General features: G+C 68.7%; 54 protein-coding genes and 7 pseudogenes (1 of these 61 running past the window's edge). 29 read left to right on the forward strand and 32 right to left on the reverse strand.

Features of this window, described 5'->3' with window-relative positions:
* The first annotated feature begins 18 nt into the window (after window positions 1-18).
* Window positions 19-826 (forward strand): annotated as a pseudogene (locus ACIPK4_RS25675) (IS5 family transposase).
* 33 nt (window positions 827-859) lie between these two features.
* On the opposite strand, the gene ACIPK4_RS25680 reads toward ACIPK4_RS25675, so the two are convergent.
* A complete protein-coding gene (locus ACIPK4_RS25680; protein ID WP_402316294.1) occupies window positions 860-1,216 on the reverse strand; it encodes a hypothetical protein in 357 nt (118 codons plus the stop codon).
* A 106-nt stretch (window positions 1,217-1,322) separates the two neighbouring features.
* Between ACIPK4_RS25680 and ACIPK4_RS25685 the strand changes: the two genes are divergently transcribed.
* Complete coding sequence (locus ACIPK4_RS25685; protein ID WP_402316297.1) at window positions 1,323-2,090, forward strand: GNAT family N-acetyltransferase; 768 nt, start codon at window positions 1,323-1,325, stop codon at window positions 2,088-2,090.
* A gap of 473 nt (window positions 2,091-2,563) precedes the next feature.
* Window positions 2,564-3,725, forward strand: a pseudogene (locus ACIPK4_RS25690) (IS3 family transposase).
* Between the two features lie 241 nt (window positions 3,726-3,966).
* Here ACIPK4_RS25690 and ACIPK4_RS25695 read toward each other — a convergent pair.
* Entirely contained in the window at window positions 3,967-4,341 is a 375-nt protein-coding gene (locus tag ACIPK4_RS25695; protein ID WP_402316299.1) for a winged helix-turn-helix transcriptional regulator, read from the reverse strand.
* Between the two features lie 174 nt (window positions 4,342-4,515).
* On the opposite strand from ACIPK4_RS25695, the gene ACIPK4_RS25700 reads away from it, so the two are divergent.
* The gene (locus ACIPK4_RS25700; RefSeq protein WP_402316302.1) at window positions 4,516-5,388 is read left to right on the forward strand and encodes an SDR family oxidoreductase; all 873 of its coding nucleotides are present in this window, start codon (window positions 4,516-4,518) and stop codon (window positions 5,386-5,388) included.
* Window positions 5,389-5,416: 28 nt separating this feature from the next.
* Here ACIPK4_RS25700 and ACIPK4_RS25705 read toward each other — a convergent pair.
* The 3 genes and pseudogenes from ACIPK4_RS25705 to ACIPK4_RS25715 form a co-directional block, all read right to left on the reverse strand.
* A pseudogene (locus ACIPK4_RS25705) lies at window positions 5,417-5,506 on the reverse strand (IS630 family transposase); the annotation flags it as partial.
* A gap of 343 nt (window positions 5,507-5,849) precedes the next feature.
* Window positions 5,850-6,194 carry a YybH family protein gene (locus ACIPK4_RS25710; protein WP_402316859.1) on the reverse strand — a complete coding sequence of 115 codons (345 nt, stop codon included), beginning with the start codon at window positions 6,192-6,194 and terminating at the stop codon, window positions 5,850-5,852.
* 69 nt (window positions 6,195-6,263) lie between these two features.
* A pseudogene (locus ACIPK4_RS25715) lies at window positions 6,264-6,530 on the reverse strand (muconolactone Delta-isomerase family protein); the annotation flags it as partial.
* 724 nt (window positions 6,531-7,254) lie between these two features.
* Between ACIPK4_RS25715 and ACIPK4_RS25720 the strand changes: the two are divergent.
* The 4 genes and pseudogenes from ACIPK4_RS25720 to ACIPK4_RS25735 all read left to right on the forward strand — a co-directional run.
* A pseudogene (locus tag ACIPK4_RS25720) lies at window positions 7,255-7,347 on the forward strand (antibiotic biosynthesis monooxygenase); the annotation flags it as partial.
* Between the two features lie 92 nt (window positions 7,348-7,439).
* Entirely contained in the window at window positions 7,440-7,763 is a 324-nt protein-coding gene (locus ACIPK4_RS25725) for a hypothetical protein (protein WP_402316305.1), read from the forward strand.
* Between the two features lie 206 nt (window positions 7,764-7,969).
* A complete protein-coding gene (locus ACIPK4_RS25730; protein WP_402316862.1) occupies window positions 7,970-9,556 on the forward strand; it encodes an ISL3 family transposase in 1,587 nt (528 codons plus the stop codon).
* Window positions 9,557-10,155: 599 nt separating this feature from the next.
* Window positions 10,156-10,605, forward strand: a complete 450-nt coding sequence (locus ACIPK4_RS25735) for a hypothetical protein (RefSeq protein WP_402316308.1) — start codon at window positions 10,156-10,158, stop codon at window positions 10,603-10,605.
* 719 nt (window positions 10,606-11,324) lie between these two features.
* On the opposite strand, the gene ACIPK4_RS25740 is transcribed toward ACIPK4_RS25735, so the two are convergent.
* From ACIPK4_RS25740 to ACIPK4_RS25755, 4 genes are all read right to left on the reverse strand, one after another.
* Window positions 11,325-11,723 carry a hypothetical protein gene (locus tag ACIPK4_RS25740; RefSeq protein WP_402316311.1) on the reverse strand — a complete coding sequence of 133 codons (399 nt, stop codon included), beginning with the start codon at window positions 11,721-11,723 and terminating at the stop codon, window positions 11,325-11,327.
* Window positions 11,723-11,989 carry a hypothetical protein gene (locus ACIPK4_RS25745; RefSeq protein WP_283458999.1) on the reverse strand — a complete coding sequence of 89 codons (267 nt, stop codon included), beginning with the start codon at window positions 11,987-11,989 and terminating at the stop codon, window positions 11,723-11,725. The genes ACIPK4_RS25740 and ACIPK4_RS25745 overlap by 1 nt, the downstream gene beginning before the upstream one ends.
* 564 nt (window positions 11,990-12,553) lie before the next feature.
* Window positions 12,554-12,691 carry a hypothetical protein gene (locus tag ACIPK4_RS25750; protein ID WP_402316314.1) on the reverse strand — a complete coding sequence of 46 codons (138 nt, stop codon included), beginning with the start codon at window positions 12,689-12,691 and terminating at the stop codon, window positions 12,554-12,556.
* Window positions 12,688-13,335, reverse strand: coding sequence for a hypothetical protein (locus tag ACIPK4_RS25755; protein ID WP_402316317.1), 648 nt, complete (start codon window positions 13,333-13,335; stop codon window positions 12,688-12,690). The genes ACIPK4_RS25750 and ACIPK4_RS25755 overlap by 4 nt, the downstream gene beginning before the upstream one ends.
* Before the next feature lie 530 nt (window positions 13,336-13,865).
* Here ACIPK4_RS25755 and ACIPK4_RS25760 point away from each other — a divergent pair.
* On the forward strand, window positions 13,866-14,876 hold the full coding sequence (locus ACIPK4_RS25760; RefSeq protein ID WP_402316320.1) for a DUF6571 family protein: 1,011 nt from the start codon (window positions 13,866-13,868) through the stop codon (window positions 14,874-14,876).
* Here ACIPK4_RS25760 and ACIPK4_RS25765 read toward each other — a convergent pair.
* Window positions 14,848-15,647, reverse strand: a protein-coding gene (locus ACIPK4_RS25765) for an IS5 family transposase (RefSeq protein ID WP_402316865.1) whose coding sequence is annotated in 2 segments (ribosomal slippage) — window positions 14,848-15,299 and window positions 15,299-15,647 — 801 coding nt in all. Because the reading frame shifts where the segments join, the coding sequence is not laid out codon by codon here. The genes ACIPK4_RS25760 and ACIPK4_RS25765 overlap by 29 nt on opposite strands.
* Window positions 15,648-15,841: 194 nt before the next feature.
* On the opposite strand from ACIPK4_RS25765, the gene ACIPK4_RS25770 reads away from it, so the two are divergent.
* The 3 genes from ACIPK4_RS25770 (at window position 15,842) to ACIPK4_RS25780 (ending at window position 18,245) form a co-directional block, all read left to right on the forward strand.
* Entirely contained in the window at window positions 15,842-16,696 is an 855-nt protein-coding gene (locus tag ACIPK4_RS25770; RefSeq protein WP_402316323.1) for a hypothetical protein, read from the forward strand.
* A gap of 6 nt (window positions 16,697-16,702) precedes the next feature.
* Window positions 16,703-17,683 carry a hypothetical protein gene (locus ACIPK4_RS25775; RefSeq protein ID WP_402316326.1) on the forward strand — a complete coding sequence of 327 codons (981 nt, stop codon included), beginning with the start codon at window positions 16,703-16,705 and terminating at the stop codon, window positions 17,681-17,683.
* Between the two features lie 112 nt (window positions 17,684-17,795).
* Window positions 17,796-18,245 carry a hypothetical protein gene (locus ACIPK4_RS25780; protein WP_402316329.1) on the forward strand — a complete coding sequence of 150 codons (450 nt, stop codon included), beginning with the start codon at window positions 17,796-17,798 and terminating at the stop codon, window positions 18,243-18,245.
* Between the two features lie 137 nt (window positions 18,246-18,382).
* On the opposite strand, the pseudogene ACIPK4_RS25785 reads toward ACIPK4_RS25780, so the two are convergent.
* Window positions 18,383-18,583 (reverse strand): annotated as a pseudogene (locus ACIPK4_RS25785) (transposase); the annotation flags it as partial.
* Window positions 18,584-18,727: 144 nt separating this feature from the next.
* Here ACIPK4_RS25785 and ACIPK4_RS25790 point away from each other — a divergent pair.
* Window positions 18,728-18,949, forward strand: a complete 222-nt coding sequence (locus ACIPK4_RS25790; RefSeq protein ID WP_402316332.1) for a hypothetical protein — start codon at window positions 18,728-18,730, stop codon at window positions 18,947-18,949.
* A complete protein-coding gene (locus ACIPK4_RS25795) occupies window positions 18,939-19,229 on the forward strand; it encodes a hypothetical protein (protein WP_402316335.1) in 291 nt (96 codons plus the stop codon). The genes ACIPK4_RS25790 and ACIPK4_RS25795 overlap by 11 nt, the downstream gene beginning before the upstream one ends.
* Before the next feature lie 311 nt (window positions 19,230-19,540).
* Here ACIPK4_RS25795 and ACIPK4_RS25800 read toward each other — a convergent pair.
* The 6 genes and pseudogenes from ACIPK4_RS25800 to ACIPK4_RS25825 all read right to left on the reverse strand — a co-directional run.
* A pseudogene (locus ACIPK4_RS25800) lies at window positions 19,541-19,792 on the reverse strand (hypothetical protein); the annotation flags it as partial.
* Between the two features lie 154 nt (window positions 19,793-19,946).
* Window positions 19,947-20,198 carry a helix-turn-helix domain-containing protein gene (locus tag ACIPK4_RS25805; protein ID WP_402316338.1) on the reverse strand — a complete coding sequence of 84 codons (252 nt, stop codon included), beginning with the start codon at window positions 20,196-20,198 and terminating at the stop codon, window positions 19,947-19,949.
* The gene (locus tag ACIPK4_RS25810; RefSeq protein WP_402316340.1) at window positions 20,198-20,827 is read right to left on the reverse strand and encodes a hypothetical protein; all 630 of its coding nucleotides are present in this window, start codon (window positions 20,825-20,827) and stop codon (window positions 20,198-20,200) included. Before ACIPK4_RS25810 ends, ACIPK4_RS25805 begins: the two co-directional genes overlap by 1 nt.
* A 274-nt stretch (window positions 20,828-21,101) precedes the next feature.
* The gene (locus ACIPK4_RS25815) at window positions 21,102-21,794 is read right to left on the reverse strand and encodes a hypothetical protein (RefSeq protein WP_402316343.1); all 693 of its coding nucleotides are present in this window, start codon (window positions 21,792-21,794) and stop codon (window positions 21,102-21,104) included.
* A 1,082-nt stretch (window positions 21,795-22,876) separates the two neighbouring features.
* The gene (locus ACIPK4_RS25820) at window positions 22,877-23,755 is read right to left on the reverse strand and encodes a hypothetical protein (RefSeq protein ID WP_402316346.1); all 879 of its coding nucleotides are present in this window, start codon (window positions 23,753-23,755) and stop codon (window positions 22,877-22,879) included.
* Window positions 23,752-24,351, reverse strand: a complete 600-nt coding sequence (locus ACIPK4_RS25825; RefSeq protein WP_402316901.1) for a hypothetical protein — start codon at window positions 24,349-24,351, stop codon at window positions 23,752-23,754. Before ACIPK4_RS25825 ends, ACIPK4_RS25820 begins: the two co-directional genes overlap by 4 nt.
* Between ACIPK4_RS25825 and ACIPK4_RS25830 the strand changes: the two genes are divergently transcribed.
* The 5 genes from ACIPK4_RS25830 to ACIPK4_RS25850 all read left to right on the forward strand — a co-directional run bounded on the left by ACIPK4_RS25830 (window position 24,323) and on the right by ACIPK4_RS25850 (window position 29,840).
* Window positions 24,323-25,855, forward strand: coding sequence for a trypsin-like serine peptidase (locus ACIPK4_RS25830; protein WP_402316867.1), 1,533 nt, complete (start codon window positions 24,323-24,325; stop codon window positions 25,853-25,855). The two genes, ACIPK4_RS25825 and ACIPK4_RS25830, sit on opposite strands and share 29 nt — an antisense overlap.
* 142 nt (window positions 25,856-25,997) lie before the next feature.
* The gene (locus ACIPK4_RS25835) at window positions 25,998-26,168 is read left to right on the forward strand and encodes a hypothetical protein (protein WP_402316349.1); all 171 of its coding nucleotides are present in this window, start codon (window positions 25,998-26,000) and stop codon (window positions 26,166-26,168) included.
* A gap of 356 nt (window positions 26,169-26,524) precedes the next feature.
* Window positions 26,525-26,884: a hypothetical protein gene (locus ACIPK4_RS25840; protein WP_402316352.1), complete on the forward strand. Its 360-nt coding sequence runs from the start codon at window positions 26,525-26,527 to the stop codon at window positions 26,882-26,884.
* 77 nt (window positions 26,885-26,961) lie between these two features.
* A complete protein-coding gene (locus ACIPK4_RS25845; RefSeq protein ID WP_402316354.1) occupies window positions 26,962-27,666 on the forward strand; it encodes an ABC transporter ATP-binding protein in 705 nt (234 codons plus the stop codon).
* 185 nt (window positions 27,667-27,851) lie between these two features.
* Entirely contained in the window at window positions 27,852-29,840 is a 1,989-nt protein-coding gene (locus tag ACIPK4_RS25850) for a hypothetical protein (RefSeq protein WP_402316356.1), read from the forward strand.
* Between the two features lie 112 nt (window positions 29,841-29,952).
* Here ACIPK4_RS25850 and ACIPK4_RS25855 read toward each other — a convergent pair whose 3' ends face one another.
* Window positions 29,953-30,603 carry a hypothetical protein gene (locus ACIPK4_RS25855; protein WP_402316359.1) on the reverse strand — a complete coding sequence of 217 codons (651 nt, stop codon included), beginning with the start codon at window positions 30,601-30,603 and terminating at the stop codon, window positions 29,953-29,955.
* Window positions 30,604-30,861: 258 nt separating this feature from the next.
* On the opposite strand from ACIPK4_RS25855, the gene ACIPK4_RS25860 reads away from it, so the two are divergent.
* Window positions 30,862-31,284 (forward strand): hypothetical protein, encoded by a 423-nt coding sequence (locus ACIPK4_RS25860; RefSeq protein ID WP_402316362.1) that lies wholly within the window; start codon window positions 30,862-30,864, stop codon window positions 31,282-31,284.
* A gap of 564 nt (window positions 31,285-31,848) precedes the next feature.
* Here the strand turns inward: ACIPK4_RS25860 and ACIPK4_RS25865 are convergent.
* The 3 genes from ACIPK4_RS25865 to ACIPK4_RS25875 form a co-directional block, all read right to left on the reverse strand.
* On the reverse strand, window positions 31,849-32,061 hold the full coding sequence (locus ACIPK4_RS25865; protein ID WP_402316365.1) for a cold-shock protein: 213 nt from the start codon (window positions 32,059-32,061) through the stop codon (window positions 31,849-31,851).
* Between the two features lie 845 nt (window positions 32,062-32,906).
* Window positions 32,907-33,404: a hypothetical protein gene (locus ACIPK4_RS25870; protein ID WP_402316368.1), complete on the reverse strand. Its 498-nt coding sequence runs from the start codon at window positions 33,402-33,404 to the stop codon at window positions 32,907-32,909.
* Between the two features lie 330 nt (window positions 33,405-33,734).
* Window positions 33,735-34,958, reverse strand: coding sequence for an alpha/beta fold hydrolase (locus tag ACIPK4_RS25875; protein ID WP_402316371.1), 1,224 nt, complete (start codon window positions 34,956-34,958; stop codon window positions 33,735-33,737).
* Between the two features lie 103 nt (window positions 34,959-35,061).
* Between ACIPK4_RS25875 and ACIPK4_RS25880 the strand changes: the two genes are divergently transcribed.
* Entirely contained in the window at window positions 35,062-35,655 is a 594-nt protein-coding gene (locus ACIPK4_RS25880) for a TetR/AcrR family transcriptional regulator C-terminal ligand-binding domain-containing protein (protein ID WP_402316374.1), read from the forward strand.
* A gap of 301 nt (window positions 35,656-35,956) precedes the next feature.
* On the opposite strand, the gene ACIPK4_RS25885 is transcribed toward ACIPK4_RS25880, so the two are convergent.
* The 9 genes from ACIPK4_RS25885 to ACIPK4_RS25925 form a co-directional block, all read right to left on the reverse strand.
* A complete protein-coding gene (locus ACIPK4_RS25885) occupies window positions 35,957-36,454 on the reverse strand; it encodes a hypothetical protein (RefSeq protein ID WP_402316377.1) in 498 nt (165 codons plus the stop codon).
* Window positions 36,455-36,743: 289 nt separating this feature from the next.
* The gene (locus ACIPK4_RS25890) at window positions 36,744-36,914 is read right to left on the reverse strand and encodes a hypothetical protein (RefSeq protein ID WP_402316379.1); all 171 of its coding nucleotides are present in this window, start codon (window positions 36,912-36,914) and stop codon (window positions 36,744-36,746) included.
* Window positions 36,915-37,234: 320 nt separating this feature from the next.
* Complete coding sequence (locus ACIPK4_RS25895) at window positions 37,235-37,747, reverse strand: DinB family protein (RefSeq protein WP_402316382.1); 513 nt, start codon at window positions 37,745-37,747, stop codon at window positions 37,235-37,237.
* A 100-nt stretch (window positions 37,748-37,847) separates the two neighbouring features.
* On the reverse strand, window positions 37,848-38,075 hold the full coding sequence (locus tag ACIPK4_RS25900; RefSeq protein WP_402316385.1) for a hypothetical protein: 228 nt from the start codon (window positions 38,073-38,075) through the stop codon (window positions 37,848-37,850).
* Between the two features lie 163 nt (window positions 38,076-38,238).
* A complete protein-coding gene (locus ACIPK4_RS25905) occupies window positions 38,239-38,589 on the reverse strand; it encodes a VOC family protein (protein WP_402316387.1) in 351 nt (116 codons plus the stop codon).
* A 508-nt stretch (window positions 38,590-39,097) separates the two neighbouring features.
* Complete coding sequence (locus ACIPK4_RS25910; protein WP_402316390.1) at window positions 39,098-39,838, reverse strand: hypothetical protein; 741 nt, start codon at window positions 39,836-39,838, stop codon at window positions 39,098-39,100.
* Window positions 39,839-39,966: 128 nt separating this feature from the next.
* Entirely contained in the window at window positions 39,967-40,152 is a 186-nt protein-coding gene (locus tag ACIPK4_RS25915) for a hypothetical protein (protein WP_402316393.1), read from the reverse strand.
* Window positions 40,153-41,739: 1,587 nt separating this feature from the next.
* Window positions 41,740-41,952, reverse strand: coding sequence for a hypothetical protein (locus tag ACIPK4_RS25920; protein WP_402316396.1), 213 nt, complete (start codon window positions 41,950-41,952; stop codon window positions 41,740-41,742).
* Between the two features lie 1,314 nt (window positions 41,953-43,266).
* Window positions 43,267-45,813: a serine hydrolase gene (locus ACIPK4_RS25925; RefSeq protein WP_402316398.1), complete on the reverse strand. Its 2,547-nt coding sequence runs from the start codon at window positions 45,811-45,813 to the stop codon at window positions 43,267-43,269.
* Between the two features lie 456 nt (window positions 45,814-46,269).
* On the opposite strand from ACIPK4_RS25925, the gene ACIPK4_RS25930 reads away from it, so the two are divergent.
* The 5 genes from ACIPK4_RS25930 (at window position 46,270) to ACIPK4_RS25950 (ending at window position 48,460) form a co-directional block, all read left to right on the forward strand.
* On the forward strand, window positions 46,270-46,593 hold the full coding sequence (locus ACIPK4_RS25930; protein ID WP_402316401.1) for a winged helix-turn-helix domain-containing protein: 324 nt from the start codon (window positions 46,270-46,272) through the stop codon (window positions 46,591-46,593).
* Window positions 46,590-46,952, forward strand: coding sequence for an STAS domain-containing protein (locus ACIPK4_RS25935; protein ID WP_402316404.1), 363 nt, complete (start codon window positions 46,590-46,592; stop codon window positions 46,950-46,952). Before ACIPK4_RS25930 ends, ACIPK4_RS25935 begins: the two co-directional genes overlap by 4 nt.
* Window positions 46,953-47,202: 250 nt before the next feature.
* The gene (locus ACIPK4_RS25940) at window positions 47,203-47,394 is read left to right on the forward strand and encodes a hypothetical protein (protein ID WP_402316904.1); all 192 of its coding nucleotides are present in this window, start codon (window positions 47,203-47,205) and stop codon (window positions 47,392-47,394) included.
* The gene (locus ACIPK4_RS25945; protein ID WP_402316870.1) at window positions 47,336-47,725 is read left to right on the forward strand and encodes a DUF4267 domain-containing protein; all 390 of its coding nucleotides are present in this window, start codon (window positions 47,336-47,338) and stop codon (window positions 47,723-47,725) included. Before ACIPK4_RS25940 ends, ACIPK4_RS25945 begins: the two co-directional genes overlap by 59 nt.
* A gap of 534 nt (window positions 47,726-48,259) precedes the next feature.
* Window positions 48,260-48,460 (forward strand): hypothetical protein, encoded by a 201-nt coding sequence (locus ACIPK4_RS25950; RefSeq protein ID WP_402316407.1) that lies wholly within the window; start codon window positions 48,260-48,262, stop codon window positions 48,458-48,460.
* A gap of 534 nt (window positions 48,461-48,994) precedes the next feature.
* On the opposite strand, the gene ACIPK4_RS25955 is transcribed toward ACIPK4_RS25950, so the two are convergent.
* On the reverse strand, window positions 48,995-49,483 hold the full coding sequence (locus ACIPK4_RS25955) for a carboxymuconolactone decarboxylase family protein (protein ID WP_402316409.1): 489 nt from the start codon (window positions 49,481-49,483) through the stop codon (window positions 48,995-48,997).
* Between the two features lie 2,117 nt (window positions 49,484-51,600).
* Between ACIPK4_RS25955 and ACIPK4_RS25960 the strand changes: the two genes are divergently transcribed.
* The 3 genes from ACIPK4_RS25960 (at window position 51,601) to ACIPK4_RS25970 (ending at window position 54,959) form a co-directional block, all read left to right on the forward strand.
* A complete protein-coding gene (locus ACIPK4_RS25960) occupies window positions 51,601-52,701 on the forward strand; it encodes a bifunctional DNA primase/polymerase (RefSeq protein ID WP_402316412.1) in 1,101 nt (366 codons plus the stop codon).
* Complete coding sequence (locus ACIPK4_RS25965) at window positions 52,698-54,401, forward strand: phage/plasmid primase, P4 family (protein WP_402316415.1); 1,704 nt, start codon at window positions 52,698-52,700, stop codon at window positions 54,399-54,401. Before ACIPK4_RS25960 ends, ACIPK4_RS25965 begins: the two co-directional genes overlap by 4 nt.
* A gap of 180 nt (window positions 54,402-54,581) precedes the next feature.
* On the forward strand, window positions 54,582-54,959 hold the full coding sequence (locus ACIPK4_RS25970; RefSeq protein ID WP_054225930.1) for a DUF6009 family protein: 378 nt from the start codon (window positions 54,582-54,584) through the stop codon (window positions 54,957-54,959).
* Window positions 54,960-55,168: 209 nt separating this feature from the next.
* Here ACIPK4_RS25970 and ACIPK4_RS25975 read toward each other — a convergent pair whose 3' ends face one another.
* Window positions 55,169-55,409, reverse strand: the 3' portion of a protein-coding gene (locus tag ACIPK4_RS25975; protein WP_402316418.1) for an alpha/beta fold hydrolase. Its footprint extends 473 nt past the window's final position; only the last 241 of its 714 coding nucleotides appear in the window; its start codon lies beyond the right edge, outside the window; the stop codon is at window positions 55,169-55,171.

The following is a 55,409-nucleotide window of genomic DNA, read 5'->3' on the forward strand; positions in this document are numbered from 1 at the left end:
TCGTTCGTTGAGCCGTGCATGACGGATCTGGTTGAGCGGTTGGTGCCGGATGAGTTGTGGGTGCTGTTCCGGCGGGTGGTGCCACCCACTGAGGTGATACGCCCGCAGGGCGGCGGCCGTAGCCTGGCGGGTGACCGTCAGGCACTGGCCGCGATCATCTTCGTGGCGATGTCGGGCTGCACCTGGCGGCAGGTGCCGCCGGTGTTCGGGCCGGCCTGGCAGACGGTCTACCGACGATTCGCCCAGGGAGCCGGGACCGGGTCTGGGCCCGGCTCTACCGTGTGATCCTCGACGAACTCGGTGCCCGGGGTGAGCTGGACTGGTCGCGGTGTGCGATCGACTCCGTCAGCCTGCGGGCGGCAAAAGGGGGCCTTTGACGGGACCGAATCCGACCGACCGCGGCAAACTCGGATCGAAGATCCACCTGATCACCGACCGCAACGGACTGCCGCTGTCCCTGGGTATCTCTGGCGCGAACATGCACGACAGCCAGGGTCTGGAGCCGCTCGTCCGGGGTATCCCGCCCATCCGCTCCCGCCGCGGCCCCCGACGCCGGCGCCCGGCGAAACTGCACGCCGACAAGGGCTACGACTACAACCACCTGCGCCGATGGCTCCGCAAACGCGGCATCTGCCACCGCATCGCCCGCAAGGGAATCGAGTCCTCACAGCGGCTGGGTCGGCACCGCTGGGTGGTCGAGAGAACCGTGTCCTGGTTGGCCGGCTGCCGACGGCTGCACCGCCGCTACGAACGCAAGGCCGACCACTTCCTCGCCTTCGTTGGCATAGCAGCGGTTCTTATCTGCAATCGCCGCCTCAGGCAGTGAGTCCGAACGGCACGGTTGACGCCTTGCCTGTGATCAGGCAGGCAGGGTGGTCTTGCGCGATGGTGGACGCCAGATGAAGGCGTTGGCGATCTCGTCCGCGAACGAACGGTGCTGCCATGTGTCGGTGACGTCGGTCCAGTTGCGAAGGACGGCCCTGTTCTCCGCCTTCGGTGTCTCTCGGTCGTAGACAAGGTCGAACGAGTAGACACGGCCGTCCTCATCTATGCACTGGCCGAACTCGTGGTCACCCCCGTCCGGGAAGAGGTTGACCAGCACGGTCGTCGCCGGGTCGAGTCCCTGGCCTTCGAGAAGGCTCCTGAGCCGCCTCCAGAGATCGAACGCGCTCGTGCGCAGGAGGTGCGTGTTCTGAACATATGCAGCCTGGGACATAGAACCCGATCTTGTGTCATCAGCATCGAACCCGCCAGTCCTTGCAGATCGACATCCCAAAAGAAACGACGTCTAAAGAGGGAAGTTGGGTACTACCGTAGGTGCGATGACAACAAGATCCACGTCGGCAGGTCAGCCCCTCTCCCTGACCTTGACCGATGCGCCGATGCGTCAGGCCCGTAACTCCGCCGCCTTTTGGGTCGCGACCGGCCGAAGCCGGGGGCATGCGGTCATCCGCCGCCCCGGGTTCGTCGCGGTCGACGGCGACGCGCGCGCCGGTCTGCGCATCCTGATCCAGGAGCCGGTCCTCGACCCGGACGAGCTGGCCGAGGTGGCCCAGCTGATACGCCGGGCCGCGGGCTCGGTGAACGCAGAGGATCCGTTCAGCTCGACCGACCTGAGCCACCTGGGCCTGCGCAGCTGGCAGATGCCTGTCATGCTGCGCCCGCCCGGGCCCGCCTCGGAACCGGCGCTGGAGGTGATCCGGGTGGTGCGGCCCGAGGACCTCCAGGCCGCCGAGCGGATCGTGATCGAGGGCTTCGAGCTGGACGGATTCGAGCCCTACCGCCCAGGCGAGCTGTTCCCGGCGGGGCTGATCGAGCAGGCGGGCGTGGACGTGTTCGTCGCCCGGCACGACGGCGTGCCCGTGGGAGCAGGCGTCAGCGTCGTGGACGACGGCGTCGGCAGCCACTACTGGATCGCCGCGTCCCCGTCCTTCCGGTCCCGCGGCGTGGGGCGGGCCGTCATGCTCGGCTCCCTCGCCCCGCTCGCGCACCTCCCGCTCACGCTCACCGCTTCGAAGTTGGGCAGACCGCTGTACGAGTCCCTGGGCTACACCGTCGCGGCACCCTCCACCTGGTGGGCCTCCCAGTGACACGGCCACCGCCGCGCCGGCACTCGCCGGCCGGTGTGTGAAAGGACGAGACCAACAACGAACGCGCGGCGCGCCCCGCGGCCCTCGCGCGGCCCGGGCATGGCCCTCGGGCTCAGAGGTGGGTCGTCCAGCCTCCCAGGCGGGCCATCAGCCGTCGTGCTGCTCCGAAAAAAGCGGCCGCCCTCATCCGCGACCAGGACCAAGACCTCGCCCCGGTACCAGCAGGAACCAGGACCTGACCCGCCAGGTCACCAATGCCTGCTCCAACCACTCCACCCGGCGCTGGGTGCGGCGGGGGGGGTGTCCGGTGGTGCGGTGTCCCCGCTCGCGGATGGGTCGACCGTCAGGCGGATCAGCCGACGGCCCAGGGGCAGCGACTCGGAACCGACCACGGCACTGATCACGGGTCTGCCGCACGATCGGGTGACATCTGAACTGGCTTGCCCTGTGGGGCAGGTGGGAAGGATGTCGCTGTGCCCAAGCCCTGTCCGGAAGAGTTCCGCCAGGACGTCGTGCGGGTCGCGAGGAACCGCGGCCCGGGTGTGACGGTCGAGCAGGTGGCCACCGACTTCGGAGTCCACCCGATGACGTTGTGGAAGTGGATGCGCCGGGCGGACATCGACGACGGCTCCAAGCCCGGGACCTCCAGCCAGGAGAGCGCGGAGCTGCGGGAGGCGCGTCGGCGGATCAAGCTGCTGGAGCAGGAGAACGAGGTCCTGCGCCGGGCCGCGGCCTATCTGTCGCAGGCGCATCTGCCGGGAAAAGGATCTACCCGCTCGTGAAGGAGCTGGCCGGGGACGGGGTGCCCGTCACGGTGACGTGCCGGGTGCTCAAGCTCGCCAGACAGCCCTACTACCGGTGGCTCGACAAGCCGGTGGCCGACGCTGTTCTCAAGGAGGCGTATCGCGCGAACGCGTTGTTCGGTGCCCACCGTGAGGACCCTGAGTTCGGCTACCGCTTCCTGGCCGATGAGGCCCGCAGCACCGGGGCCGCGATGGCGGATCGGACTGCGTGGCGGATCTGCCGGGACAACCGCTGGTGGAGCGTGTTCGGCAAGAAGCGAGGCCGGGGCAGGAAGGCCGGCCCGCCGGTGCACGACGATCTCGTGCGTCGTGACTTCGCCGCGGCCGGCCCGAACCGGCTCTGGCTCGCCGACATCACCGAACATGCCACCGGCGACGGCAAGCTGTATCTCTGCGCGATCAAGGATGTCTTCAGCAACCGGATCGTGGGCTACTCCATCGACACGCGGATGAAGTCCCGCCTGGCGGTGACCGCCCTGGACAACGCCGTGGCCCGGCGTGAAAACGTCGACGGATGCATCCTGCACACCGATCGCGGCTCGCAATTCCGGTCCCGGAAGTTCGTCCGGGCGCTGACCGCCACCGGATGGCCGGGTCGATAGGGAGGGTCGGGGCAGCCGGCGACAACGCGGCCATGGAGTCCTTCTTCAGCTTGCTGCAGAAGAACGTCCTCGACCGCAGGAAGTGGGCCACCTGCGAGGAACTACGGATCGCGATCGTGACCTGGATCGATCGGACCTACCACCGCCGTCGCCGGCAAGCCACACTCGGCCGACTGACCCCCGTCGAATTCGAGACCATCATGACCACACCGGCCCTCCGGGCCGCGTGAGTCAACCTGTCACCCGAACCTGCATCAGCCCCCCCGAGCAAAAGGCGCTCTCGCTACTGACGTATAAAGCCACGGGGACGATGACCGCCACGGCGCACAGCCAACGGGTGAGCGGGCCGCCCGATACAAAGGGCTTACTGAGGTTGAACTCGTGATGTCGCCGGGTGGCTTAGGCGGGTCTGATTGTCGGGCCGGTCTCGGCGAGGCGGCCGTCTATGACCAGACCACTGGCCGCCGCTGACTACCTGGTGCGCTCAGTGCGGTCGTCGTACTCTTCGCGGGCGGCGATGACTTCTTCGATGTGCAGCACGGACCACTCCGTGAGCGCCTTCAGCGGTTCCCGTAGCGTCTGGCCGAGCGCAGTCAGCTCATACTCCACGTGCGGCGGCACCTCTGGGTAGACGGTCCGCCTGACCAGCCCGTCGCGTTCGAGGGTGCGCAGCGTCTGGGTGAGCATCTTCTCGCTCACGCCCGCCAGCGCCTGCCGGAGCTGGCCGAACCGGGAGGTCCCGTTCCGGCCGAGTTCGCCGAGCACGAGGACCGCCCACTTGCTGCCGATCTGGTCGAGCAGGTCCCGCGACGGGCAGCCGCGCTCGTACGGATCGAATGACGGCATGGGCCCGGTCACATTCTCGACAGCAACCATACGGCTCACCTCAATGCTTTCGCTGCGGTAAGTACCCTACCAAGAAGTGGCTACTCCCCAACAGAGAGTGTCCAGGTCATTCTGTGTTTCATCCCGCGGCGGACGGACCGCGGCAGGCGTGCGAGGCACGCGCGGAAGGAAGGAATGACCATCATGTCGATCGTCGTCACCGGAGCCACCGGCCAGCTGGGCAGGCTCACCGTCGAGGCACTGCTGCGGCGCGGGATCCCGGCCGCGGACATCATCGCGACCGGCCGGGACATCGCCGGGATCAAGGATTTGGCCGACCGAGGCATCACGGTACGCCGCGCCGACTTCGCGGACACCGACGGCCTGGCCGAGGCATTCGCGGGGGCGGAAAGGCTGCTGCTGATCTCGGCCTCGGTCCCTGTGGGCGAGCGGGTCGCCAACCACCGCCGCGTGATCGACGCCGCGGCGTCCGCAGGCGTGTCGCTAGTGGCGTACACGAGCACGACGCACGCGGACACGGCCACCACCGTCATCGGTGCCACGCACGGCGAGACCGAGGCGTATCTGCGGGACCGCGGAATCCCCAGCGTGCTGCTGCGCAACGGATGGTACCTGGAGAATTACACCAGCCAACTGCCGCAGATCCTGCAGAACGGCGCGGTCGTCGGCGCCGCAGGCGAGGGGCGGATCAGCGCCGCGTCCCGCGCCGACTACGCCGAGGCCGCAGCGGTCGTCCTCACCGCTGAAGGCCACACCGGCGCCGTGTACGAGCTCGGCGGCGACGAATCCTTCACTCTGACTGAGCTCGCCGCCGCGATCTCCGCTGCGGCCGGAAAGCAGGTTACCTACGCTGACCTCCCGGTGGCCGACTTCGCCCAGGTACTGGCCTCCGCGGGCCTACCCGCCGAGCTGGCTGAGGTCCTCGCCGACGCTGACCGCGGTATGAACCGCGGCGAGATGTACACCGACTCTGGCGACTTGCGCCGCCTGATCGGCCGCCCGCCCGTAACCCTGGCCGAGGCACTCGCGGCCGCCTTGCATCACTGAGGTTGAACTCGTGACGTGGCCGGGTTGCTCAGGTGGGTCTGATCGTCAGGCCGGTCTCGGCGAGGCAGCCGTCTCTGAGTTCGCTGCGGTACTGGATGTGCCGTAGGCCGCGCCGGATGTGTAGGCCATGTGAAAGCGCCAACCGATCACCGTCTTGATCCGCGCCAGTGTCCAGCTGCTGGTCCTCCCAGCCATGCTCGGCCGGCCCCTTGGCCAGCTCCGCCTCCAGCTGCGCGAACTGCTCCTGGCTCAGCCTCGGCAGCGATGCCGGCCCCTGCGACCGCAGGGCCCGCGGACCGCCATCGTCCGGCCCGATCGACTTCAACCGAAGATCGTATGAGGCAGTCGGCTGGCGGCTACCGTCCGCCGCGTGCCGATGGAGTTTCTGACCACGTGGCGCAGGTGGCCAGGATCGGAATCCCCTGAGAGGGCGAGCGTGGCGGCGACCTGGCGGGCCGGCGTCAACCGAGCTTGGATACCTGGTAGTGGCTGATGTACCAGCGGTCGGCCGCCTGCTTGACCACCAGGCTCAGGTTCACCGTGAGCGTCGGCCGGTCGGTGAACGAGAAGTCGACACTCGTGTAGCCGAGCACCACACCGTGGACCAGCTGCCTGGTTTCGAGGATCCGGTAGTCGGCGGTCATCCCGAGCGGCTGGGAGCCGTAGTAGTCGGCGATGCCGCGGCGACCGACGGTATACGGATGGAGGCCCTGGAAGATCGCGTCCTCGGCGAAGCAGGAGGCGGCCTGCTCGGGCTGGTGCGCATCGACGGCGGCCTTCCACTCGTCGAGGACGCCACGAAGGATCTTCCCGTTGTCCGCTGTGCTGCTCGTCGGAGTCGTGGCGCCGCCAGCGTGGCCGGGGTCGCTCGGGTGGGGCGAGAGCGGGGTGACCTCGTCGGTGCGCCAGATGCGCAGCGGCATGGAGGCCAGGACCTCCTCGAGCCGACCGCCGTCGGCAGCGGCGAAGAGCCCGAGAGTGCGCCACTCGCCCGGTCGCAGGGGAGGGCGCCACAGGCGGAGCAGGTGTCCCTGCGTCGCGAGCTCACGCGCCCGTGCGGCCTCGCGAGCGCGGATGTCCTCGACAGCCTGCTCCGGGGTCCCGTCCGGGACGTGGGTGGTCATCGTGACGAGGAATTCCATGATCACCTCTTTCGGGGAGCTGGCCGTACGGGAGCCCGCCGTGCGGTTGACCGACGCGCCTCTACCCAGTCTGCTTCAGCCAGATCGGGCGGTCCTGACGAGCAAGCCCCCAGACGGCCTCGTCAGCTCGGCACCCTGCTTCGCGAGTACCACCCCGCCGCCCTGGAGGCCTTCGCCTAGTGAGCCAACGGCCTGTGCCGCCCTGAAGCCCGCGAGCCCGCCGGGCCTGCCGGCTGTAGATCGACGCTTGGGTCCGAGAACCACGGTCGCCAGGCCTGCTCTCGACGAGGGCAGGCCGTTCTGGTCGACTCGTAGCTCAGGAACTGCCGCCCAGCCGACTGATGAGTCCGTCCCTGGTGATTCCGTGTTCCTGGCCCCATGCCGCGAGGCGGTCCAGGTCGACCGGGTCGGGCAGCACGCGCAGCCCTTCCTCTGCTTCCTCCCGGTACCCGGCCCTTTTCAGGACGGCAACGACTTCGGCTTCGGGGATCGATGGGACGTCATTAGCGGTAAGCCCCTGATGATCAGGTCGCGGCCGTGATGCGGGTGGCGTAGACGCGGTGGGCCTTGCGCTCGGCGGAGCTGGCGGATTCGGTGGCGGGGGCGGCGGCCTGCTGCAGCGCGGTGCGGTGGAGTTCGAGCGGTGCGGTGATCCGAAGGGGTCGCGACGCTGATCAACGTCTTCACCGTCGCCCCCGAGCGCCAGCAGGAGCTGATCGCGCTCCTGGCGCACGCCACCGAGACGACCATGAAGCACCAGCCCGGCTTCATCTGCGCCAACTTCCACGCCAGCCAAGACGGCGAACGCGTCATCAACTACGCCCAGTGGGAATCCGAAGAGCACTACTGGGCCATGCGCACCGACCCCGAAGCCCGAGTGCACATGGACCAGGCCGCCACCATCGTGCGATGCCGCCGGGCTGGAAGGAGTACGGATCCGGTAGTGGCCGCTGCTCCGGATACCCCGTCCACCAGTGCGTGCCCGGCGAACTGCTCAGCAGGGTGCCGATCGCCGACCTGCCCGCCGCCCTGGCAGACCCACGGGCCGAGGAGCGGCACGACGCCGGGGCCGTGCGCCATCTCGTGGGCTGGAAGACCCGCTCACGCCAGAAGCGGGACGTCGCCCGCCTGCCCGAACCGCTCCGCGCCCGCCTGCTGGCGCATGCCTGCCGCTCCGGAGACTCCGACAAGCAGGGCCGCGCCGAACGGTGGTTGGCAACCTCGCGGACCTGAGAGCTCGAATGACCCTGCCTCCCCACATACGACGATCTCCTCCAGGGTGGGGACGTATCGCTGTACCTCACTGGCCACGTTCGGGGCTCTGGCAAGATTTTCGTAGGCGGAGATCATCTAGGAGGTACGGTCGCCTGGTCCGCATGGTGGGCAGCCTGTGACTGTGCTCTGTTGAACTGGTGGGCCTGTTACCGCAGTTGACCGACGTGCAGGTGGTTTCGGTTGAGGTATCCGATGCGGTGGTGGCGGTCCGTGCCCGCACGAGATCCGGTGAACCGGCGGGATGTACGGGATGCGGTCAGCTCAGCGAGTGGTGCCACAGCCGCTACGCGCGACGCCTCGCCGACGTCACGCTCGCCGGCCGGCCTTTGCGCATCGACCTGTCCGTACGCCGCCTGTACTGCGAGAACACGACCTGCCCGAAGGTGACCTTCGCCGAACAAGTACCCGGCCTGACCAAGCGCTACCAGCGGCGGACACCCCGACTGCAGTCCCTGGTCGAGGACGTCGGCGTGGTCCTGGCAGGCCGGGGCGGATCCCGGATGCTTCGGATCCTGAGCATCAAGCTTTCCCGGGTTGCGCTCCTGCCGCAGCTGATGCGTGTGCCACTTCCGCCGCTGGTCACGCCCCAGGTCTTGGGGGTCGACGACTTCGCTCTCTACGGAGGCACCTACGGAACCCTCCTGGTCGACGCCACCACCCGGCTCCCGCTGACCCTCTGGGAAGGACGCGATGCCGAACAGCTCAGCCGGTGGCTTGGCGAGCACCCCGGCATCGAGGTCGTCTGCCGCGACGGCTCCCTCACCTACCGGCAGGGCATCACCGCCGGCGCCCCCCAAGCCGTGCAGATCAGCGACCGTTTTCACCTCTGGCAAGGCCTGTCCCGCCGCGTTCAGGACATCGCCTCCACCCACCGTGGATGCCTGCCCGCAGCCCTGCCCGCGGTCAGTGAAGACAGTCACCTACCAGTCGAGGAGACCACCGACAACGCCGCAGCGGACAGCCGGGCCGGCCGCCATGCCCGGAGCCTGTTCGAAGCGGTCCACGCCCTGACCCGCACCGGCCGGAGCCACAGCTCCGTGGCCCGCGAGCTCGGCCTGGACCGCCGCACCGTTCGCAAATACGCCCGAGCCCGCACCTGGCAGGAAGTCGTGCGCCGGCCGCCCCGCAAGCCCTCCACGCTGGATCCCTACCTCCACTACCTGCGTCAACGATGGGACGAAGGACAGCACAGCGCGAAGGTCCTGCACGAAGAACTGCAGGCCAAGGGCTACCTCGGCCACTACCAGCGCGTGAAGATGGCCGTCGCACCACTTCGCCGAGGCCTGCCCATCGACGAGCCACGCGAGCGACCGCCCTCACCTCGTGAAACGGCCCGCTGGATCACCACTCATCCGCACCGCCGCAGCTTGCACATCAACGAGCGACTTCCCCGCCTCCTCGACCACTGCCCCGAACTCAAGCTCACCCACGACCTGGTCCGCCGCTTCGCCACCATGCTCGACAACCGCGACGCGACACCCCTGCCAGGCTGGCTGGGCGATCTCAAAAGGAGCGGATTGGCACCACTTGTCGGCCTTGCCAGAGCCCTCCACGAAGACCGACATGCAGTCGCTCAGGGCATCACGACGTCTTACAACTCAGGAGTCAACGAAGGTCGCATCACCGACGTCAAGCTGCAGAAACGCCTCATGGCCGGACGAGCCGGTGTCCGTCTCCTCCGCCACCGCGTCGTCCTGATGGCCCACCTCCGCCGACGCCATGCGGACCAGGCGACCGTACCTCCGAGATGATCTCCGCCTACGAAAATCTTGCCAGAGCCACGTTCACTTGTACGCCGACACGAACGAGATCGCGCCGTTCCCGGCCTCCACTCAACTACTTCGGGCACTACGATCCGGAGACCGCCCGTTACACCACACCCGACCCGCGCGGACTGGTGCCGGCCCCCAACGCGGGGGCGTACGTTCCTAACCCGCACAGCTGGGCTGACCACCTGGGGCTCGCCGGGGAGCCGGAATGACCAACCCGGAGGACATCAACTTTTCCCAGCGCACCGTGTCCCCGAACGACTACGTGGACAAGATGCGCTCCGGGGAGTGGGACTGGCAGCGCCCCGGTACAGCGTTGAAGGTCATGGAAGTGGACGGTCAGCTGGTGTCGTACGACAACCGAAGGCTCGATGCGGCGCGCGAAGTGGGGAGGCCGGTCATCATCGAGCGCGTCGACCCGAACGCCGTGCACCCGGATTCGACGACTGGGCGGACCTGGGCAGAGCAATTCAGAAGGCGCATGAATTCCGCGCGGAACCGAAACGAACTTGGCGAGCCGGTTCCCCGGCCGAACTCCAGGAAAGGCCTCAGCACGTGCGCAACGGGAAGTGCAAGAATAGATGACTGCGATCGAACGACTCTGGGAAGACTTCGAGCTCCCCATCAAGGACGCGCTCCACTACGCCGACGGGCACTCGTACGAAGTCGCCCTCGTCCCCGACACGCCCACGGGCTTCGCGGTTCTTGCCTCCTTCGACCTCGACGAAGTGCTGGAAAGCGATCCGTCCTGGGTGTCTTCCGTCGATGGACTCGCCGCTGTGGACCTGGGCGAGAAAGGGCTGCTCTGGGGCGGTGAGGGCTCGTACGGATCGGAGGGGTTCGTCGCACGTCTGACTGCGGACCGGTCCCTGATGTGGGCGATGTTCTTCGCGGAATCCAATCCATTCGGCCGGATCCGGCTGTTGGGAACCGTCGCTACCTTCACATCGACCTCGGGGTTCGAGGTGTCGGTCGACATCGACGACCCACGCTCACCGGACCCGGGACCTGCATCGGGGCGAGCGGCATAAAGGCCGGATGCCCTGGGCGTAGGGGCGTGGCGGGAGCGCTACCGCGGGGTGTGCGGTCGTCTTGCGCCGGATCACGGCGCAGGACGACCGCAGAAGAGGTCCGGACAACGACGCAGGGGCGGCTTCCAGCAGGGCTGCCGTCCGTACGGCCGGCCAGGGCATGAGCGCGTTCCTAGCGCTCGCGCAGCCAGCGCAGAGCCGTGGGCGGACCTCTGCATGGCCAGCTCGACTGGACCGGCCCCGCCGACTGGACCGGCCCCGCCGACAGGTCCGGCCTGGCCGGCTCCTCCGCCTCCTTGGCGGTCCCGCAGCCGCAGGCAGTCGGCTCCGGCGCCCGGCAGTATCTGATCGGCGACCTCTCCCCAGAGGACGGCGAGACCTACCGCGCCCGACGTCTGGTCCAAGACGGCCAGCTCCTCGGCGCCAACATCCGGGCTGGCTTTGTTCACGTTCTGCAGCAGCAACCAAACGACCGTTTGGTACACCTCCTGCCGCCCTCTCAGCACCACCTGTTACCCGAGCAGCACCCGTGTGCCGCCTGGGCCGGGCTCCGAATGTCATCGCTCTCCGGCACACCCCGGCACACCGGACCACCTCCACCAGCTACCGAGCAGCAGACACGGCAGCGGCCCCGAAGCCGATCGACTTCGGGGCCGCTGCAGTCAGGCTTCGACGTATGCAGCACCAGGGGTGCGGCAGATGTTCTTCGGATTGGCTGGCTACTGGTCGGGGTGGACGGCCCGGACGCCGGTGTTCTCATACGCCTCAGGAGTCAAGGTGAGCAGGTAGCGGCCGGAGGGGAAGTCCGCAGACGGTCGGGCGGCGTGGATGGCGTGTACGGCAGCCCAGGAATGGCCGGCGTGCAGGAGCTCGGTGGCGGCGAGCGCGGCCGCAGTGTCGAACGGTTCGATCTCGATGAACCGGAGGCCGTGGACGTACGCCAGCAGGCCGGGGCGCTCGGTGTCGCCGGCGGTGAGGGAGAGCGCCGGGGCGTAGAGCGTGCCGAGTCCGCCGGAGGCTTGGACGTAGAAGGCCGCAACAGCCTCGTTGAACGGGTCCTTAGGGTCGTGCAGGGCGGTGGCAGCCGTGTGGTCCAGAATGACGGCGATGGCCGCCACTACGCAGCCGCCGAGTCCTGGCTCGCGCCCAGGCGCTCCAGCAGGCCGCGCGCCTTCGCCTCGGCCTCCGCGCTGGGCACCGTGCCCAGGATGGAGGCCAGCTCGGCGCGGGCCTGGGCGGCGCGCTCCTCGAACTCGGACTGGGTGGGCCGGCTCTCGGCGAGTGCCTCGACCAGATTGCGGATCGTGGTGTTGTTCTCGGCCGCCAGCAGGGCCAGGCGGTCACGTGTCGCAGCGCTGACCTTGATGCTCGTTTCGTCTGCCATCCTTCGACTCTACTGCGAGTAGAGGAGCGCTGGGAGGGTTCCGGTTCGTCCCGTTGCGCCGGTGTGGTCAGGGTGGAAAGCCAACGTGCAATGCGCGTCGGCACCGGCGCGGGCGGGCCGAGGGTGCAATGCAGGGGTGCAACACGTCTGATCACGTCCTGGGAAAGGCGTTCATGCAGGTCAGGCCCGCAACAGGTGGCTGTTACACCGTGTTGCGGGAGTCTGTTGCGCGGTGCGTTGCACGGCGGGGTTGCGAACGGAGGGTGATGATCGACTGGGTTGCGGGCCTGGCTCTCACAGCGTGCGCCGCAGCCTGTTCACCAGGGAAAACAGGCCCCTGCCGCATAGGAAAGAGAGGGTGGAAAGCCGCATGTCGGCTCACAGCTCACAGGGCGGCTCGGCAGGGTGTTGTGAGGTGTTGTTGTCGCTCAGTGTGAACCCCACGCCAGGCGCGGGTGGCTGCATGGGCACTGCTCGCAGCTGGAGCAGCCGGCGCATTCCGGGCAAAAGGCGAGTGGCCACTGCCCGGGGCAGGAGGAGATCGGGTTGTGGTCGGGGTCGTCCTCACCGGGGTACCGGGTCTCGCCGAAGCGGCGGTTCGGTCCAGGCGATGACACGGCCGCCGGCGAGCAGGTCCTCGTAGTGGTGGCCGACCGTGCTGTGCTCGCTCCAGGCGGCCACCACATCGTCCGCCGGGCTCACGCAGTGCCGCCCTTCACCGCGGCCGCGGTGTCGAGCCACGCGGCGAGCGCGGCCGTGGCGGCCGGGTCGGCCTGGGCGAGACGGCCGACGAACTCGAGGTCACCGTCGGCGGCCGGGGCGCCGGTGCGGGCGAGGGCGGCGAACAGCGCGGCGCTCGCCCGCACCGGCGCGGGCAGCAGGGCGGCGGCGGCCGTACGGGCGCCCGGGTCGGCGTAGTGGCCTGCGCGGTCAGCGAGGGCGCGGGCGAGCCTGTCGTCGACCGCCCCGGCGCGGTAGTCGCCCCGGTCGGCCAGCTCGCGGGCGGCTTCGTCCCTGGGCCCGCTCGCCACGGTCCGATCGAGTCGGCCGGCCCCGGCGAGGGCTGCCAGTTCGTCGGCCCGGACGGCTACCTGTTGCTGCTCTTGGCGGCGCTGCCGCTCGACTTCTACGCGGCGCCGGACTTCGGCGACCTCCTCCTGGACGACCGCGTCGTCGTTGGGGTCGTACGGGCCGCCGGTCACCGCGAGGAGCTGCCCGATGCGCCGCCACTCGGCGAGCTCGGCCGCGCGGCGGTCGCTGTGGTCGGCCGCCACTTCGTACCGGCGGTCCAGGTGCGCATCGAGCTCGGCATCGGCGAGCGCCTGGACGGCTTCGCCGTGCGTCATGCCCCGGGCGCGGCGCCGGACCGAGGACCGGCCGACCTTCGCCGGGTCGATCGGCGTGCGCGGGCCCTGGGCGCGGGCCTCGGGGACGCGGCGCGATCGCCGCCAGCCATCGGTCGTACGCTGGTGGGGTGTCCGCAGTGAGCCGGCCTTTGCGCGAGCGGGGCACCGGACCAGGGGCCCCTGTGGGGCCTTTGGCGCCTGGGGGTCGGGGACTTGGGGTCCACGCCCGCCGAAAAGTCGGCGGCAGCGAACACGAGCGAGATCGAGCTCCAGCCGAACACCAAGACCGCCACGGGCACGCGGACGAGGCGACCGACAGCACCCTGAAGGGCTTCGAGGGCTGGGACACCACACCGGGCCTGAAGAAGAGCGGACACGTGGGACAGGCAGGTCAAGGTCCTGATGGGCCGCCTCGGATCCGGGAAGAGCGCCCTGCCGGGCGCCCCGGGCCTGTTCGTACGCAATGACATCGGCCTGGGTGACCAGTTCCGGCCGATCGGTCGAAGGTCAACGGGCTCTAGGGGGAACGAATGCTGACGTACTACAAAGTGATGACGACGGACCTGGGCCTGCTGACCACGGCGGCAGACAAGTGGGACTCCATGGCCGGCGAGCTGAAGAAGGTCGAAACCCGCTACGGTGACAGTGTCCAGAAGATCAGCATGGGACAGAGCTGGACCGGTGTCAGTGCCGGCGTGGCCCGTACGAGCTTCGCTGCCACCCGCTACGAGTATTCCGCAGCCCAGATCCAGGCCAAGGCCGTCGCCAGCCTGTTACGGGATGCCCACACTCAGTTCGCCGACCTCAAGAAGAGGGTCGAGAGCGCACGGGACGACGCGATCAAGGCCGGTATGACGGTCTCGGGGCAAGGGAACGTCGCCTACGACTACGCGGAGCTGAATCGTTCCTTCCGCGACAACTCCTCGCGGCCGGAGTTCACCCAGACCTTCCTGAACGGGATGGGCGCGGACAACACCCTCAAGTTCACCAACAAGCTCAACGATCACGCGTACGGTGACGACAAGGGCAACAAGCAGCGCTACCTGGACCTGCAGAAGGGCCTGGCCAACTCGCTGTCGAACGCGATGCAGGACCCGAAGTCCGACTTCTACAAGAACTTCCGCACGCACTTGAACAAGGCCGGGTTGGAGAGTTACGACCTCAAACAGGTCGGCGACGCACCCAACGTCCTCAGCCGGGAACACGGCCAGAAGGTCCGCGGCTACCAGAGCCTGGTCACCCTCATGCAGAACGGGGACGGCTACTCCACCCCGTTCCTACACGATCTGGCCTCGGACATCCGCAAGGTCGAAGACAAGAAGCAGGGAGGGGACCCGAACGTCTGGGACCTCAGCGGTGACTTGAGCGGCGCCGAAAAGAGCGGGTTCGCCCACGACCCCCTCGACGGGGTCCTCGGAATCATGTCGAAGAACCCCGAAGCCGCAACCTCGTACCTGGACCCGGGACCGGGCCACAAGAACGACAACCTCCAGTACCTGCTTAGAGGTCATCTCATTTGGCCAGTCTGCGGTAGCAGATGAGGGTGCAGGCGATGCTGGTGAAGGCGAGGAAGTGCTCGGCTTTGCGTTCGTAGCGGCGGTGGAGGCGGCGGCAGCCGGCGAGCCAGGCCATAGTGCGTTCGACGGTCCAGCGGTGGCGGCCCAGTCGCTGTGAGGACTCGATGCCGCGGCGGGCGATGCGGTGGGTGATGCCGCGTCCGCGTAACCATCGTCGCAGGTGGGCATAGTCATAGCCTTTGTCCGCATAAAGCTTGCCTGGACGCCGCCGACGGGGTCCTCGCCGGGACCGGATCGGCGGGATGCCCCGCACAAGTGGTTCAAGACCGAGGCTGTCGTGCATGTTCGCGCCGGAGATCCCGACGGACAGGGGCAGACCGGTCCGCTCGGTGATCAAATGGATCTTCGATCCGAACTTGCCCCGGTCGACAGGATTCGGACCTGTCAGGTCCCCCTTTTCAAGGCCTTCATGTTCACCGAGTCGATCGCGCAGCGCGACCAGTCCAGCTCCCCGCGGGCACCGAGCTCGTCGAGGACCAGGCGGTGGAGCTTGGCCCAGACCCTGGCCTTCGACCACTCCGAAAAGCGCCGATGGGCGGTAGCGCCCGACGGTCCGAACGACGCCGCGGGCAGCTGCTGCCAGGTGCAACCCGAGGTCGCGACGAACACGATCGCCGCCAGCACTTCCCGGTCACCGTGCCGACGCCGGCCACCGCCCTGAGGCCTCGACGGCGCCTCAGGCACCACCCGCTGAAACAGGTCCCACAACTCATCCGGCACCAGCCGCTCAACGATCCCCACCACGAACGACAGCCTACCCAAACGTCCAAATGAGATGACGTCTTAAGGACCGCGACTGGAAGTTCGACGACTCGCTCTTGTGGCAGGGTGATCGCGAGACCCACAGCGAGCTTGAGTCCGAGGGCAAGGACGCCCGCACCGGTCTCGGCCTGGCACTGGAAGCCTCCACCACGGGCAGGGAACCGGGTGTGGCAGCGGCAAACTACGGCCACCACTCCGAGGCCGAGGCGCGGGTCATGCAGCAGACCATCTCCATCCTGGACGCCGACGGCAAGGGCGACACCATCGCCGACAACCTCAAGGCGCCCCTGGGCCGCGCCCTGGTCGACTACACAGCCGACACCCACGCCATTCTCAGCGGCACGTCGCCCGGCAGCCCCGTCGGCCAAGACGGCATCACCGCTCACGGCGACGAGTCCAGCATCACCAGCGGCAAGCACAGCCTGCTCCGCGTCATGCGCGGCGTCGCCGACGGCGAGGTCGGAACGGGCCCCACCGGCCAGCCCATCACCGCCTACGACGTGATGTACGAATCGGAACGCCGATACTCCGCCGAGTACCTCACCCACGCCAAGCCCGCCGGACCGGGCGAGGCCGGCAACGTCGTCGGCGACTGGGACAACCGCGCCCGCCACGTCGGCGAGGTCTTCGGGGCCATGAACGCCATCGGCTCCGACATCACTCTCGACGACCGGGACACAAAGATCGGCAACATGAACGACGCCGCCCGGTACGGCTACCACGGCTTCGGCGGCCTCATCACCCAGCTCCCGATCATCGGCGACCCGGCGCAACGCATGATCGACGCCGCCACCTACGAATGGTCCAAAGACGTCGCGGCCGAGCACGAGGCCATGGCACTCAAAAAAGAGAGCACGGACGCCGCAGCCGGAGTGGGTGCGACAAACTCCCTGATCGACTCCTTCGCGACCGGGCAGGGCGCCAATGGGTCCGTGGCGCACGAACACGCCAGGGGCGAGGCCAAACAGAGTTACATCACCGGCCGCGAGGACGCGTACTCCGCGCTCCGCACGAGGAAGTGAAGCTCTATGACCACCACCCCGCAGCGGGCAGCCAAGTTCCCCCGCAAGACGCTCGTCGCCGCCGTCACCGCGGTGGCCGCTCTGGGCGGTCTGCATCTGTGGCTGAACACGAACGCGTTCGGCGACTCGGCCCTCTGCGGCGGCGTGGTGACTGCGGAGTCTGCCAAGGCCGTACTCACGGGCGCCGGCAGGATATCTGACCGCCAAGGCCCGCGGTCCGGCGCCGACGACGGAAAGACCCAGTTCGACTGTGTCATCGAGCGCAAGGCGGCGGTGCTGCCGGGCTCCGACAAGCAGACCCTCCACATCCAGGGAACCAGCGAGCGCGGCGACTTTGCCTTCACCGGCGGCCGCTGGCCCGACGCCTCGGCCGTGTCGTTCTTCCCGGGCGGCGGCGCTGCCTCCGGCCGAGCCTGGGTGTTTCTCCCAGCGGCCTGTACGGACCGCCAGGCGGGGCTGGTCGAGGCATACGCACCGGACAGCGCCGACACCGCGAAACTTGTCGCTCTGCTGACTGGCACAGCCAACCGGGTCAGGGACCGCGCCGGCTGCGCCCCGACCGCCCGGCTGGCGGCCCCGGCTCGCATCGCTCCGGTGATGCGCCAGCGCCCGGCCGTGGCCAGCGGTGTGTGTGGCCTGCCTGGTTTCACCGTGCCGGGAGTCCGTTTGGAGACCGTTCAGGTCTCCGACGTCAGCTGGTCCTGCGGCACGGCTACCGCCGAGGGCGGGAAGGCGGCGTACGCCACTTTCTCGGTGACCCGGGACCCAGCCGTCATCGAGGGCATCCGTAAGTCCCAGGGATTCACCGGGCACGGATTCGATGCCACCCACATCGTGTCCGACTGCGCCGGCAAGGCCACCTACTTCGCCATGGAGCCTGGCCCCCGGTACACCGAGTCCCTAGGAACCGGCGCGCCCACCCCAAGTGACCTGTTCAACGCCTTCGCCAAGGAGGCAAGGGCCAAATTCGGCTGCCCCACACCGTAGCAACGGCGAAGGAGACCGGAGAACCTCGCAGCCCGCTGCCGAGGAAGGCCAGCACAATGCATCACATCTGCCGTTCTGCTACTGCGGATGGAAATGGGGAAGGGAGCCGGCCATGGCGACGTGGGGACTGATCCTGGAAACAACGGTCGGCTTGGGCGAGCACAAACACACCGAGGCCTACGTGATGGCGCACGTGGAGGGTGGGCGTGAGATGGCTCTGGCGGAGTTGGAGAGGCGGGCGCGCGCCTACACTCCGGAGCACCCCAGGAGCCCCAAGCGTCGCCGCCTCTTCCGCGACGGTGATGGATTTCTGCTGGTTGTCGACGGCGCGTGGCAGTCCCACGCCACCCGCTTCTACGCTGCCGAACTCCTGGACGACACCGACCGCCCTGCACCAGCGGAACGGGTCAGCGATGAGCCAGTCGCGGCTGAGGTGCTGCCGGCCACGACGCGGGAGCTCCCGCCGCCGCCACCGCCACCGTCGGTAGCGGTGGCGGTGGAGCGCGACGAGGATGGCGTGCCGGTGAAACCGGCATGGCTGGGACGTACCGACCTGCCGTGAGGGGAGTTGCTGCGCGGCCTGGTCTTCAGCGCCGATCACCATGATTTCCTTCCACCTGGAACCCGTATGCCCCCTCGCCGAACAAGGGGTCGGCGTGCGGGCTCCGTCCGTTCCAGCTCCAGGATTTAGACCGTGTCCTATGTGGTGAGGCGGAGGAGGCGTTTGTAGCAGCAGATGGCTGCGGCGAGGCCGATGAAGGCCAGGTAGTTGCGGGGGTGTCGCTCGTAGCGGTGGTCGAGTCGTCGGTAGCCGGTCAGCCAGGACATCGTGCGCTCGATCACCCACCGCCGACGTCCTAATCGTTCGCTCGACTCGATGCCCTTGCGGGCGACGGGGACAGCGCCGACACCCGCGAGATTTCCCGCAGCCAGCTCAGGGCCGGTGACGTTCTCAACAGCTACTACGACCACGTCATCCTCTTCGACAAGTGGGACGACGACGCGCACACCAAGTTCTCGTACTACAGCTTCGGTTCGACCCCGGTGAAGCGCGTCACCGGCATGTCCATCAACGCCTCCACCAACGATGGCCACCCCAACGGCGACTACAAGGCACTCCGCTACGGCAAAATCGTCGACGACACGCCGACCACCGCGGGTGTGTACCGGCAGGGTGAGTTGGTGTTCTACATCTCGAACACGTCGGGGTGGACTGGCTGGCTGTTCGGGTTTCGGTACATCGGGAGACGTCCCGTTGACCGGTGACCGGAACGCCGACGGCAAGGACACCTTCGGTGTGTACCGCCCGAGCGACCAGACTTTCTACCTCAGCAACGACAACGCCTCGGTGGCAGTGATCCGCAGGATGGGAGTCGCGGGCGACACCCCGATCACGGGTGACTGGAACGGCGACGGCACCGACAAGATCGGCGTCTACCACCCCGCGACCTCCGACTTCATGGGTGCCGCGAAGGACTCCGACACGGTGATCTACAACAAGCGCTTCGGCAACCCGGGCGACACACCCATAACCGGCGCCTGGTAAAGCCCTCTGGCAGGGCCGCAAGAAGCAGAGGGCCTCGTGAGGCCCGAAGGCTCTGGGCCACGACGAAGCCCCAGGTCTCGGCCGGGGGCTTCGTATTTTCCAGTTCGGCCTGCCGCTCGGTCACCACGTCGCCAGCCGCCAGGCCCACCGCGGCCAGGCCCGCGCCCGCACCCGCACCCGCAGCGAGAAGGGCCTTCGCTGGGAGGTCGACCCCCACTCGTTGCCTGATCAAGCAGCCTGGTGCGCTGCCTGCTCGAGTCCACCGGCACGGAGGGCATCCTCGATCTCGCCGAGCTTTGCTGACGACAAGGGCCGGGACGCGGGGCGTGTAGGGCTCGGCCGTCGGCGCCGAACCGGCCGAGCTCGGTCATCAGCGCGGCGCCGGTCTGGATCTCGTCCGCCGGCCAGCCGATGATGTCGAGCAGCAGCCCGTCGAGCGGGCCGCCGACGAGCTCGGCGTACGTGCGCCCGGGCCGTGCGCCCGGGTTCGGGTCGTCGTGGACCGCCGGTTCCGTCGCGCAGCCGGGCTCAGCGTCGCTTGAGCCACCTGTTGGCGAGAACAATCAGGCCGATCACCACCGCGACAGAGATAACCGCCGTGATCTTCATTCCGGTGTCCATCATTCCAATCATCACTTCTCCTCTATTTTCTGCGAGTGGAATGGTTAGCTGCGCCGCCCTTTGCCGAACGAGCGATATTGTGCGGCTCGATGGTGGTTATCCAGCCTGGACATCACTGCGCGCCGGGCCGTAGCTGAGCAGGTCGCCCGGCTGGCAGCCGAGCACTCGGCAGATGCTCGTGAGTGTTGTGAAGCGGATCGCTTTTGCGCGATTGTTCTTGAGGATGGACAGATTGACATTGGTCACGCCTACGCGAACGGCGAGTTCCGCCAGCGTCATGTCCCGTTCGGCGAGGAGACGGTCGAGATGCACGTGGATTTCGTGGGTCTCGGTTTCCTCGTCGGACATCAGACAGTCCCTTCGAGGTCCTCGCGCATGCCGGCCCCCACACGCATGATCCGTGCGAACGTGAGCACCCCTAGGGCGGTCAGGACTGTGAGGTAGGGGAATGCCGATGTGTGAAGTACCGCTTCGACCGAGAATGTGACGTTGTCGGTCAGCGTCGCAAGCAGGGCTGCGCGGGCGCCGGCTTCGACGACTTCCGCAAACACGCTGCCGAGCAGCAGCCACCAGCCCAGCAGGTGCAGCCTGGAGGCGGTTTGTGTGGTGTAGACGCCGTCTCGGGCGGCCGACTGCAGCAGGCGGTTGAGCAGGATGAGGCCGCCGATCAACAGAGCGAGCGCCGGTACGCCACCGAGCACTCTCAGCAGATGCTGGTAGTTACTGGGGTGTTCGGCGCAGTACTGCGGGACCGCTGAGACGTGCGCCCCGTTTCGAGCGCTGAACATGGCGTCGGCAGCGCTCGAGCTGCCGGAGATCCAGTCAGCGGTGACACAGTTGCCCGGTCCGCTCCAGAATGCGATGTCGCTGTTGAAGAGGCTCAGGACAACACTGACCGCGAGGACGCCGACCAGCAGGCGAAGTACGCCCGAGACCACTGTGGACAGGGGCTCAAGGAGCTTCCGGTCCTCACTCACCGCCGCCACCTCCGTTATCGTTTATCGATGTTATCGATAAACGATACCTGCGGGGTGGGAGAAGGGGAACCCCGTCCTCAACCCGGGTCGCCGCAGCGGAGCAGCCAGCCCGGGGGGAAGCAGGCGAAAGCACGGCAGGCACGGCCAGGGCCGCCCCCGTGGGCGTCATCACTCCACGGGGCAAACATCTGGTTCCGTGCCTGCCGAACTGCGAGCTTGGTCAGCTCAGGGCCTACCAGTCGGCGGCTTGGTCAGGACCACCGATCCAGGTGCATCAGACCCTCTTGAGGTAACCGTCCTTGAAGCCGTCCTGGTCAGCCCACATGCGGTGACGGCAGGACCAGGTGCCGTACATGGCGAACTTGCCCGTCCACACGGTCTCCGAGTGGGCATTGTTCCCCGGATCGGCAGAGATCCAGTTCTTGATCGGCTCGTGGTCGAACGCCAGGGCCGGCACCCAGTTGGTGTGGCTGGCCCAGCCGCTGAGGACGGCCGTGACCCTGCTGCCCGAGACCCGGTAGTTGACACCGAGCTTCACCGTCGTGACCTTGACGCCGACGATCGTGTCGGAAACGCTGTGCCAGGCGCTCATGTCACCGGCCACGGCGCTCGGAGAGTTCGACGAGTTCGACTCCTCCTTGTTGATGACGATGTCGCCGCCGGCCAGCACGCGCTGCTTGGCGGTGGGGCTCTGCGCGACGTCCATGAACGCCTTGAAGTGGTCCGGCTTGTTCAGGTAGCCGAGGAACTTCTCCTGCTTCTCCTGGGGCAGGGCCTTGAACTGAGCGATCGTCTCAGCCGCAGCCGGGTCCTGCTTGGCCTCCAGCCACGCGACATACGCTTGCGGAGTGGAGGGCAACGGCGCCTCCACAGCACTGGCCTGCGCTGGCAGAGCCGCCGCCAGCGTTAACGCTCCGACGGTCGCGGCCATCGCGCCGACGAATCCCCGGCGAGTGGTGTTGCTCATTTCAACTTCCCCCAAAACTTGCTCCTGCGTAACAAATACAGAAGGAACGCACAACTGAAATCAGCCTGACGCAGGAAAGGAATTTCCTCAGGCCCCCCAACCTTCTGCACGCGAAACGCCGTTGGTCATCGGCGCTTGACTGAACGACAGTCACACACGCCACAGCGCCCCGGCAACCCACATTGGATTCTTCTGAGGTTTGTTTGAGGTTCGCGGCGAACACGCCTCGGCACAGTAAATGCTTTCAGGACACCTTGGCACATTTTTTAGCCATACCGAATAAGCGAAATACGCCGCTCCGTTAATACCGATGATTGCTGAATGCCGCCCTGCCCGACAAAGGCCAGAGCCTTGCCGGCACTGGCAGTCTCAGCGGAGGTACTTCCGACGGAACTGCAGCCAGGTCCTGGCAGCGATCGGCCCCCTCGCCTGGACCCGCCTCCTGCTGCTGGACGGCGAGCTGGCCAACGCCCAGCCCAAGAAACTCCGCTGCTGCATGTCGCCGCCCGCCTCATCCACGGCGGCCGACGCCTCCACCTGCGGATCTGCGCCAGCTGGCCCTGGAGAAAACGAAACTCGGCGGCCACCCTCCACCGCCTCGCGGCCTTGCCCCGCCCGGCCAGCTCACCACCCCATGGCGCGGGGAAACCTGGAGAACCCGACCACCGCGCCGGGAGTCCGCATGCCACCCACCAACACCGCCCAAACAACCCCGGTCGGTTATCCAGCAGCCGCAGCTGGAAACGGCGAGGCTAGGCCTCAAGAGGGTGACCCCGCGCGCTGGTCACGGTCTCGATCCGCTCGCGGGGGGCACCTCCGCACGCTGTCAGCAGCACACCGGGCAGGATGAGGTTAATTTGAGCATCCAAGCAGTCCGACCGGCGCTGGTCTGCGTTTCAAGTCATTTGTGGAATCGTTTCAGCCGCAGTGAACCACCCGTCTATATCGCCGACTCGGCTGCTTCCAGAAAGAGAACCGTTCACCCTTCTCGCCGTTCGGCGGAGATAACCGGAACGCGCAGCCGGCTCGTGCGTGCCGCATCTACCACTCGTTTCCGGAGTGCGCGCGGCTACGCTTCACAATCACAGGGGAGGATGGACACGCCGCCTCCGCTTCAGGGCGTTTGCCCCTACTGCAAGCGCGGCTGCACAGATGCCTGCCGCCAGCCAGGGAGCCGTGCGCTTGACCTTGTCGGCCAGCGTAGGGGCAGGGTCGTGGCAGCCAGGGACTGCAGGTTCCACTCGCAGTCGGGCCCAGTCCTTTGACGGCTTCCCCTTCTCTCGCCAGACCACGGTGTAGAGACCCGGCTTCGCGTCGCACCTGATGCGGACGACCGCGGAGACCCTCTTCGCTCCGCGCATGACCACTGGTCCTGTGAACGCCGATGAGGTCAACGTGACGCCTCCGTCGCCGCCCATCTCCAGGCCATCGGTGGCCGTCATCTCGCCGCCGGCCCGCACCGACCGCACGTCCCATGGGCTCGCGGGCCACTCCACATCCGCAGGCCAGCGCTCCTCCTGGGGCTCCGGCGGCAGCTCGGAGACCCGTCGTGCGCACGCCGCGCGCTCCGCCTCTTCAGCTGGAGCCACCCGAACACTGCCCCAGAGCCGCGTGACCTCGGAGGGATTCTGCTCCCCGCCCGATCCGATACGCACCTCGTAGGACCCGGGCGCAGCGGTGCAGGAGATCGTCAAGACCGCGGTGACGTGCGGATCGTTCATCCTCATCCGGCCATCCGCGGTGAACGCTTCGGAGAAGACCCTGTCGCCGTTACCGACGGCGTCCTGCAGGCCCACCGAGACGCTGATCTGCTCGCCAGGCCGAACCAACTGCTCGGCGCCACTTTGAAGGGGCAACGGCACATCTGTAAGTGGAGCGGCCTGCACGCCCTCCGCTCCGAGTGACATGAACAGCGGAATCGTCAGGACTGCCGCGCCGATCCATGCCCGTAATCGCTTCATTTGTCGCCTATCTGGATTCGTTGACGATCTCTCACACCACTGCCTACTCTGCCCTCTTCGTCGAACTGACGCACCAACACACTGCGATGCCAGGTGTCATCGCTGCACTCAGAAAGCAAGTCATTGAGATCAAAATGGTTGACCGCACTCGCGCTCGGCACCAGCACCGTGCTACTCACCGCCCCCACTGCCCTGGCGGCGTCGGCCGCTCCCTCTCCGGCCGACACCCTCCCTTCACCCTCGGCCTCATCCTCATCGTCGCCCCCCACACCCAGCCCTTCAGAGTTATCCCGCTCCGGCTCCACGCCCTCCGCCTCGCAGCTTCCCCTACCGACTCCACCACCGGTAACCGCTCCCCCCTCCCCCTCCGCGTCCACCCCCACCCCACTGCTTGCATCCCCAGCCTCAACTACGGAAGAGCAGTACTGGACAGCTGAGCGGATGGCCCAGGCCAAACCCATCGACGCCGCCCGCGGCACCGGGCCTATCAAAACTCCATCAGCACCCAACTCGATGGCCGCTGCACCGCCGGACACACCCCACGCCGCACACTTCGACGGCCTCCCGATGGTGGGGACGTTCTTCTTCGACGGCACGCCGGTCGGTGGAAACGCCACCTACTGCACTGGCAGCGTCGTGCGTAGCAAAGGGAAGAGCCTGGTGCTCACCGCGGGGCACTGTGCGAACGGCTTGAACGGGGCCACCCACCGTGTCTTCGTACCCCAGTACCAGTTTCTCAAGGTCCCGGCCAACCAGCCGTGGGGGCTCTTCTCGGTCGGCGAGGTCTACAAGGACCCCCGCTACCCCGACACGGACCAGACCAGGGCTGCCGTTTCGGACCTGGACTTCGCCTTCGTCACCGTCGCCCCCAATGCCAAGGGCGCGGTCGAGGACGTCGTCGGCGCCCTCACTTTCACCACCTCGACTTCGTACGAGCACAACGTGACGGTCGTCGGCTACCCGGCCCACGCCAGCGACAACAGCCAGCACAAGGCCATCCGCTGTGATGTGGCAACCCGTCGGCTGTATGGGTTCCGGCAGATGCAGATGGAGTGCGGCGGCTACTACGGCGGCGTCTCCGGCGGCCCTTGGATCAGGGGATACAACGCCTCGGCCAAGACTGGAGAGGTGATCGGAAACGTCGGGGGCATGGGCGGTGGCGGCGACGTCGACTGGACCTCGTACGCTCCGCTCTACGGCAAGGACGCCCAGGACCTCTACAACGACGCCAACAACGGCATCGGACCGAAGAACGTCCACCGCGGCACCTACCAGCCTCCGACGGACGGTCCGGCCCTGCCCGGCAGCGGCGAGACGTGGAAGCACGCCAAGCAGATTTCCGCCGGAGACTTCTCCGGCACGGGTCACAGCGATCTGCTCGTCATCTGGACCGACGGCGAAGTCACGCTCTACCCCGGTGACGGCAACGGCGGCTTCCGTCCCGAACGGCAGCTGCTGGCGCCCAACGCAGGCTGGAAGCCGGTCGCCACCATCACCGCCGGCGACTTCACCGGCTCCAACCAGTTCGACCTCATGGTCCGCTGGGACGACGGCAGGATGACCCTGCACGGCGACGTCGGCTCCAACGGCCTTGGTGCCGGCGTCGAAATGGCTCCCTCGGGGTCCATCTGGAGCCACGCCACCCAGATAGCCGCCGGCCGCTTCAACGCCGTTACCTACGTCACCGACCTGATGGTGCGCTGGTCCGACGGCGAGCTCAGCCTGTTCACCAACGTGGGGGCCGGCACCCTGGGCCAGGAGTACAAGCTCAAGGACCCCAACAGCACGTGGAAGGAGGCCACGCTGCTGACCTCCGGGCAGTTCTCCGGCAACCAGAAGTGGGACCTCATGGTCCGCTGGGACAGCGGCGCGCTCAACAACTACGTCGGCACCACAACCGGCGGCCTGGGCAGCGAGCAGCCCATCCACGGCCCCAACAAGACCTGGACCCACAGCGTCATCATGACCACCGGACAGTTCACCAGTGACGGTCTCACCAACGATCTCATGATTCGCTGGACCGACGGCGAGACCACCCTGTACCAGGACACCCGCATGAACAGCCTCGGCACCGAGCGGATGATCTCCCCGCCAGCCTGAATCTGCAGAGGCCGGCGCGTGCACACGGGACCGCGTCAGATCACTCGCGCACAACTGCCTTCACCCACTCGCGGAGTCCCATCCCGCCCACCCGCGTCGCATTCCACCTCGCCAGAACATGGGCGACGGACCCGGACATGAAGTGACCGACGACGCCCTGGCTTCGCTGGGGCTTCTTACTCGACGCCGCGTGGTCGAGGTCGACCGGACGCTGGAGGGAGACCTCGCGCTGATGTCCCAGGTCATCACTGCGATGCGGTTCGGACGGGCTGCGCTCGACGGTGACCTGGCTGTCTGGCAGGCGCCTGTCTGATCTCTACCGCCGCCTACCGTGTTTCGGCCGTTGTCGGGACCACAGTCTCCACCGGGGTCCCCCAAAGAGGTATCAGGGCCTGCCACGACAGCTTCGCTCCGGTTGCCCGGGCAGGACGTTGCCCCGGCAGTTGCGCAGTTCGATCCACTGCGATCCGGTTCGAGGAGTGATGGAGCCTCGTGGGTGGCCGCCCGTCGCTGAAGGTGCGGAGGGATTCAGGCCAGGCCGGCGCTAATAGCCGGCAAGACACATCAGGGCCTGACGACCATACAGCTGTACAGACGATGCGCTGGTTGGCCAGCCGCCGTCTCGTATCGGGCCCCTGTGGGCCCTTCCAATCGGAGAGGAATCCTTTCATGCATCGCATCGCCAAAGTGGCTGTTCTCGTGACAGCCGCCGTCGCTTTAAGCGCCCCCGTCGCAAACGCCGACAGGTCCTACATCTACAACAGCTACAGCGATGACGTCACGGACTGGCATACCGGTGTCAGCTGGGGTGGTGCCTTAGCGTGCGACATGGACCAGGACGGGAACTCTGTGAAGGCCCACTTCACGCGGGACGACAACTCTGCACACGAGGCATGGGCGCAGGCGGGAAACGGCACCTGCAACGGCGGATTCGACCTCAGCAGCACCAACCGGGTCAACAAGCACCGCTCACAGCAGATTCGTGACTGGGCAACCGACCCCTACGGCCCCTGGAAGTACCGGCCCTGATCCAGCACATGTTCATCGCGCGGAGCCGGATGTTCGGTACACCCGGCTCCGCGCTGCCCGGCTGACAACGAGGAAGCATGAGAACCGACCTGCACGATCGAAAGACGGCCGCAGTAGAAGTGAAGGACCTGCACTACAGCATCGGTGATCGCCGTCTTCTGAACGGGCTGTCCCTCAGTGTTGCTGCCGGGTCGTCCGTGGCGGTGACTGGCCCCAGCGGCTCGGGGAAGACGACTCTCCTTTGCTGCCTCAGCGGTCTGATCACCGCCTCGTCCGGTGTCGTCCGCATCGCCGGCGTCGACATCTCCCAGGCATCTGCAGGCGAGCGAGCCGCACTGCGGCTGCGCACCGTGGGTACCGTCTATCAGTTCGGTGAGCTGATACCCGAACTGTCGCCCCTGGAGAATGCCGCACTTCCGGTCCTGCTCGCCGGAGGCAACGCGAAGAAGGCATACGCGGACGCACAGAGCCTGCTGGACGAACTCGGCGTACTGGAATCCTCATCCAAGAACACCGCATCGCTGTCGGGCGGAGAGCGTCAGCGTGTCGCCGTCGCCCGCGCACTCATCGGCAGGCCTTCTGTGATTCTGGCGGACGAACCCACCGGTTCCCTCGACCAGCGGACGGGCGACGTCGTCGCTGATCTGCTGTTCGATCTGCCCACCCGCTTTCAGTGTGCGCTGATCCTGGTCACCCACAATCCCCAGATTGCCGCCCGTGCCGACCGGACGCTTGAACTCACCGAAGGGCGCCTGTCTACGGACTCGGAGGGTCGCAGGTGAGCAGCCACGTGACCATGCTCCGGCTCGGTCACCGGGTAGGAACGTCGAGCGGCGTATCCGCCCTGGTTCACCGCTTCGGACTGTTCGCGGCATCCTTCCTCGTACTGTGGGTGGCCTGGAGCCTCCTGGCCGTGGATGCCAGTCTGGCCGCTCGTCAGGAACGGCAGGACGCTCGTTCCCCGGTCATGGCTGAGCAGAGCCAAGAAGCGGTGGCCCTGTGGCTGGAGCGCCCGGACTACGTCGATGGTCAGGCCATATCGGTCATCTTCCTGGAGCCGCTCCAGTCGGATGCCAGTCCGCCGCCAGGCCTTGAGAAGTGGCCTGAGAAGGGTGAGGCCTTTCTTTCACCTCAGGCTGCGAAGCATGCGGCAGGAACTCTCGTCTCCCGCTACGGCACGATGGGTGGGACCATCGGGCGAACGGGCCTCACCGAACCCAATGAGCTGCTGGTGTACACCCGGTCCCCCATCGAAGGAATCTTCGGCGAGACGAGTCACAGAACGCGCATAACGGGCTTTGGGCGTCCGAACTCTCAGTTCATCGACTACTTCACCGTGAGCCACCAGTTCGAACGCCCCTCCGGCGACCTCTGGATACTCCTCCTGCTGTTCACCGTACTGCCGGCTGCCGCCTCCCTCATGGTCGTGGTGCGCGGCGCCGCGGAGTTGAGAGACCGCAGAATCTCGATGCTCGAGGCTCTGGGAGCTTCATCTGCGGCGCGCCTGCTGGTGGTCACCGGCGAAGCTGCCGCCCCTGTAGTGGGGGGTTCGCTCCTGGCGGCAGCCGCTGCGTGGGCCACGACCCTGTGGGACACTGTCCTTCCCTTCACCGGGTACACCGTCTCAGCTGGTGATGTGGCCTCACTGCGCATATGGATGCCCCTGCTGATTCTTGCCGCGGCCGCCCTCGTACTGGGGATAAGCGCGCTGCGCTACGTGATGCCCCCCAAGCGAACCACCACCCGCCCGCAGCAGACCAGGGCCACGCCCGGACGGACGGTATGGGTGCTGTCCGGGATCGGGTCCTGCCTGTGCCTGTACGGAACGTGGCGGGCAGACGGTCCGGGACGGGTCGTCTTCTTCTTCGGAGTCATGCTCGTACTCGCAGCCCTCCCCGTCCTTGCCGGACGCCTGTCAGGCTCTCTCGGGTCGGCGATCGCCTCGCATTCCCTCCGCAGAGGCGACGCGGCAGGACTCATCGCCGGACGGTGGCTCGCCGCCAGACCCGTCGTCCTCGCCGTACTCAGTGCGGCAATGATCCTGGGGCTCGGCCTCACGACCCTGGGCCAAGTCGTCACCAGCCAGCTCGAAGGCCCGGAAATCGTCGCCAAACGCCTGGCCGGCGTAAACAACCGCAACGCCGTCCTGATCAAGGCATCAGGTGATCCATCCCGCTTCGACCAGCTCCGCCGACAGCTCCCAGGCCATCCCACAGCCCTCATCTATCGCGAGGGCGGCCGCACGGTACTGTCCGCCGACTGCAACTCACTGGCATTCTTCGGAACGCTCACCACCTGCCCCACGGCTGTCACAGAGCTGACTGACGCAATATCGACCGTTGAGACCACGCCCCGCACAGCACTGGCAGGACTCGGCCTCTCACCGGACATGGTGAGCATCACCACCCAACGCCCGGGCATCACCGACCCCGCAAGTGTCTCTCTCGTGGTCTTCAACACCGCAGGCGGAATCGGAGCCGATCAAATCTGGGCTGCCGCCTACCGGACGCTGGGCTTCCCCATGCTTGACGTGCCGGTGGAGTCCGGGATGCTAGGCGCGCAAGCCCGGAGCGACTACGTCAAGTGGGTCCTGGACGCCGCACTGATCGGCTTGCTTGCCCTAGTCCTCGCGGGAATCGTGGGTGCAGCCTCCGTATTCGACGACCAAGCGCGAAGTCTCGGCCCCGTGGCCTCGTTCCGAAGCGACAGGAACTTCTACCTAAGAGTGGCCCTCTGGAACCTCTCCGTTCCCCTCGTTGTCGTGGGAGCAGGCGCCGGAGTGGCTACGTACCTACTCGGCCAGATGCTGCTCTCCATCGGCGACGGAGGCGAACTCTCCGCCGGACTCGTGGCCGCCGGCTCCCTCAGTATCGCCATCGGCGGTGTCATCATCGCCGTCGTATGCGCTGAGATCGCGACACGCCGGAGCCGAAGCTGGCGCCCTACAAACGACTGACGCAACGACTCTTCACCCCCTGTCCGTGCCTCCCGACCTTTCGCCGACAACGGGAGCATGCCCTGCACGCTCTGGGCTTGCCCACACTGTCAGCGGGAGGCTTGCCCAGCCCTCAGGGAGCTTGCCCGGGGCGGAAGCGGGAGGGCCAGCCGCGGGCCTTCTCGGCGGTGACGGCAGCCTCCTGCTCCAGGCGGTCACGCTCGGCCTGGTCGGCGGCCGCGACCGTCTTGTCCTCGCACGGCTCGCACAGCGTCGGGTGCCGTCGGTGGCCCGGCTCCGGGGACAGCTGGGTGTTCTCCCAGCGGTCGTTGTCGAACTTCGTCCCGCAGCCAGCGCAGGGAGGGCGGGCGGCCTCACGCTCGGCCCTCTTCTGCTCGGCCGCGCGGCGCAGCTGCTCCTGGTACTCCGCCTGCTGTGCTCGCGCCCGCTCCGCTCGGCGGGCGAGGACGGTGTCCCGGCGGGGCTTGCCGATCGCGTCGCGCAGAGGCTGCATGTGGGTGCGGCCGAAGCGAAGGAAGACCGGTCCGTTAGGTCCGTGCTCGCGCAGGTTGCGCAGGCCAGTCGCGAAGATCGGGATCTTCGTGTCGTAGCTGCTGTACCCGTCGGCCGGCCCGCCCGCCCACAGCAGCCGGGTCAGCTCCTGCAGCCGCGGGACGGTGCGGTTGGGGTCACGGGCACCTATGTGGTTGAAGACAATCAGGACCGGCGGGTGCGGGGCCTCTCCTCGCTCCGCGACGCGGGCCATCCAGCGGGTGCGCCACATCGGCTTTGCGCTACCCGGCTGGCCACGTCGACGCCGTGCCCCGAGCACACACCGAGGTCGACTCGGCGCAGCTGCGCCGAGTCGGCAAGGACCGGCGGTCTCCACCGCCGGACTTCGTACAAGGCCACCAACACGCCGAGACACGACCCTGGCGCGGCCGTTGGGGTCCGCGGGGAGAGCCACGGCGCTCTTGTGGGTGAAGTGGTCCACCTGATCGGATGACAGACCTTCCTGGGAGCGAGGAGGGCCGGTAGAACCATGCCCGTGATGATCACCCTCGCCCGAGGCGCCGCCGCGTTCGCCCTGGCCCTCGCTCCCCTCTCGCTTCCCGCCACCACCCACGCAGCGCCGGCCAACCAGCTCGCACAGCGCATTGCGCTCACGAACCCGGACAACGGCCGGTCCGTGACCGCGGGCCCCGGTGATGACATCGAAGTCCGGCTCACCGCCTCCCACGAAAACGGACTCACCTGGACCTGGAGCACCCCGACGTCCAGCGACTCCACGGTGCTCCGGCGGACGACGGGACGCACGGCGCCGAACGGTGACGCAGCAGCCACCTTCCATGCGGAACACGACGGCACCGCGACCATCACCGCGCAGCGACGCTGCCGCCCCGACGCAGGCCAGGTCTGCCCCCTGGTGGTCACGCCGTGGAAGGTCACGGTCGAAGCGCAGTGATCCTTCTTGTAGGACTCCTTCCGCAGCCGGGGCACATCAGGAGCCGGCGGCTCCACCCTGATCACCCAGCATCGCTCTCTCCAGAAACAGTCGGATGAAGGGCGTCCCCGTCCAGCGGGCCGCCGACCAGCTCGACGTACACGTGCCCCGGCCTCGGCCGCGGAGCGGGGGCATCCCGGTCCGTCCCGTAGGCCTTCCCCCGTGACCGCGTCTCCACCGAGAGTCCACGGCCCGGCAGCCCAGGTGTGACTGAGCGCCGCTCCTGGACCCGATGGACCCCTTCGATGCTCAAAGCGGTCCCGGTCGCGCAAGCGACTGATGCCCCGGGCAGGGGCTGGGGTGCATGCACGGCGCGGCTCCCGGCCCCATCCCGCTGTACGGGGAGCCAGGCAGCCGGCCGGCGCGGGCCATCCACGGCGATGCGGACCGGACCGCCCAGAGCCCCTTCCCGCACTCCCCGCCGCCCGAGGACCACGATCCCCCCGTACGGCCGCCTCCGCGCCCAACGGCCACCGCCCCGTCCAGGAGGGGACCCGGGCGGGGCAGCGCGAGGGGGTTGCCGGCCTACTCGGGGCGCACCTGGGCGGCCTGCATGCCCTTCTGTCCTCGCTCGGCCACGAAGGACACGCTCTGTCCCTCCCGGAGGGTCTTGAAGCCGTCGGTTTCGATCGCCTTGAAGTGGACGAAGAGGTCATCGCCCCCCTGCGCGGGGCTGATGAAGCCGTAGCCCTTCTCCTCGTTGAACCACTTGACGGTGCCGGACTGGCGGTTGCTCACAGAAATACCGATCTCTCAGGTGATGGCCGCTTCCCATCCCACCACTCCTGCCCCGGCAAGAGCGCCCACACCGGCCCCCCGGCCAGGGAAACCACCCTCCAGTGCGACAGGACCGCCGAGCAGGGATCTCGGCGGTCCTGGCACGGCGGTCAGCACCCGGCAAAGCCTGTCGCTTACGGAGGCAGCCATGGTTCAGGCGGTACGCAGGCGGTAGACGCGCACCGTGCGCTCGGCGACGGCCGGGCGCGCCGCCCGCGAGAATCATGGTGCGGGTGCCGCCGTGGCGATAGCGCAGATCCGTGATGGCGACCAGACGGCCGCTCGCCTGGACCTGGTCCCCGACGCGCAGTTCGGTGGGCGGAACGTCCACCGGGACCCGTCCCGTCGGGACCCGTACCCCGTCCCGGTCCGCCTCGGCGGCGCGGACGGCGGCCGGGGGCGGTGGCCGGGGGCGGTGGGGCTGGCTGGCAGGCGACGGTGCGGGCGATCCACTGGAATCCGGCCGTATCCGCCAGGCGCGGCACAAGCGGGGACGGGTGGAGGCCGACGACGCGGGCGTACGCCTGGCGGTCGCGGTCGAATACCAACTGGCCGACCGCGTAGCGGCTGGTGGTCGCGGGTGCCCGGCGAGGGCCCAGCGTCGCATGAGGATCTGCATGTCGGTGACCAGGGTGCCGCGCTTGACGTCACGGCGGTCCGCGCTTACCTCGCCCGCGAGGCGTTGACCGCGGTCCCCCGGGCCACGTCGAGACCGTCGAGCACGACGGCCGAGAGCACGCCGTCACACTCGGTGTCTGGCACACCAATTGCTGTCCCGCCGCGCGAAACCGCGCGGCATGCGCCCGTCAGTCGGGGAAGGAGAAATAGAGCGCCTCGCTGTAGAAGGAGGCGAAGTGGTTCTGCCAGTCGGCTCGGACCGAGGCCAGCCAGTCGTCGTCCTCGCCGGCGATCGCGGCCTCAGCCTTGGCGACGGCGGCGGGAATGTCCTCGGACGCCAGACGCCGCACGCTCTCTACCGGGTCGTCGCCCGACATCGAGACGATCTCCCCGGTCTCGAGGACGAAGTACTCCCCCTGCTGCTTCTCGAGGTGGGCGGTGGTCCTGGCAACGCACTCGGCGAACTCGGCGTCGTCCTCCAGTCCCTTGCCGACCGCGTGAAGGAGAGCGAGGAGCAGAGCCGCCCCGCCGACGTAGTCCGCGGCAAGGCCGATCGGCGGATTCCAGATCATGGACGGGACGATCGTCGTCCCGCGCCCCACCATGATCTTGTGCGCGAGCGGGATGTCCCAGTTGTGCTCGGATATGCATCGGATCCGCTCGGGGATCCCCGCATCGTTCGGCATCGAGTCTGCAGAGTAGAGATAAGAACGGTTTGCCATGGTGGCGACGCTAACACCGGGGTCCGACAAGGCGGCGCCGCCGGACTCTTGGCGCACGGTCACAACCGTCGCGTCCCGAGCGCATACCGCCCTCACGACGCCGACCCGCGATCCGCGATCCGTGTCGACTAACGGTCTCCCGCCGGCGCCGACGCAGAACCAGAGCCCTGAACCCCTCCGCCGAGCGTTGTGCTCGGCTCCGCCCACTGCAGGGCGAAAACGTGCATGTCCTGTCCGCTCGCGGAGGGCTGCCCCTCGTCGTCAGGATCTCCGCCGGCAGCGTCCACGACAACTTCAGGCGGCGGACGCCAGGGTGGTGTCGAGCCAGTCGTAGATGCGGGCGATGGCGTGGCGGATGGCGCCGGGGTGGCAGTGGGCGCCGGCGCCCTCCGCGGCGGTGAAGAGCATGAGGGTCTTGGGGCAGGTGAGGTGTGCGTAGAGCTGCTCGGGCTGGCCCTTGAAGAACTCGTCCTCCGAGGCGTCGCAGACAAGGGTCGGACACTGGATCTTTTCGGCGATGCCGTCGGCGAGGGTGTAGTCGAGGTAGGAGGCGTTGAAGGCGCGGGGGGTTTCGACTCCCATGACGTACATGCCGTGGTTGAGTGCCCAGCGGGCGATCGGGTCCTTGGCCATGATCTGTTCGAGGGCGGCGTCGAGTTCCGGGGCGGACTCCGCCCGCAGGAGGCGTTCGGCTTCCTTCCGGTCGCCGGGGATGTTGCGGACGGCCGTCTCGCCGAGGTCGTAGAGGCCGTCGACGGGTATCAGCGCGGCCAGCCGGTGCTCGAACGCGGCGGCACGGGGGGCGAGTACTCCGCCCATGCTGAGACCGAGCAGTCCGATGCGGCTGTTGTCGACCTCCGGGATCGTCTCGGCGAAGTCGACCACCGGGGTGATGACGTTCTCCCAGTCGGGACGGAAGACCATGTCCTGGTGGTGGCGCGGCCCGGGCATTCCGGGGCCGTCGAAGACCAGCACGGTGTAGCCCCGCTCGACGGCGGCCAGCGCACCGAAGAAGTGCATCTCCTCCGCCGTGCCGTCGAAGCCGTTGTGCATGATCACCGTCGGCCGGGGGGTGCCCGAGTCGTCGACCCGGTAGAGGTAGCCGGGCAGCGTGGTGTTCTCGTAGGGGATCCGGACCGGCTCGATGCGCGGGCTGGTGTAGAGGGCGGCGGCGGCCCGGAAGCACTCCACGGAGCGGTCGTAGGCGTGGTCGTGGCGCGGGTCGCAGTCCTTGCCGTGGAGGAAGAACTCCGCCGACCGGTAGTAGTTCGAGGCGCGCAGGAACCCGTCGCGGGCGCTGACCCGGTGACCGGCCGCCAGAGCCTCCTCGGCTTGCGACGACACCCGGCCGGCAGTGGCGAACCACTCGGTGTACCAGCTGTCGTAGTCGCCCTCGGTGATCCGTTCGGCGGTGGAGACGACCTCGCCGAAGTCGGCCCCGCCGTAGGCGATGTGACTCATCGAGCGCAGGGTCTCGTACCAGAACTGGGTGTTGTTCGGGAAAAGCAGCTGCTTCATGACGGTCTCCTCGACTCGAACCGCAAGCACAGATTTGTGCTTGCGGAGACGACTGTAGGGCCTTGGGCGCCCGGAAGCAAATATCTGTGCTTAAGATGGTGGTGTGACTCAGAAACAACCGGCCCCGCGCATCCGCAGGAGTCCCGAGCAGGTCCGCGCAGCCGTGCACCAGGCGGTCGTGGACCTCCTCTCGGACTCGGCGGGCGAGGAGCTGAACATCCCCGCGATCGCTCAGCGTGCCGGCGTCAACCACACGAGCGTGTACAGGCGTTGGGGAAGCCTCGACGCACTGCTGGCCGACACGGTCACCACCCGCCTCGAACGGGACTCCCCGCTGAGCGACACCGGCACCCTGCGCGGCGACCTCATCGCGTGGGCCGAAGCCAGCGTCGCGAGCATGCGCACGTCCGAGGGACGCGCCCTCGTACGCGCCGTCGTCCTGTCCATGCCGAGCGGCGCCCAGGCACAGGGCGAACGGGCCGGACAGTTCCGGCGCCGCATGCGTTCCATCGAGCAGATCCGCGAGCGGGCCACGGCCCGCGGCGAGGACCCCCCGCCACTGGAACAGATCCTCGACCAGCTGATCGCGCCGTTCTACATCCGGACGATCTTCGGCATCGACGTGCCGGACACCGGCTACCCGCAACTCCTCGTGGACAGGCTGCTCGGCAGGGCGACCGACCCGGAGACGGGCTGAGGAAGCGGGCTGAGGAAGCGGGGCGAGCCGGGCGATCCGCTCGCCCAGGTAGATGCGTCTCGTCCATCTGGCCCACCGGGGCCGCGATCTTCTTGCGGGCGTAGGCGGAACACGCCAGGTGCCGGCAGGGTGCCGCTCAGGGGCGTCCAGCGAGCACCGGGGAGCTCACCGTGAGATGGGGCGGCCGGGCCACCTCGCAACCCGGGACGGAGATGGCCCACGGAGTCGGCACATCGTCAGCGACCGCCTGCCACACCGACGGTGCGGTCCACCGCTGGGGCGGCATGCGGGATGGTCTACGTCACTGCTTGCATCCCTGGATGTCGTCTGGGCATCCGTGCACGTCATGGAGCTCAAGCGTGTTGAGGTTCCAGACGATGACACCACTGGGGGCGGGTTCTTTGTCGATCGGCGGGATATTGACTGTGAAGGCTTGTCCCGCAGGTACGTTCACACGTAAGGCCTGCCGGCTGCCGCAGCGGACCTCAAAAGGCCGCTTGGCGGCGCCGCGGGTAACGGTTACGGTCACAGTGGGGACGCCGTCAGTGTCGCAGGCGATGTCGAAGCGGTAAGGCTTGTCGCCCCGTGTGTCCAGGGTCCTATCCATGCCAGAGGCGACGTGGCTGGACGCCTCGGCTACCTGTGTGGTGTCTGCGTCGTCGGCGTCCAAGGCCCGCTGTACGCGTTGCAGTGCGTCGTCGGGTTCCCATTCCCTGGCTCGACTGCCCTCGCCCTGGGTACAGGCGGTGGCCAGTGCGGCGGTGGCGAGCGAAACGGCAAGGGCACGCGTTATCCGCATAGCAGCATCCTAGGCGGCCGGGGCCCCGCGCTGTGTTGGCGAGGCGAGGCCCTGGGACGTTGCACTGGTGGGCGTCAGTGTGTGCGGCCGTAGAGCTCGGGGCTGCGGACGATGCCGCATAAACGCGCGGCAGCGCGGCGAAGGGGTGACGGAGGGACGAGGACGTACTCGCGTCCCATGGCACCGGCCTGCGTGTTGCCGTACATGCCTCGGCGATGGGCACGACCGTTTCGGTTCGGTCCCGCCGACTCTGACGTCGGGGCAGATGCTTACCTTCCACTCGTCCAGATCAGAGGTCCTTGGCACCCGGGTAGTGGTGGCGAAGTTCGCTGAGTACGCCCTCGTCGAAAGCCCTGACATCCCACGAGGAGCTGTCGAATTCGGTCAGGACGAGCACCAGCTCGTCCCCGGCGAACCCACGTGCTTCGGCGTCGATCAACTGGAGGAAGGGGGTCGTCAATGACAACAGCGTCAACGTGTCCGTGCCGGCATCGGCGGACCTTCTCTGCATCTCGACACAGCGAGGATCGACGATCTCGTCGAATTCGATGTGCCGTGTGAGGTCCAGGCCGGAGCTTCAGAGGCGAACCAGTGGCTCAGCCAGGGTCACGTAGTGCTCTCCGCGCCAGGCGGGAAGCGTGATCCCCTTCAACCCCGCCTCTGCTTCTGCATCCCCGCCTCTGCTTCGGCTGTATCGCGCGACACGCGACGCCCCTTCGTGCAGCGAACAGCAGGGCCCCCGTCCCTCCTGATCAGCTCACACGAACCGTCGGACAGGGCCTAGTAGTAGCCCTTCGCTCCGTCGAGCAGTTCCCGCACAATGTCCGCATGCCCTGCATGCCGTCCGGTCTCCTCGACGAGGTGGATGAGCATCCAGCGGAGGTTGGCCTTGCCGGAGCGGTACCCGGAGTGGCGACCGACATCGTCGAGGGAGGCTGCGGCCACGATCGCGTTGCTTCGGGCGCACTGCGTCTCATAGTCCACGAGCAGCTGCTTCAGCGTGAGGCCGTCGGTACGCCAGGTGGCGTCATCCGTCTCGTCGAAGGACGGGTTCTGTGTCTCGTCGCCCCCGAGGAACAGCACGTCCAGCCATGTGTGTTCGACCCATCGCATATGGCTGATGAGACCGGCCATCGTCATCGCCGGCGAAGTCGGGATGATGGAGCGGTGCGCATCCTCCTCGCTGAGGCCCTCGCACTTCCATCGCAGGATCTGCCGCTGGAGGTCCAGCCAGCCGAGCAGAGCGGTGCGCTCGTCGGCCTGAAGCGGGGGACGTTCAAGTGAAGGGGCCATGCTGGCGGACGCTAGCGTGCCCGGGCTCCGACTGTCGCCAGGTTTTCAGCGACGTACGGCACTGAGCTGCTCGCTCACCCTGTACCAGGCCCAGACGCCGTCAGGCGGTCTCCTGGTGCTCGGGTGTCTTGCGTGTCTTCACCCCGCCGACGACGAGCGCCAGGCCCAGGACGAGGACGCCGAGGTAGGCGGTGGGTGGAAGGTCGACGACCTTGTGCATCCAGCCCCACTCCGTGCCGAAGAAGGTCTGCGAAACAAAGCTGATGAGCCCCTGGGCTCCTACGACGTAGCCGATGCTTTCGACGGTGTATCCGATGGTTGTTCGCACGGATCAACCCTCTCGCGGCGGTGCCAGGAGATCGTCCTCCACAGGGCCGAGAACGCAGTAGGCCGAAGGATGCAGTCGCTGCCCCGTGGGAGGTGGCTGCGGCGGCTGAGTCCGTTGGCGCAGCGTCCGGGCGTCGGGAGATGGGGCGGGCTGAGTGCGGGGGTCACAACCCGTGGGCGGTGGGGTGCCTGGGTTCGTACAGCGGGAGTTCGCCGCCGCTGGGAAGCCGGATCGCGGTCAGTTTGCCCCAGCGTTGTTCGCTGACCGGGCGGGTGATCTCGATGCCCTTGGCGCGGAACTCGTCGAGCTGGGAATCAAGGTCGTCGCACATCAGGTAGAACTCGTGCCGCGGCGGGCCGTCGGCCGGGTGCACGGCGACTTCGGACGGGGGCAACTTGAAGATGAGCCAGCCGCCGCCCGCGTCGACGCCGGGGAAGTCGAGGACGTCACGGATGAAGGCACGGTCCGCCTCGGCGTCGTGGCTGTAGAGGATGACATGTGCACCGCTGATCATGGCTGGCCTGCGTCCCTCGACGTGCTGACGGTCGTGTTCCCGGCATCCTGGCACGCCAGGGTCGAGAAGATCGTCGGCTGGTTCGACGACACGGCGTTTGTCGGCGCCCAGGTGGCCTGTGGAGCACTGGAAGCCGGCTCACTGGCCGTTTGCCGTCGCAGCTCGCGTTGGGGTGGAAGCCCAGGCGCTCGAGTACGGCGCAGGCCCGTGCTTCCCGGCATGCAGATTTCCCCGCCCCTGCGAGGGCGGGGAAATCTGCTCAGCCACTTTTCAAGTGGCGCATTTCGCTGACATCAGTCGTCTCCGGCGGGGCGGGAGCGACGCTTCTTTCGGATTGCGCCACCCGCCACGCAAACGACGAGGAGTACGACCAGAACGGGGATGAACGGGCCGAATCCCAGGCTCGCGAACATGATTTCTCCTTGACGTACAGGAAAATTGGTCGACCGATTCTGGACGTCAGTTCCTTCCCCCGTGTCCGATCAGAATGGGCCCGGGCCCGGTGTTTCTACTCGTCCTTGAGGTAACCGCCGACGAAGCCACGGTAGTCGCCCCAGACGCGCTCGCGCTTGTCCCAGGAGCTGCCCCAGCAGGAGGCGGTCCAAGTGGTCTCGCTCTGGGCGTTGTCGGCCGGCGGCGAGGAGATCCACTCCTTGACGGGGCTGTGGGAGAAGTCGCAGCCCGGCACGTACAGGTAGTGGTAGGCGCTGCCCGGGTAGACCTTGGTGGTGTCCTTGCCCTTGACCTGGTAGTTGGTCCGTACCGAGACACGGGAGACCTTCACGCCCAGGAACTTGTCGGTGTAGGAGTACGAAGCCCACATGTCGTGGTAGCCCGAAGCGCGCAGTGCGGCGGTGGAGTTGGGCGATGCGGCGTCGTCGCCGCCTGCGGACTCGCGCTCCACGACGACGTCACCGCCCGCCAGCTCCGTGCGGGTGATGCCCGCAGCAGCCGACGACTCGGCTCCGTCGAAGAGCTGCTTGATCAGGGCCTTGTCTTCCAGCAGGTCGAGGAACCGGGTCTTCTGGGCGTCCGAGAGCGCGGTGAAGCCCTGCGCGGTCTCCTTGGCCTGCTCGTCCCCCTGCGCGGACTTCATCGCGAGGTAGGCCTGGTATTTCGCGGCCCGCGACGCCTGCGAGACCACGCCGTCGTCTGCCTGGGCCGACCCGGGCAGCATCGCAAGCGAAATACCGGCGAGGGCGGCGCCGGCCGCAGTGGTCGTGACAATCTTCCTGATCGCGGAACGCATGTGAAGCCTTCTCCCCTTTTGATTACACCTTCAGATACGGGCGAGAAAGAGAAAGGAACATCACCGTGCACCTCAAACTCTGCTCCCCGCCTTGCGCTTCCACCGGTTTGAGTTCCCGCGGTTGCGCCTCACAAAGACTGCACGAGATGGCCGTGACACGTCAATCGATCCCAAATCATTTGAGGATCATCTGAGTTATGGCGAACCCTGCAGACCACCAGCGATGCGGAATTAAAGAATCCGCCAAAAAGGGAGGCGTCCCATGAATGAATGAACGGGCGCTTTCCGGCGCTTTCCGCCGCTGTGATGATCATGTCCGAGATGCTCCGCGGTCGGCAGGCGCAGCCAGGCATCACGGCCTTCCCTGCGCCCCCGCCGGTTCGGGCGAGGTGCTCAGCCCGGCGGCACGGTGGGTGCGCCACCGGGGGGCGGAGTCAGGTGAAGGCGGCTGCGGTGAGGGCCAGGCCTGCGGCAGCGCACACCACTGCGTGGCGGGCGTTCTGCTGGATCCAGACCCCGCGCGAAAAGCCGGCCGCGGTGGCCTCGGGCTGAGCCGTGGCGTCGATGCGGGCGAGCTATGCGGGCGAGCTCGGGGTCGCCCGTGTTCTTGACGTGCAGTGGACCGCGGTCGCGGTGACGCCCAGACGCCCAGACGCCCAGACGCCCAGACACCCCAGACGCTTGCCGAGGCGGCGCATGGCGTCGCGCTCGCCGGCGACCAGGTACGGGGGTGGCGGGAGATCGAGCTGCCCGCCATCGCCGCCGACCGGTGGCGCGAGGTTGGAGGCGATGACGGACGGGCTTGCGGCATGCTCGGCCGTCTCTCCTGGCGCGTACAGGCGCTCGGGCCGTACGTGTTCCACGGCCCGGCAAGGCGCGGTACGACGGCGTCGCCAGCTTCCGCTCCCGGTACAGCAGCTGCACGACGACCACAGCCTCGCCGTGTACGAGGCCGCCGGGTTCACCGCTGCCGAGTGGACCGGGTGGCGGGGGCCGTGTTCACGTACGTGCTCGGGAACGCGGTCGGCGCCTCCGAGCGGGCTTCGCTGACGCGGCGTCTGGGGCGGGGCGGGGCGGGGCGATCCGCAGGAGCGGTTCCAGGACACGATCGCCTGGGCGGCCGACCGAGCTTGCCATGCAGTTCCCGTAGCTGCGGGCGCGCGTCGACCGCGCCGCTGCGACCGGGCGGGTTACCACGCCGCGCCCGTCGACAGGTACGAGACCGTTCTGCAGACCCTCCTGGGCGGTTTCGCGGCCGGCGTCGGCCGGCGGTAGCCCGCACCGGCACGGCAACGGCCCGTCTTGTACGGAGCCAGCGACTCGGCCGGTCGTCGTTTTCCGCCCCGCCCGAAGCCCCCAAGGGCCGGGCGCGAGGACCGTCGGTCGGTCGCACCGTGGGTCGGTCGCAACATCGCGGCCGGGGTCGGGGTCGGGGTCAGGGCTGGGGCCGGGGCCGGGAACGGGGTCGGGGACGGGGTCGGGGTCGGGGACGGGGCGGCCAGGGCCGGGACCGGGACCGGGGACGGGGACGGGGACGGGGTCGGGGTCGGGGCCAGGGTCCGGCGCCAGGTGCGGGGCCAGGGCCGGGGCGGTCGGGGGGTGAGGCTGTGTCTGCGCAGCCGATCCGCCTTGGCTTACACCCACGCCGGCAGTGCCGTCACGACGGCAAGGGGCAGCGCCGGTCCCGCTGCGCAGTGGGAGTGGGCGGCGGCCTCGGTGGCCCAGGGGCCGGCCGGTTCGACCGAGTGTGTGCTGAGTTCGCGGTAGCCGGCCCCCACAACGCCCGAGGTGAGGGCGAGGGTGCAGACCGCAACCGCGAGTGCCCGGGCGGCCGCCGGTGCTCGTTCACGTGTGAGCGAACACCGGAGCGACTCCGCTGCTGTGGGCTGCCGGATGTGGTCCTACGGCGTGAACCCGTTCCCGTACGCCGAGGTGTTGTGCACAGCGTTCGCGCTGTAGGAAGACCGGTCGCTCGCGGCCTGCTCCCTACGGGCCTGTTCGATCAGCAGGCCCTCCGCAGTCTCCGTGCGCCGGTTCCCGCGGCGCAGGACAACCCGGATCATCCAGAGTGCCGCCAGGCCCATCACGCCGAAGAACACACCAAGCTCGAACATTTCGCGCCCCCCATCTCACGAACTGGTACACGAGCCTACCCAAGCGGGTGCGAGACGGCTGGTCTCTGAGCAGGTCCGCCGCCGCTCGCGAGGCTGGTGTTCGTCCAGTGGCAGGACCGTGCCTGCCGCGGAGTCGGGATGGACCCGGCTGGGCGGCACCGCGCCGGTCAGCGAGGGAGAGGCAGGTGGCGTCGTCGGTCAGGCCGTGGGCGACGACCGCCGCGATGACGGTCGGCGCCTGCGTGCCGGTCGGCCGCAGCATTCGGGGCGGGCCGACCGGCACCGCCACGCCAGCAGCGTGCACTTCCTGCCACTGACGGGCGAGCACCACGGCGTCACCGGACTTCTGCATGGCCGAGAGGGTGGCGACCAGCCCGACAGCGAGGATGTTCTCGTGCACCAGCAGGGGGACCGGCCTTGGGCACGACCTCGGCCGGCGATACCGCGGAGGGGTCCGCAAAGCCCGTCACGCGGTGCCGCAGGGTGGCCACGGCGCGATCGTCAGCACGGGTTCGCCCCGCCGCCGCGGGGCTCCGGCGAGGCCATCGGCAGGGCCACGGTCACGTCCGGGGGATCGAAGAGCTCCCCCGTCGTCCTGCCGTCGGCGAGGAAGACCACCCGCTATGTCTACGAAACCGCCGTGGGGTCGTGCGTGACCGTGACCACCGTCTGTCCGTGCTTCCGGACGACGCCGCGCAGCAGTGTCAGGATTCCCGTGCGGTACCCGAGTCGAGTGCGCTGGTCGGCACGTTCCGCAAGATCACCTTGGGCTCGGTTACGAGCGCCGCATGCATGACGGCGACGCGCTGCTGTCGGCCGCCCGAGCGCTCTGCGGGCCGGTGCCCGCCAGGTTCGGAGAGGCCGGCCTCGGGCCGTCCCTGGTCGATCCGACGTGATCCATCGGGCGTCCGGCCAGTCGCAACGGTGTTCGACTCCTGTCGGGCCCTCAGCGAGGCCCACGTGCTCACGGCGTGGCTCGGTCAGGGTGCTCGGAGAGCGGGTGCAGTGGCGCGCCGTCGACCGTACGCCTGGGTACCGGCACGGGCCTCGCGCCCGGCTTCCACCGTCGCGGTCGCGCGGAAGGCGGGCAACCTGCTCCGCCTGGCCGCCGTGCACCCGCCGTGCCCAGGAGCACTCGCTCGCCGTGCCCGTGGGGTCTGGGGCTGCGGTTGGGGCGTGATCCCCCGCTCCACCGACGCCGGTTCGGTGGACGGCGTCCACGCCTCCGGACTGCCCCCGAATGCGGCCCTGAGGAACCCCTGACCGCCCGCGCCGCCGATCCGGTGGGGTGGTGTACGGACCGGCGGCTGGGGTTCAGCGGAGGCGGGTGAGGCGAGTGGGGAGGGAGGGTTCGGGGAGTCCCTTTTGGACGGCCACCGGGACGGTCTTGGCACCTTCACCGTCGCCGGCCGTCAGGGTGCCGAGCTCCGTGCCGGCCTTCGCCTTGTGCGGCAGCGGCGCGGCGCCGGCGGTGAGGGTGAGTTTGACCTGCTGGCCCGGGACGCCGATCACGTTCAGGTCCTTGGTGGCCACGAGCGGCGTACGGCCGCCGAGGCCGTCGTCCACGTAGCCGACCGTGTCGCCCTTGCGGACGAGCGGGGTGGACGCCAGGGCCGTGCGCACCGCCTCGATGATCTTCCTGCTGTTCGTCAGCGCCAGATCCAGGCTCAGGGTCGCGGACGGGTCCGGGCCGTCCACGCGCTGCTGCATCAGCGTGCCGAGGATGAGGGGGGTCTCGTCGCCGACCGACTTGTACGCCGCCCACATCAGTGCGCCGCCGGCCGGCGTACTGGAGCCCGTCTTGATGCCGCGGATGCTGAGGCCCTGGACGCTGAGCAGTGCGTTGTTGTTGAGGAGCGGCGCGGCCAGCCCCTTGATGGGGGCACTGGGCATGGCGACGATCGACCGGAAGACCTCGTCCTTCATCGCCGCCTCGGCCAGCTTCAGCTGGTCAGTCGCGGTGCTGACGGTGCCGGCGTCCAGGCCGCTGGGGTCCGTGTACCTGGTGTCCTTCATCCCGAGGTCACGGGCGGCGGCGTTCATCTTGTCCACGAACGCGGCTTCGGAGTCGGTGCCGGTGTCCCAGCGGGCCAGCAGGCGGGCGGCGTTGTTGGCCGAGGGGATCATGAGCATCTTCAGCACGTCCTGCTGGCTGAACTTCGAACCGGCCGTGAGCCCCTGGACGCGGGACTCGTGCTCGGAACTGCCGTCCGCCACGGTCTTCGCGTCGATGGTGATGTCGGGGCCGGGGTCGTTCTTGCGCAGGGGGTGGTTCTTGAGGATCACGTAGGCCGTCATCACCTTGGCCACGCTGGCGATGGGTACGGACTTCTGCTCACCGAACGTGCCGAGGTCGCCTGAGCCGGGGACACGGACGGCGCCCTGGCCCTGGGCGGGCCAGGGGATGGAGAACTGGCCGTCGACGGCGTGGGTGGACTCGGCGGCGACGAGGTGCGGGGCGGGGAGGGGCCGCAGGAGTTGAGCACCGGCGTAGGCGCCGGCGAGGAGCAGCAGGATCGGCGTCCACACCTTGACGCGGCGCAGGGCGGTCCGGCGGGGGGTCTCCGGCGGGGGCGGGGTGTTGGTGAGCTCGGCCAGGAGGTCTAGGGGAGGCTTGGGGGTGGTGGGGGCCTGGGGGTGTGGCTGGGCGTGTGGGGTGATGGGCCGCGGCGTAACGTCGAGGGGCTTGAGGGCGACCAGCTGGCGGGTCAGCTCCGGGTCGTGCTCCTTCTTCTGCTTCTCGTCCTTGGCCTCGGCCTTTTTCTTGTCCTGGGCCTTGTCCTGGGCCTGGGCCTGGGGCTGGGCCTGGGGGTGGGCCTTGTCCTTGTCCTCTGCCCGTGCCCATGCAGGTGTGGTTCGGGCGGCGGGCTTGGGATCCGGCTTGGGCTTGGGATCGGCTGCGCGCGTTGCGGCGTCCTCCGCGTCGGCCGTGGGTCGGTCCCCTTCGTCTGCGTCGCGACGCACCTTGTCGGCGGGCGCGCGGAACGTGACGGTGCGGGTGTCGTCGCCTTCGGCTTCGGGGTCGATGACGGCGTCGGTTACGGGGTTGGTGTCGGTGGTGGAGGCTGGGGCGTCCTTGGAGTCGGTGGCCGCGTCGCCTTGTGCGTCGGCGCGCCTCGCTGCCTTGGGCTTGGGCCTGGGCCTGGGCTTGGTGAGCGTCAGCGTGCCGTCGGCCTTCTCGTCGGGCGCGGCCTCGGAGGCGGGTTCGGTGTGGTCTGCGGGTGCGTCGTGCCCCTGGGATTCCGGCGCGGATTCCTGCGTGGTCTCCGGCTCGGACTCGGGCGCGGGCTCGGGCTCGGGCGCGGGCTCGGGCTCAGGTGCGGGTGCGGGTGCGGACTCGGGCTTGGGCTCGGGCGCGGGCTCAGGTGCAGACTCGGACTCGGATTCCGACTCGGGCTCGGGCGCAGGCTCGGACTCCGGGGCCGGCTTGGGGTCCGGGGCCGGCTTGGGTGCGGCGGTGGGGCGAGTCTCGTGCTCGGGCTTGGGGGCGGAGGCCGGTGTGGCTTCCGTGTCGTCGGCGGCGGGCGTCGGGGGCTTGGCTTCGGTGTCCGGATCGTCCTCGGCACCGGCTTCGGGCTCGGCCGTGGGGTTGCCGTCGGACACGGACTGCGTGCCGCCCGTGGTGTTGGTGGGGCTGTCGGGCGCACTGCCTTCGTCTTCTTCTGCGGCAGGCTCCGGCTTGGGCTTGGGCTCAGCGGCCGGCGCATCAGTGACGGTGGGGAGTTCCTCGTCGGCCTCGGCCTCGGTGACGTCCGCGGTGTCGGGGTCCGCGGACGGGTCGTCCGGGCCCGCCGCTGCGGTCGTGGTTCCCGCCAGATCCGAATCGTCCGGAGAACCGCCCGCCACCTTGATTGCCTTCATCCCAGCCCCGCCTTGCCACTCACACTGTGCCGATATCGTGCGGCGATGGCCTTACGGGCCCCCGCCGCACTGCTAGATGTCCGAAGGGCACGACGCGTTCCACCTGCTCGAACTTGTGATCGTCCGGCACCGGCTCGGGGGCTCGGCGTCCGGTTCCGTTCAGCAGAGGGGGCCTGCCCACGGCAGTGCGTCGTGCCGCGGTCGAGGGCTCCGGGGACGGCGGCGTGCAGTGCCGCCTCTTCGGGCGCTTCTCCCTGCGGCGCGGGTTTCAATGCCGGTACGGACCCCGCCGGGGCGCACCGTACGGGGACGCGGGCGCCCCAGGGCCTCGGCTGGCGGTCCGGACGCCGGTTTCTATGCGAGTGTCCGGAAAGTCCCCGCGCCGTGTCCTGCTGTGGACAGGTGGCGGAATTGCGGTCTGGCGAAACCGGAATTTGAAGTCCTATGATGATGGGTATGGAATCTGTCGAGCCGCGGACCAGCTGGACGTTCGTGACGAACCACGCCCGGATCCTCGCGATGCTGCTGCGCGATCCGGAGTTGCGGATGCGCGACATGGCCGACGCGTGTCAGATCACCGAGCGGGCCGTTCGGGCCGTCGTGGCCGACCTGGAGAACGCCGGGTACCTCACGCGGGTCCGCCACGGGCGCCGCAATCACTACGAGGTCACCCACGGCACCCGATTCCGCCACCCGGCGGAAGGGCCCCACGAGATCGCACGTCTCATCCAGCTGCTCGCCGACCTCGAAGTCACCACCGTGAAGGGAGACAGGCCATGACGTGCCCTGACCACGAGCCCGCTCCTCCCACCGTCGCCGTCGAGGTCCGGCCCGGCGCCCCGCGGACGTCCGCCCGGGTCAGCGGTGCGTTCGACATGGAAAACGCGGCCGAGGTGCGTACTGAGCTCATCGCGGCGTTCGATGCCAGCGGGACGGGCCTCGACCTTGACCTGTCGGCGTTGACGTTCTGCGACAGTTCCGGCCTCAACATCCTGCTCAACCTGCGTCAGCACGCCGCCGGGAGCGACAAGACCCTCGTCCTGGAAGCGGTCAGCCCGCAGCTCGCCCGATTGTTCGAGCTCACCGAGACCGGCCACCTGTTCACCATCCGGAGGACCCCGATGGCCGACCCCGCGTAGCCGACTCCGTGATCCGTACGACGACGGAGCCGGAGCGCGGCGCGTCAGACGCCGGGAAATCACCCGACGAGTAGGGCGGACGTTCCCCTTGTGGTTCGGGCAGTCGGCCCCGGCGCATGGGGGTGGCCAGGCCGTGGAGGGCGGCCCAGTAGGTCTCGGTGAGGACGCCCGGAGGGTACTCCCCCGCGTGGGGCCGAGCGCCTCGGCCAGTTCAGCGAACGCCGCGTGCAGGGAAGCGGGCGCCTCCGGCGTGGCGAACGGCAGATCCACGGTGTGGCTGGACATGGCGTCGTACGCGGCGCTCACCTCGGCCGACGCGGCGCGCGGGTCGGGCGCCGCGGTGCGGGCCGCCCGCCAGGTCGGCGGCCGGTTCGGCGAGCCGCCTGGTCGGCGCGTCTGGATGGTGGGCTGGCCGTCGTCCTCATCGTCCTCGTGCTCGTGATCGGCGCCCGCCTCCTCCTCTCCCCCAGGCTGCGGCCGTCAGCTACGGAGTCGCCGCCCGGCAGGAGGGCGATCCCGCCTATCCGAGCGTCAAGGGGGCTGCGCGACTTCACCTCCGGTCTGATAGGCCTGGCCTGGCCCTGTTGGTGTTCGCCGACGCCGACGCCGACGGGCTGGCCTGGTACATGCTCGCGGTCGCCGTCACCCCGTTCGGCGACACCTGGATCCTGCTCCGGCACGGCGGCACCAGGCCGGCCACCTTCGGCATCCACTTCGTCCCGGCGGTCCCGGTCGTCCTCAGCGCCACCCTCCTCTTCGTCACGGCGTCGTGAGACTGCCCAGGGCCGCGGTGCGGAGGGTGGGGACGTGATCGGTCTCCGGGAGCAGGGGCTTCGATCTGATCGCCGATGCGGCCGGCCGTGGTGAGCTCCTGGATGCGACCGGAACAACAGCCGCCCCGGGCCGCCGCGATCAGGGCGGCGGCCCGGGGCACGATGGCCGGGACGGAGTCCGGCGCAGCGGCAGCCAGGGCTACGGCGAGGGCGGTGGCCAGGGCTACGGCGCAGGGCTACGGCTGGCGGCGTGGGCCTTTCGCGCTGGTCCTGGGGTTCGCGGAGCCGCGAGGTGTGGGTGGGCCTGTCGGCTCGACCATGCGGGCGGAGGGCGGCCCGGAACGTCCGGCCCAGGGTGGCGTACGGCTCGTCGTCGGGTCCGCGATCGGCGACGGGCCGGCCAGGCCCTGGGTGAACGTCTCGTCGTGATCGAAGGGCCACGTCCCCCCGGGCGCAGTGGTCGGTCACCGTCTTCTTGGCCACGCGTGCGGCGGCTGCGATCTCAGCGCGGTGGTCTGCTCGAAGCCCTGCTCGATGAAGAGCCTGGTCGCGCAGTCGGAGGTGGGCGCCTCCCGCGCGTTCTTCTGCACCCACCTCGGCTACCGGGTCATCCCCGCTGCCGCAGACGGGTTCGCCTCCCTCAGCCGCGAGGATGTCGCCGCCGTCTCGTGCTGCTGCCTCGTGGCAACGAGGTTCTCCCGCCCGGGCAGCGTGACCGGCAGGCCACGGGTCTGATCTTCGCGCTCACCCTCACCGGCATCGAGGCCGAGGGGCGGCGGCTGCGCGAGGCAGGGGCGCGGATCACCATGCCGCTGCGCGAAGAGCCCTGGGGCAAGTGGCCGGTCCAGCCGACCGGCCCGAGCGCGTCGTCATCCAGTTCGTCGCATCGGCCGCCCTGCGCGAGGAGGCCCCGCCGTGATCGTGTTCACGCCCACCGCCGAGAGCGTCACCGAGTCCCCCGGACGCCCGGTAACCGGTCCACGTCGGGGCAGTTCGGCACTCAGCACCTGGACCGTGACGATGCGGCCGGGGCAGAGCGGCCCCGAGCACTCCGTCAGCCGGGAGCCGGTCTGGACGGTGACCACCGGGGCCCCTCGACGCCACCTGCGCCGGGCGCACCGAGCAGGTCCACGCGCCCGGGACGGCCAAGGCGCACCTCGCCATGCGGTGTGGACGGCGTGGTCCTGGTGCCCGGCAGCGAGGGAGCGCGCGTACTGCCGTGGGCCCGGGGTCGGGTCCACGGCAGTACGCGCGGTCGGGGCGGGCCCGTCAGTCCCACTGCTCGTCCGCGAGCGAGGTGACCGGGGTGGGCTTGCCGATCACCGCCAGGGCGATGAAGAAGCTGATCTGACCGATCGCGATGGTGAGGGTCGCCAGCGCCTTCTGGTCGTAGTGCCTGGCCACCTCCGCGTACAGCTCGTCTGTGACCCGCTCCCGGCCGGCCGGGGCCGGCTGGAGGGTGGCCTCGACCAGCGCGAGGGCGGCGCGCTCGGCGTCGTTGAAGTACGGGGCGTCGTGCCACGAGGAGACGGCGGTGATGCGGTCCTCGGTCTCCCCTGCCTTGCGCAGGAACGCGGTGTTCAGGATCGTCAGGTAGGTGTTGCCGACGATCTGCCCGGCGCGCAGGTGGACGAGGCTCATCGTGGTGCGCGGGACCGAGCGGTTGCCGGTGGCCTTGAAGAGGGCCGCGCTGATGTCGGCCATCTCGGGCACGAACTCGGCCGGGTTCTGCATCCGGGAGATCGGGGTGTTCGTCATGACGGACTCCTTCGCGTCTGGCTGGTCGGCGCGTGTTCTGCGCGTGTTCTGCACGTCTTCTGCGCTTGCTTTCACAGCACTGACGGAGCGGAGGCGAAGGTTGTGACAGAGATCGGGAAAAGATTTCGTCGCGCTCGTCGTACCTGTCGCACCGGTTGATCCAGCCGCGTTGGCGGGGCAGGTGGGCTGCCGCGTCGCGGTTCTCGGCTCCCAGTTCGGTGGTGACCGACGACAGGTGGTTGCGGACGGTTCCCGGGGCCAGGGCTGGGGGTTCGGCCGCCTCCTCACTGGGGGCGCCGTCAGTGGACAGGGAGAGGATGTCGGCCTCGCAGGCGCTGAACGGGGACGCGCCCCGGATCGGAACTGGGGCGGCGCCGTATCCCGGCCCGTCGTTCAGTCCCTGGGCCGACAGCTCACGGGACCGCCGGCCCGGCGCCAGCGCTGCCCGTTCCGGGCCGTCTCTTTCGGCTTTCGCCGGATGAGCCCGCTCGTCCCTCGGCGACGCAGTGAGGTGCGGTGCCGGGTGGCGCGGCACGCGCACCGGACCCGAGCCGGATCCAACCGAGTGGCCCGCCCTCGGCCCTTGGCTTGTGGGGCCGCCGGGGCTCCGCCGACTCAGGGCCGGGTTCGGTCTGGCGGACATGGCACGCCTGGCGCGGTCCAAGGGGGCCAGTCGGGGCCTCCGCCCTCGCAGAGCAGTTTCGGACCCTGCCGGTCCCTCACTCCAGGTGTGGGCCCGGCGAGGCCGTCGGGGACCCCGTTGGGTGAGGACCTACGTCGGGATCGGGATCGGACCCGATACTGCGCCGGCTCGACGGCGGGTTCGGGCGCGGCAGGTCCCGTGGCATGGGCCTGGTGCCTGTTGGGACTTCGCCGGCTCCGGGCACAGTCAGCCGGGCGAACCCGCACACCTGACCCGGGGCCGGAGCGGCCGGGGACTCCGCCGACTCGGGCCCGGCTGGAACCGGGGGGTGCAACCGGGGTTCTGACGGCCCTGGGGCGGCCCGCGTGAGGGACGGGATCGGTCGGGTGGCCGGGGGTGGCTTCCGACGAATCAGCCAAGGGTCCAGATGTGCCTCCGGGGACACGGCGTGGGGCGCGCTCGTCTCAGGTTCGGTTCTGCGTGCCTCGTGCTCCTCCCCCGGGTGGCTTGGGGCGGTTGGGGACTGTCCGGTGCGCCCGGCGGCTCCTGGCCGCGTGCTTCGGGGCGGGCGCGTCCGGGCTGCGCCCAGGTTGGTGGGGGCGCTTCGTGGGCCTTGTGGCTCTTGGCCGGGCGGGGCCGGGCCGGGCCGCGTGAGGGGATCGGGGCGGTTTGTTCGTGTTGGGTTGTTTTGCGGGGGCGGCGTGGCGGGTGGGTGAAGGCGGTGAAGGGTCTGGGCGCGGTGAAGGGTCTGGGGACGGGGGTTCCCGGAGTCTGGGTGTGCGGCCCCCTCCCGCGGTGCCCCCTCCCCCCGACAGGTACTGAACGCCGGTGGGCACGCTTCGGTCCCTGTCCCTTCAGTCACTGCGTAAACCTGCAGGTCGGCGGGCTAGGGCCGGTGGTTCAGGGACTGGAGGGACTCAACTTTGCAGTTATGAGCCGCATATGGAATACCAGGCTTCTTATATGCCTGCGCGCATACACGCACGCACGTAAAGAGTGGAAGTAGTGATTCTCAGTCCCTTCAGTCCCTGTACGACCGAGGGCAGGGCGCTGACCTGCGGTTTTGCTGAGGGACTGAAAAGAGAGGGACTGAACCGGGGTCCGAGTGCTTCAGTACCTGTGCGCGGGGTCCCCTGGACCATGAGCCTCGCGTCGTCCTTGCGTCGCGCTTGAGAGTCGCTGGAGCCGCCGGGTGGGAGCCGGCGGTCCGGTCGCGACACGCCCGGGCTGACAGCCGATTCCAAGACAGAACTTTTCCGGACGAACCAGGGTAGAACTTCAGGGACTGAGGGACTGAAGGGACTGAACTCTCGATATACCTGTGCCTGCGGCCGGAGCTTCCGCAGTCCCTGCGGTAATCTCCGCGATAGTGAATCTTCAGTCCCTCTGGTCCCTGAGGCGCAGGTCATCCTGCACGTCAGAGCCCAGCCAGGGGCGGAGGAGCCGTCCCCGACACCGCGTCAAGGAAGAGCCAGTGCTGGTCCATCCCGAGAACCCGCGCCGAGGCGCGACCGGCGGGACGGCCCTGGAGGTGGCGGCCTGGCTGGCGTCGCGCGGATATCCGGTGCACCCCCTGGCCCCGGGGACCAAGACGCCCGCGGCGAACTGCCGTGAGTGCACGGGCCGTCGGCACTCCCCCGAGCTGTGTCCCTGTCATGCGGAAGGCCGTTGGTGCCACGGGTTCCACGCTGCCACCACAGACCTGGACACACTGCGCGAATGGTGGCGCAGGGAGCCCGAGTTCGGGATCGGAGTGGCCTGCGGCGCGGCGGGGCTGGTCGTCATCGACGTGGACGCCCATGCGGCCGCGGTGCCCGACAGGAACCGTCTGCTGCCCGGCATCCCGATCGACGACCGCGTCGACCTGACCGGCCTGGAGAGCGGTTTCGACACCCTGGCGCTGCTGGCCGCCCACCGGGGCCGTCCCGATCCCTGCGAGGACACCGGGACCCTGAGGGTCCGGACGCCCTCCGGAGGGCTGCACATCTGGTACCGGGCGCCCGAGGGGGGCCCGCGGCTGCGGTGTTCCAGCGGGTCGAGCTCGCGGGTCGCGCTCGCCTGGCAGGTCGACGTACGGGCCGAGGGCGGCTACATCGTCGCGCCCACGACGCGGACCGCGGCCGGTGTCTACGAGGCCCTGCCCGGGGCCCGGTTGCCCGGGTCCCTGCCTCCGTGGCTCGCCGCCGAACTCGTCCGTACCGGGCACGTGGTGGAGGACCACTCCCCCGCGCCCTCCACAGGGCGTTCTGCGGCTCTCGAACCGGGGTCGCGGCCCTCTGTGACCGGCGGCGGACGGGAGGCCGGCAGGAGGCTGCTGAGCGGCCTTCTGGCGGAAGTCGGCTCCTGCGCCACGAGCCCGTCCGGAACGGCCTTCAGCGAGAAGCTCAACCGCGCGGCCTTCACCGCGGGCGGTCTCGTCGCGGGCGGCCACCTCGACGCGGCGGAGGGCCGCCTGCTCCTGCTCGAAGCGGCAGACCGGGCCCGGCCCCACCAGCCGCGCCGCAACGTCCTCATCGTCGACACGGGGCTGCGCGCCGGAAGCGATCGACCGATCCACCCCAAGGAACGCACATGAGCAGCGCCAAGAGCACGGGGTTCAACGCCCAGGCGGCGGCGGAACAGCTCGCCGCGTTCGCCACCGAGACGGCGGCGGAGCTGGGCGTGTCCGGCGTGCCCGGCGAGCCCGCCGCCGTGCCCGCCGGTTCCCCGGTGTCCACGGCGCCCGCGTCCTCGGCATCCGCCGCCTTCGCCGCAGCGGCGGCGCGCGGCCGGCGCCGGCTGCCCGCGCAGCAGAACGCCGCCCCGGTGCCCGCCGTCGCCGGGGCCGCCCCCGACTTCATCCAGACCGGTCTCCTGCACAACCTCAGCGACCGCGGCAACGCCAAACTGTTCGCCCACCTCCACCACGACCGGTTCCGGCACGTAGAGGGACTGGGCTGGTACGTCTGGGACGAGTACCGCTGGAAGCGCACCGGCGGCGAGAAGGCCGCCATCTGGGCCGCGGGCGACATGGCGGAGGAGCTCCCCGTGCACGACCCGCGCGGCGTCTTCTCGGACCGCGAACTGGCCCAGCACCGCAGGCGCGCGATGTCCACCTCGGGCGTCAAGGCCATGCTCACCCAGGCCAAGGCCTCCCCCGAGCTCGCCCTGGACCCCGACACCCTCGACGGTGACAAGTACGCCCTGTGCACCCCGGCCGGCGTCGTGGACCTGCGCACGGGCGACCTGCACAAGCCGGACCCCACCCGGGACCTGCACTCGCGGGCCACCCACCTGGCGCCCGAGGCGATGCCGACCCCCCGCTTCCACCGCTTCCTCGACGAGACGTTCGGGGACGACGAGAAGGGCCGGGAGATGATCAACTTCCTTCATCTCCTGCTCGGCTACTCCATCACCGGCGACGTCGGCGGCCAGGTCCTGCCCTTCCTCTACGGCGTCGGCGCGAACGGCAAGTCCGCCCTGCTCGACGTCGTCATCAAGATCCTCGGCGACTACGCGGACGTGGCACCGCCCGGGTTCCTGATGGAGCGCGGCAAGTTCAACGAGCACTCCACCGAGCTGACCGAGCTCCACGGCCGGCGCCTGTTCGTCTGCAGCGAACTCAAGCCCCACGACAAGTTCGACGAGGCCCGGGTCAAGCTGCTCACCGGCGGAGACCGGCTCAAGGCGCGCCGGATGCGCCAGGACTTCTTCAGCTTCGAGCCCACCCACAAGCTCTGGCTCCTCGGCAACCACCGTCCGGAGGTCGGCACCGGCGGCCACGCCTTCTGGCGCCGGATCCGGCTCATCCCGTTCGAGAAGGTCGTCCCCGACCACCGCAAGATCGACAACCTGGCGGAGACGCTCGTCCAGGAGGAGGGTGCCGGGATCCTCCACTGGATGATCCAGGGGGCCAAGGCGTATCTCGCGACCAAGCCCGCGCTGACCGGGCCGAGCGTCGTCCGCAGCGCCACCCAGGCCTACGCCACCACCGAGGACCACATCGGGCGGTTCCTCGTCGAATGCTGCACCACCGGCGCGGACCTGCCCGACCCCCGCGACCTCAAGGTGGAGCAGGGAGCCCTCTACCGGGCGTACAGTGCCTGGTGCCTCGACGGCGAGGGTCTGAGGCCCGCGACCACGCGCGCGTTCGCGACACGCATCCGCGCCGAGGTCGGTGTCGCCTCGCCCAACGAGATGCTCCGCTCGAACGGGCAGAAGTTCTACCCGGGACTGGCCCTCCTGGCCGATGAGGAGCAGACTCCGCGCGAGGCGAACAGGGCAACCACGAGGTGACCCGACGATGGGTGATGCCGCCCCGGGGTGGGCACGCCTACGATGGACAAGGAAGATGAACAGACCCACCACCCGGCAGCGGCCAGCAGGGTCCTGCTGTATACCGGCATCGGCGCCGCCTGCGGCGTGGAGGGACCAGGGGCCCGGCAGGGCCCGTGTGATCGAGGAGGGACCCAGGCCATGAGCTCGCTACTGTCATCAAGCGATCTCGCCCACGAGGACAAAGTGGTGTGGCTGGAGGACCCCGAAGAGCTCGACTACGTGCGCCAGGCCCTGGACAAAACGCCCCGCCGCCGGGGCAAGCCGCGCTACCACCGCGACGGACGCATGATCGGCTTCACCGAGCTCGGCGACACCGCCGAGGCGGACCCGGACAGCGGACTCCAGAAGCGGCGCGTCTTCTACCTGCTGCCGCACGACCGGGACGCCGAGCCGCACGGGCTGTACCGGGAGGGCGCGCCGGGCGAGGCCGTCGACCCCAGGACCATCGGGCCCCGGCAGGTCGGCAGGAAGACCGAGCGCTCCCAGCGGGGACTGTCCACGCCCACGGTCGCCTGATCGGGTCTTCTCCGGTCGTTCGGTCCCTCGGTCCTTCAGTCCCTCGGTCCCTCAGGGCTTTTCCATCCCTTGGGTCCCTTCAGTCCCTTGGGTCCCTTCGGTCCCTTGCCGGTCCCTTCGGTCCCTTGCCGGTCCCTAGCCGGTTCCGTGTGGCCGCGGCGTACGGGCGCGCGTAAACGGAATACCGAATTTCGGTCCCTTCAGTCCCTTCAGTCCCTTCGGTCCCTGGCGGTCGGTCCGTGCGGCTGCAAGAACCTCATAACCACCTCCACGAACACCGTCGGCTGGGTGTTGTGGATCAGGTGCCCGGCTGGAATGGTGACGACTCGCCCTCGCGGGACGCGGCGGGCCAACTCGGCGATGCCCTCCTGGGGAACATGGCTTCCCGGACCGCCGGCTACGGCAAGGGTCTCCGCAGTGATCTTGCCGAGATTCTCCAGCCACTCCGGA

The sequence above is a fragment of the Streptomyces sp. NPDC086989 genome (genome assembly GCF_044745505.1).
Classification (GTDB): Bacteria; Actinomycetota; Actinomycetes; order Streptomycetales; family Streptomycetaceae; genus Streptomyces.

Excerpts from the sequence above, each read along its gene's own strand:
- ACIPK4_RS25680 (WP_402316294.1), bottom strand. The coding sequence starts at position 1,216 with ATGTCCCAGGCTGCATATGTTCAGAACACGCACCTCCTGCGCACGAGC.
- ACIPK4_RS25685 (WP_402316297.1), top strand. The coding sequence starts at position 1,323 with ATGACAACAAGATCCACGTCGGCAGGTCAGCCCCTCTCCCTGACCTTG.
- ACIPK4_RS25695 (WP_402316299.1), bottom strand. The coding sequence starts at position 4,341 with ATGCCGTCATTCGATCCGTACGAGCGCGGCTGCCCGTCGCGGGACCTG.
- ACIPK4_RS25700 (WP_402316302.1), top strand. The coding sequence starts at position 4,516 with ATGACCATCATGTCGATCGTCGTCACCGGAGCCACCGGCCAGCTGGGC.
- ACIPK4_RS25725 (WP_402316305.1), top strand. The coding sequence starts at position 7,440 with ATGCCGCCGGGCTGGAAGGAGTACGGATCCGGTAGTGGCCGCTGCTCC.
- ACIPK4_RS25735 (WP_402316308.1), top strand. The coding sequence starts at position 10,156 with ATGACTGCGATCGAACGACTCTGGGAAGACTTCGAGCTCCCCATCAAG.
- ACIPK4_RS25745 (WP_283458999.1), bottom strand. The coding sequence starts at position 11,989 with ATGGCAGACGAAACGAGCATCAAGGTCAGCGCTGCGACACGTGACCGC.
- ACIPK4_RS25755 (WP_402316317.1), bottom strand. The coding sequence starts at position 13,335 with ATGACGCACGGCGAAGCCGTCCAGGCGCTCGCCGATGCCGAGCTCGAT.
- ACIPK4_RS25760 (WP_402316320.1), top strand. The coding sequence starts at position 13,866 with ATGCTGACGTACTACAAAGTGATGACGACGGACCTGGGCCTGCTGACC.
- ACIPK4_RS25775 (WP_402316326.1), top strand. The coding sequence starts at position 16,703 with ATGACCACCACCCCGCAGCGGGCAGCCAAGTTCCCCCGCAAGACGCTC.
- ACIPK4_RS25780 (WP_402316329.1), top strand. The coding sequence starts at position 17,796 with ATGGCGACGTGGGGACTGATCCTGGAAACAACGGTCGGCTTGGGCGAG.
- ACIPK4_RS25805 (WP_402316338.1), bottom strand. The coding sequence starts at position 20,198 with ATGTCCGACGAGGAAACCGAGACCCACGAAATCCACGTGCATCTCGAC.
- ACIPK4_RS25815 (WP_402316343.1), bottom strand. The coding sequence starts at position 21,794 with ATGAGCAACACCACTCGCCGGGGATTCGTCGGCGCGATGGCCGCGACC.
- ACIPK4_RS25820 (WP_402316346.1), bottom strand. The coding sequence starts at position 23,755 with ATGAAGCGATTACGGGCATGGATCGGCGCGGCAGTCCTGACGATTCCG.
- ACIPK4_RS25830 (WP_402316867.1), top strand. The coding sequence starts at position 24,323 with ATGGTGGGGACGTTCTTCTTCGACGGCACGCCGGTCGGTGGAAACGCC.
- ACIPK4_RS25840 (WP_402316352.1), top strand. The coding sequence starts at position 26,525 with ATGCATCGCATCGCCAAAGTGGCTGTTCTCGTGACAGCCGCCGTCGCT.
- ACIPK4_RS25845 (WP_402316354.1), top strand. The coding sequence starts at position 26,962 with ATGAGAACCGACCTGCACGATCGAAAGACGGCCGCAGTAGAAGTGAAG.
- ACIPK4_RS25850 (WP_402316356.1), top strand. The coding sequence starts at position 27,852 with ATGGCTGAGCAGAGCCAAGAAGCGGTGGCCCTGTGGCTGGAGCGCCCG.
- ACIPK4_RS25855 (WP_402316359.1), bottom strand. The coding sequence starts at position 30,603 with ATGTGGCGCACCCGCTGGATGGCCCGCGTCGCGGAGCGAGGAGAGGCC.
- ACIPK4_RS25860 (WP_402316362.1), top strand. The coding sequence starts at position 30,862 with ATGCCCGTGATGATCACCCTCGCCCGAGGCGCCGCCGCGTTCGCCCTG.
- ACIPK4_RS25870 (WP_402316368.1), bottom strand. The coding sequence starts at position 33,404 with ATGCCGAACGATGCGGGGATCCCCGAGCGGATCCGATGCATATCCGAG.
- ACIPK4_RS25875 (WP_402316371.1), bottom strand. The coding sequence starts at position 34,958 with ATGAAGCAGCTGCTTTTCCCGAACAACACCCAGTTCTGGTACGAGACC.
- ACIPK4_RS25885 (WP_402316377.1), bottom strand. The coding sequence starts at position 36,454 with ATGCGGATAACGCGTGCCCTTGCCGTTTCGCTCGCCACCGCCGCACTG.
- ACIPK4_RS25895 (WP_402316382.1), bottom strand. The coding sequence starts at position 37,747 with ATGGCCCCTTCACTTGAACGTCCCCCGCTTCAGGCCGACGAGCGCACC.
- ACIPK4_RS25905 (WP_402316387.1), bottom strand. The coding sequence starts at position 38,589 with ATGATCAGCGGTGCACATGTCATCCTCTACAGCCACGACGCCGAGGCG.
- ACIPK4_RS25910 (WP_402316390.1), bottom strand. The coding sequence starts at position 39,838 with ATGCGTTCCGCGATCAGGAAGATTGTCACGACCACTGCGGCCGGCGCC.
- ACIPK4_RS25915 (WP_402316393.1), bottom strand. The coding sequence starts at position 40,152 with ATGATCATCACAGCGGCGGAAAGCGCCGGAAAGCGCCCGTTCATTCAT.
- ACIPK4_RS25920 (WP_402316396.1), bottom strand. The coding sequence starts at position 41,952 with ATGTTCGAGCTTGGTGTGTTCTTCGGCGTGATGGGCCTGGCGGCACTC.
- ACIPK4_RS25925 (WP_402316398.1), bottom strand. The coding sequence starts at position 45,813 with ATGAAGGCAATCAAGGTGGCGGGCGGTTCTCCGGACGATTCGGATCTG.
- ACIPK4_RS25930 (WP_402316401.1), top strand. The coding sequence starts at position 46,270 with ATGGAATCTGTCGAGCCGCGGACCAGCTGGACGTTCGTGACGAACCAC.
- ACIPK4_RS25935 (WP_402316404.1), top strand. The coding sequence starts at position 46,590 with ATGACGTGCCCTGACCACGAGCCCGCTCCTCCCACCGTCGCCGTCGAG.
- ACIPK4_RS25950 (WP_402316407.1), top strand. The coding sequence starts at position 48,260 with ATGAAGAGCCTGGTCGCGCAGTCGGAGGTGGGCGCCTCCCGCGCGTTC.
- ACIPK4_RS25955 (WP_402316409.1), bottom strand. The coding sequence starts at position 49,483 with ATGACGAACACCCCGATCTCCCGGATGCAGAACCCGGCCGAGTTCGTG.
- ACIPK4_RS25965 (WP_402316415.1), top strand. The coding sequence starts at position 52,698 with ATGAGCAGCGCCAAGAGCACGGGGTTCAACGCCCAGGCGGCGGCGGAA.
- ACIPK4_RS25970 (WP_054225930.1), top strand. The coding sequence starts at position 54,582 with ATGAGCTCGCTACTGTCATCAAGCGATCTCGCCCACGAGGACAAAGTG.